This is a genomic window from Pseudomonas sp. NPDC087697 (assembly GCF_044743155.1).
GTDB lineage: Bacteria > Pseudomonadota > Gammaproteobacteria > Pseudomonadales > Pseudomonadaceae > Aquipseudomonas.
In genome coordinates, this window is the sequence record NZ_JBIUVW010000001.1 from 56,969 (window position 1) to 114,639 (window position 57,671).

The following is a 57,671-nucleotide window of genomic DNA, read 5'->3' on the forward strand; positions in this document are numbered from 1 at the left end:
CCTGCATGTCGGCCAAGGCCAGCTTGAGGTCTTCGGCGGTAATCGCCAGCGCATCTGCCGGTGGATGATCGGCGGGCACCACGGCAGCCGGTTCGCTGTGACCCTTGGGGTAACGGATTCGGGTCAGGTTGTTATAGGCCAGGGCGCTGAGCAGCATGCACGTCGCGGCGAGCATCACCGGCCCGAGCGCGCGCCAGTCCATGGCGATGGTCGCCGGATCGGCCAGTACCAGCAGTAACGCCAACGCACCGGCCGGCGGGTGCAGACAACGCAGCCAGCACATCAGCATCAGCGCCATGCCGGCCGCCAGGCAGGCGCTGCCCAGCGTGCGCCCGAGCACATGGGCCACCAGCAGCGACACCACTGCCGCGCAGAGGTAGCCGCCGAGAATCGACCAGGGCTGCGCCAGTGCGCCGGACGACACCGCAAACAGCAACACCGCCGATGCGCCCAACGGGCCGATCAAGTGTAAGGCCACGTCTATGCCGAATACCTGGCCGCAGACCCAGACACTCAGCAGTGTGCCCAGAGACATACCAATAGCGGCGCGGCTCCATTCGGAGGGGCGGGTGTTGATGGCAGCGGGTATCCAGCGAGCGAGCATAACGAAAACGATCCAGTGGCAAAGAACAGGCAAAAAGAAGGGCTTGTCTGGATCACCAGAAAGCCCTTTAAGCGTTCCAACATTTGGGGGAGGAACCGGCACAGTGTGCCGATCTATCCGCCAACTGACAAATTCATATTAATGCGGTTTAAATGCATTATTTTTGAAGTATGGCGACGCGTCGGCCGCTCAGGAAACACAGCAGACCACCCATGGCCGTCATTGCACTGAGAGCATAGAACATCGTAGCCGGTGCGCTGTGGGTCAACAAAAAGCCGCAAATCACCGGACTCGCCGCGCCGCCCAGCGCCGCGAGGTTCTGCGCGCCGTAGTAGCTGCCGCGCAGTTCTTCCGGGGCCAGAGTGTCGACGAACAGGAACTCTGCCGGGTAGATGATCATTTCGCCCAGGGTGAAGACAAACATCGCCAGGCACCACTGCACCGGGTTCTGCGCGAAGCTGAAGCCGATCAACCCGAGGATGAACAGGCTACTGCCGATGACGATCCAGTAACGCAGTTGCTCGCGCTTGAGGAAACGGCCGATCTGGTACTGCAAGAGAATCACGCTGATCGCGTTGCAGGCGAGAATCGCTGCCATGGTTTGCAGTGCAACGTGCTCGTTTTGCGTCACCAGCAGGTATTGCGACAGGTACAGGGTGAAACGCCCGTGAACCACTGTGCTGAGCAGACAACCGCAGGTGAACATGATCAGCGTGCGGTCGTTTTTCAGGGTCACCAGGGTTTTCAGAAAGCTTTGTGGCTGGCCAATAGCGGCTTGCTTGGCCGACCCCGGAATCCCTCTCATCAGGAAGGTACTGAAAAACGCGATGCCACCGGCAATCAGGAACGGTGCCAGTGGCTGCACCCCGGCGATGACCACGCCGAGCATCGGGCCGGTGGCGTAGCCAATGTTGGTCAGGGTGTAGCGCAGCGAAAACGCCTTGGCTCGCTGGCCCATCGGCAGGTTTTCACTGAGGATGGCTTTGGAGCCGATCAGAAACAGTGCCGAAGCGGTCTCGGTAATCACCAACGTCAGCGTGGTCAGGTAAAGGTTGTGGGCGAAGGTCAGCAGGACGAAGCCGATAGAACTGGAGAGCATCGCCAGAATCAGCAACCGGCGCTTCTCCAGACGGTCGATGATGTAACCGCCATACAGCGCAAGCAGGGTGGCAATGAACACCGCGATGCCCAACAGCAGGCCGACGTCCTGCTGGTTCAGGCCCAGCTTGTTGCTGAGGAACAGTGTCAGCAGCGGGCTGGTGATGGCGCGGCTGACGACGATGGTCAGCGAGCAGATCATCAAGCGACGAATAACGAGCGAGTAAGTAGCCACGGTGGTGCGGATGTCCTTATTCAGATTTAGCAATGCGGCGACGCCATTCGCGAGCATCGGAACGCCGCCCGGCCCGCTCCCACAAAAGCACTACAGCACTTGTGGGAGCGGGCTTGCTCGCGAAGAGGCCGGTCCTGACAACCCAGGGCTCATGCCAGCCACTGATCCAGTTCCCAAACCGACTCCAGTTTTTCGAGTTTTCGCAACCGCTCCAGCAATCCAGTCGCCTGTTCCATCGGCAGCACCCGCGTCGCCAGGTTGAGAAACTTCTCCTCCAGCGCTGCATCACTCAACGGATTGCCTGGCGCGCCTAACGGTGGGTCGACACACAGGCTGGCCTCGCGGCCATCGCGGCTGCGAATGCTCACGATCGGCTCGCCATCCTCTGACAGTTGCGGATCCACTACAAGGTGAATGCGTGACATCCAATGAGCGATTTCTGACGCGCTGCGTTGTTCGTCGTCATAGGCCTCAAGCGGGCAATGACCATAGACCAGCCGAGCGGCGAGGGCATACGGCAGGCTCATTTGCGCGGCGGCCAAACTGCTGACATCGCGCCCGCCGCACATCTCGTTGAGAAAGCCGCACAGCGACACCTGAACGTCTTCCAGCTGATCAGCCTCGATCTGCAACTGCTCAAGCAGCAGCCCCAAGGCATCGATGGCCGAATGAGTGCCACGGCAAGACGCGTAAGGCTTGATCGAGCAGCGGGCGAGTTTCCACACCAGGCCAAGGTCCGCGTCCAAGGCCTCGGGCTGCGCGTGTTCAGCCGCGAGGGTTTTGAGAAAGCCGCCCCAAACGTCGTCGAACAACTTCGTTGGCCCGCTGATCCCTTGCTCGGCAAAGCGTGCCGCGAGCAGACCACCTTCCGCCGCCCGCCCGCTGTGGAGCTTTTTGCTTTGTGAGCCATCGTGGATAAACGCCCAGAGGCCGCCGCTGAAACTGCCGGCAATGCCCAGTGCGGCGAGCGTTTGTGCCTGATCAAGACCGAGTATTCGCGCACTGGCCGCCGCCGCGCCGAACACGCCGCACGTAGCGGTCGAGTGCCAACCGGCGCCGTTGTGCGCCGAGTAGCCGCCACAGGCCTCAAGCACGCGTCGACCGATTTCATAACCGATCACCACAGCGGTGATCAGCTCACGACCGTTCACCGCTGCAGCATTCAGGCTGACCGCCGCCATCACCGCGGGCAGCACCACCGCGCCGGAGTGATCGCAACCGCCGGTATCGTCGAGTTCCAGCGCATGGGCGGCAATGCCATTGAGCATCGCTGCCTGCGCCGCACCGACATGCTGCGCAGTGCCCCAGACCAGCGTTTTGCCGTTTTCATTGGCAAAGGTTTGTCGGGCGGCGACGGCAATTTCACTGGCGGCACCGGCCAGGCTCGCGCCGACAGTGTCGAGAATGTGTCGCTTGGCTTGCGCCACCAGTGCCGGTGGCAAGTCTTCGAAACGGGTTTCGACGCAGAACTGCGCCAGACGCTGCAATCGTTCGCTCATGCCAAGTACGCTCGATAATGCCGCTCATACACAGCGGATGGATGTTCCTCGTCCATCGGCACAGCGCGCTCGGCCCACCACTGGGCGACTTCGCCCGCCGTGGCGATCCACACGTCGTCGTGTTGCTGGATACCCAGCAGCAACTCGCGCAGGACACCGATGCGCCCTGGGGTCGCGATGATCTCCGGGTGCAGGCGCAGCACGTAGCACAGGCCAAAGCGATGAAACCCGGCGAAGTCCATTTGCAGGTTGCCCAAGGTGTGGCTGTAAGAGGCAATCCGCGATTGCGCGGGTGGCACCGCCGGGCTCAGGTTGAACGCGAAATAGGGTTCGTCCTCCAGCTCATAGTGCAACGGCAGTTCGATCACCTCGGGCGCCGTCGGATGGGCGAACGGCAGATCGTCGCCGCGCCAGCAGGACGACCAGCGAATGCCTTGCTCGCGCAATGCTTCAGTAAAGCCCGGCGCCCAGTTACCGGCGGGAATCCGGAAACCGCTTGGACGTTGGCCGGTAACGGCGGCCAGTGCCTGACAGCCTTGCTCAAGTGCTGCGGTCTGTTCCGCCAGGCTCAGGGTGTCGTAGTTCTGGTGACGATAACCGGCGCAGGCAATCTCATGACCGCCCGCTTGAATCGAGCGGATGTGTTCGGGGTTTTCTTCGGCAACGATGCCCGGCACGCACCAACTGCTGGAAACCCCCAACTCTTTGAACAGTGCGAGCAAGCGTTCGACCCCGCGCTGGGTGCCGTAGCGCCACACCGAAAGAGTTTTGTCGCGGCCGGCGACCTCTGGGGCCTGGGTCAGGATGCCGTGCACGTCGTTGTAGTCGACGGTCAACACCACCGCGCAACGGTAGCCTTTGGGCCAGACAGTCGACTCAGCCATGTTGATGCTCCTTGAGCCACCAATGGGCGACATCGCGGCAGGTGGCGAACCACACGTCATCACGCTTGCGCATGTGTTCGAAGAGTTTCTCCAGCAGCAGAACGCGCCCCGGTTTACCGGTGATCTTCGGGTGGAAGAGGGTGGTCAGGCACAGCCCTTCATTCATCGCACCGTCGTACTCGCGGCACCAATTGTCGAGGGTCAGCTCGTAGCTGGCGGTACGGTCCAGTCCCGAGGGAAAGTCCGGTGCGCGGGTGTAGGCGATGGACGCGTAGTCGTCCATTTCCCAGCGGCCGGGGATTTCCACCAGTGGGGTATCAACGCCCTGGACTTTCACCAGGTACGGCCGATCATCGCCGCGCATGCTGCTGGAGTAAGTGACGCCGGCTTCCACCAGCATGGCCGGTGTCTCGGCCCGCCAATCTCCGGACGGGGTGCGAAAGCCTTCTGCGCGGATGTTCAAATGCTGCCAGAACACCTCGCGGCATTTATTCATGACGTCCTTCTGCTGCTCCAGCGTCAGTGCATAAAAGGACTCGTGTTTGTAGCCGTGGTAAGCCACTTCATGCCCGCGCTCGATGATTGACTGGCATTGTTTCGGCCAGTTTTCCACGACCCAGGCCGGGACGAAGAAGGTCGTCGGGATCCGGAATTCATCCAGCAGGTCGAGAATCCGTGGTAAGGCCCGATACGGCCCGTAACCGCCGAAACCGAAGTACTCGGGCTTGTGCCAGATCGAACCATTGAGCATCGCATCGCCAGTCGGGCCGTCGAGATCGAAGGCCAGGGCCAGGCAGGCTGTGTGCTGGTCGGGCCAGGTGGGTTGGGGTGAGGAGGACATCGTGGCGCTCCGTTCATATATGGTCATAACACCCGTAGCAGCTGCCGAGCCCGCGAGGCTGCGTTCGGTGGCGCAGCCGCCGTAAAATCAGACAACGCGTTCTTTCAGGTAAACCGTGTACACAGACTTGCGAGGACTGCGTCCTCGAACGCAGCCTCGCCGGCTCGACAGCTGCTACGGGGCAACGTATTTCAACGTTACTTACCGGCGTTAATAGTCACGGTTTTAATCGCGCCCAATTCCAGATCCCACTTCTTCAAGATCGCCTGATAGCTACCGTCATCAACCATGCTCTGCAACGCCACCTTCACCGCTTCACTCAACTCGGGTTTCTTCTTGCTGACACCCAAACCACTGAACTGCACCGAGATAGGCATCCCCACGGTCTTGTAGGTGTCCTTTTCCTGGGTCTTCAGGTACGACAGGGTTTCGCTGCCCTGCATGGCCGCGTCGATGCGGCTCTGGCGCAGTTGCGCACGGGCGTCGGCGGAGCCTTCGGTGCCAATCACATTGATCGCCGGTTTACCCTTGGCCTCGCAATTGGCCTTGCTCCACTCGGCGATTTCCGCCGGGAAGGTGGTACGTCGGCTGGTCCCGACTTTCTTGCCGCACAGGTCGGCAATTTCGTTGGTGTCCTTGTTCTTTTGCAGGGTGTAGAACTGCGGCCCGCTGGTGAAGTAGTCAACGAAGGTCACGCTCTGCTGGCGCTCGGCGGTGTCGGTCATGCCGGACAGCACCACGTCTACGCGATCGGTAGTCAGGGCGTTGATCATTTGCTCGAAGCCGGTTTCCTGCCATTTGATCTTCACGCCCAGACGTTCGGCCAAGGCATTGCCCAGGTCGTAGTCCAGACCGGTGAGGATGTTGGTGGCCGGATCCTTGAAATCCATCGGCGGATAGTTGGGCATGATCGCCACGACGATTTCGCCCTTGGCCTTGATGCTCGCGGGCAAATCAGCTGCCCAGGTCACCGAAGAAGCCATCAGGCCGGCCAGTACTGCAGGGATGAGGAGGTTTTTCATGGTCGTTCTCTTTTTGAGTTGTCGTTAGGTGCGAACGGCAGAAATGAAGCTTTGGGTGCGCGGGTTTTGTGGACTTATTAGTATTTCTTCGGGGCTTCCAGCCTCCACGATCTGCCCGCCGTCCATGAACACCATGCGATTGGAAACCTCGCGGGCGAAGCCCAGTTCATGGGTGACAACGATCATGGTCATGCCGGTCTGCGCCAGATCGCGCATCACCGACAGCACCTCACCGACCAGTTCCGGGTCGAGTGCCGAAGTGGGTTCATCGAACAGCATCAGCTTGGGCCGCATGGCCAGCGCCCGGGCAATGGCCACCCGTTGTTGCTGACCACCCGAGAGTTCGATCGGGTAGCTGTTGCGTTTGTCGGCGAGGCCGACGCGGGCCAGCAACTCCAGCGCATCTTCGTGCGCTTCCTTGGGCGAGCGCTTGAGCACCTGGCATGGGCCTTCGATGATGTTTTGCAGCACGGTCATGTGCGGAAACAGGTTGAAACGCTGGAACACCATGCCGGTGGCCAGGCGCTGGCGGGCAATCTGCGACTCGTTGAGCTCGTGCAGCTTGTTGCCGGCAATGCGGTAACCGACCAGTTCGCCGTCGACCCAGAGGCCGCCCTTGTCGATCTTTTCCAGCTGATTGACGCAGCGCAGCAGGGTACTTTTGCCGGAACCGGACGGGCCGATGATGCACAGCACTTCGCCCTGTTCGACTTCGATGTTGATGTCTTTGAGCGCGTGGTATTGGTCGTAGTACTTGTTCAGGCCAACGGCCTTGACGATGCTTCTCATGTTCGATTCTCCTCGCGACTCACTAGCGCTTGCCGGCGCCGCGAGCGAAACGACGCTCCAGACGGCTTTGACCAAAGGACAAGACGGTGACGGCTGCCAGGTACCAGATCCCGGCGACGATCAGCAGCTCCATCACGCGGGCGTTGGCGTAGTAGATGTTCTGGGCGTTGTAGAGCAGTTCCGAGTATTGGATGACACTGGCCAGGGACGTCATCTTGACCATGCCGATGAACTCGTTGCCGACCGGTGGAATGATGATGCGCATGGCCTGCGGCAGGATGATCCGGCGCAGGGCTTGCAGGCGCGGCATGCCGATCGACTTGGCGGCTTCGTACTGGCCGGTGTCCACCGAGAGCAGACCGGCACGCACCACTTCAGCGGTGTAGGCGCCCTGGTTGATGCTCAGGCCCAACAGTGCCGCGACGAAGGGCGTCATCAGACTGACGGTATCAAACTGGATCACCCCGGGAATGCCGATGGTGGGAAAAATCAGCGCCAGGTTGAACCACAACAGCAGTTGCAAAATCAGCGGTGTACCGCGGAACAGCCAGGTGTATGTCACCGCGACATAGCGCAGGATCGGGTTCGCCGACATGCGCATCACGGCGGTAATCACCCCGAAGATAATCCCCAATGCCATCGCCAGCACCGCCATGACGATGGTGTTGAGCAAGCCGAACAAAATCGCCTGGGAGGTCAGGAACTGGCCGATGTACGACCACTCGATCTTGCCCTCGGCGAAGGCCCTGACCAGGCCGATGATGGCGATGACGATCAGCGTGGCGAAGAAGATCCGCCCGTAATAGCGCCGCGGCACATGTTCGTACTGGGTGATGTCGAACTGGTTTTCGGCCTGTTTGCGCTCCGCGAGGAGCTCTGCCTGAGTCTGGTTCATTTGGGTTCTCCGAACACGGGTGTTTCAGATCAACACAATCCCCGTAGGAGCAAAGCTTGCTCGCGATGGCGGTGTGTCAGTCAACACTGATGCCATCTGACCCGCCGCCATCGCGAGCAAGCTTTGCTCCTACAAGGGTTTGTGCCTTATTCAGAGGCGGAAGCCCTGATAGTTTTCGGTCCATTGCTGTTGTGCGGCGAGGGCGGTTTTCAAACGACCGATCTGTTCACGGACCTGTTGCGGTGCGGTGCCGCCCCAGCCACTGCGCGCGGCGATGGCGGCTTCCAGAGTCAGGCTGTCGCGGACTTCGGGCGTCAGGCGCACGTCGATCTCGGCGAGCAGCGCGGGCGAGGCTTCCCAGAGTTCGATGTCGTGTTTTTCACAGGCCTGAACCAACGCCCCAGTGATTTCATGGGCTTCCTTGAACGGCACACCGCGCATCGCCAGCCAGTCGGCGACTTCGGTGGCGAGGGTGAAGCCCAGCGGTGCCTGGCGACGCAGTTCTTCGACATTGACCTTCATGGTTGCAACCATCCCGGCCATGGCCGGCAGCACCAGCAGCAGGGTGTCGACGCTGTCGAGCACGCCGTTTTTGTCTTCGCTCAAATCGCGGTTGTAGGACAGCGGCAGGGATTTGAGGGTCGAGAGCAGACCGGTCAGGTTGCCGATCAAACGACCCGCCTTGCCACGCGCCAGTTCGGCGATGTCCGGGTTTTTCTTCTGCGGCATGATCGAACTGCCGGTGGCGTAGGCATCGTCCAGCGCGACCCAACGAAATTGCCGTGAAGACCACAGGCAAAACTCTTCGGCCAAACGCGAAATGTTGACGCCAAGCATGCTCGCCACGAACAGGAACTCGGCGACGTGGTCACGGCTGGCCACCGCGTCGATGGAGTTCTCGCAAACGCCGCTGTAGCCCATTTCCTTGGCCGATTGCTGTGGCTGACGTGCAATGGCGGAACCGGCCATGGCGGCTGCACCCAATGGCGACAGAGAGGTGCGTACGTCCCAATCCACCAGACGTTGCACATCGCGCAGCATCGACTGGGCGTGCGCCAGCAGGTGGTGAGCGAACACGATCGGCTGCGCCTGTTGCAAGTGAGTGAAACCAGGGCAGATGCTTTCGATGTGCTGCTCGGCCTGGTCAACCAGTGCCCGTTGCAGGGCCAGCACTTCAGTCGTCAGGGTGCGAGCGTGATCACGCAGAAACAGCCGCAGGTCGTTGGCGGTCTGGTCGTTGCGCGAGCGTCCGGCCCGCAGCTTGCCGCCCAGTGCGCCAAGGCGTTCGGTCAGCAGACGCTCGATGAAGGTGTGGACGTCTTCGTCATCCAGTGTCGGGCTGATGAGACCTGCGCGGAAGTCTTCGCCGATGCGCTCCAGCGCGTCGAGCATGGTTTGGGTTTCCTGCGCATCGAGCAGCCCGGCGCGTTGCAGTTCCCCGGCATGGGCCTTGGAGCCGGCCAAGTCGTAAGGGGTGAGGCGGAAGTACCGTTCAGGGCAGCGGGACAGGGCCGCCAGGGCTTCGGACGGACCGCTTTTGAAGCGCGCTCCCCACAAACGATCGGTTGCTTGAGTCATTGTTGTTTTCCTCGTCGGTAATACGAACTGATGTCGTTACGCAGAGCCTTGAACGCTCGCCGGGATCTTCCGGGCGTGGTTCGGCTCATGCAGTTTTCAAGAGGGCAGTTGCAAATGGCGAGAGCTGATCGAAGTGTCAGCTTTTAATAGTTTCGAATCAGCGACTTGGCGCTGACTGGGGGAAATTATTGGGAGTTGCCAAGCATGGTTTTCTGTGTTCATTATTATTGGCCAGCACTATTTTTGTTGTTGGATACAGGTTGTTGAATCGGGCGCCAGAGGTAAATAAGCATTATGGAAACCCCACTTTCCAATTCTGGAAACCCGCCGTTGAAAACGGCCCATCGAGCCCCTTTGGCCCTTAGCGGGCTGGACTTCAAACTGCTCAAAGTGTTCAAGGCAGTGGTCGAGGCCGGTGGTTTCAGCGCGGCTCAAAACGAGCTGAATGTGGGGCTTGCAGCCATCAGCAAACAGATCTCCGACCTCGAAATTCGCATCGGTATGCGCTTGTGCACCCGGGGTCGAGAGGGTTTTTGCCTGACCGAAGAGGGGCGTTTGGTTTACCAGGCGTCGATCGATTTATTTGCCTCGGTCGACAACTTTCGAGACCGGCTTAGTTGTGCGCAGAATGAATTGATCGGGGATTTGGGAGTAGGGGTTATCGACAATACGATTACCGATGAAAACTCTCCGTTAGTTGCAGCGCTTAAACGAATAAATGAAGAATCACCGAAGGTAAGATTTCAACTTCATGCCTCGCAACTGGATGAAGTGGAAAGAGGCGTCGTTGAAGGTCGTTTAGTGGCTGGAATAGTGCCGGTCTATCAAAAAAGAGAAGAGTTCGATTACTTCGCGTTGTATGAAGAAAGGTCGGAAGCCTACTGTGCGGTGGGGCACCCGTTGTTCACTGTTCCGGACGAGGAGATGGGTGAAGATGTGCTCAAGTATCACGAGTTCATCAACCATCGCTACGCCATCCACCGCGACAAGCTGACGTTTGCGCGGTACGACAGCTTTTCCGCTTCGGCGTCGCAGGTTGAAGCGGTCGCCATGCTGATCAAAACCGGGCGTTTCCTGGGTTTTCTTCCGCAGCATTATGCCGCGCCACTGGTTGCACAAGGCACGTTCAGAGCCTTGCGGCCGGACCTGATCAGCTTCAATACACCGTTCAACCTGATCCTGCGGCACAACACGGTGCGCAGTCCTTTGGTCAAAGCGTTCGCCCAGGCGTTGGGGGTGGATCTGAAGTCCGGCGCCTGATATCAAGCGCGAATGTCTGCTTGGTGGATAGCCGCTGATAGCTCGGCGGAGTTGTCGCAGGGTTTGGCGTTTACGGGTATCAGCGAGCGTCAGCACGGCAGGTTTCACCATACTTATTCCGTGAAAACCCGAGAGAACGACGATGGCTAGCAAACATAAACTCAATACAAGGTGTTTCATTTTTCTTCGCCTTATATCCGTTGCTGCGGACTGCGAACCACACACGCCGTGTGGACGTTAACTGTGTTTCACATCCGAGACACACTCCATCGCGCCACTCTGCAAGATACGTTGCACTTTAGGGGTCACGCTAAGGTTATGGCTGACGGGGAGCACCGCAACTCCTGTGCCAAGGAAGACCGGAATAGTGGTAATGAACAGCTGTTGTAACTCACCTGCTTCGGCAAAGTAGGCTGCTGTTTTACCACCGCCCACCAACCAGACATCTTTCCCTTTGGCGGCTTGCTTCGCTTTTGTTGCGATCGCTCCAGCATCGCCTTGGAGAAGAGTAATGTTCAGGCCGGGTGGCACCGGTAAATTCCGGCTGGTCATGACAAAGGCGGGTACATTTTGATATGGCCAATCATCGGGGGCGTTTGACATGATCCAACTATAGGTTTCGGCTCCCATAATCACCGTCCCAATGGTCTGATAGAAATGATCATACGGTGTAGCGTCATCACCCAGAGTGAAACTTTCTAGCCAGTCCAACTTGTGTTGTTGAGTGGCAATGTAGCCATCCATGGTGGCGGCAACGTAATAAACTAGCTTCGACATTCTCTTTCCTTAAAGGGTAGTTGCAGGAGCTGAGTGCAACACGGTTATTGAATTGAATCCTTCCATTCTTTTTTTGCGCGTCGATGATATCGATGCCTATGTGATCGACTGCATATCCCCCATGTTTTTCTTATCGCGCTCTTTCGGAAGTTCTTATGAATGCATGCCGTTTTAAAAATGACCGAAGGAACTGCTGCTTTTTATTTTAATGTTTTTTGAGTTCAACTCGGCCGGCACTGCAAACCTAGTCCTAGCAGAGATGATTCGTCAAGAAATCATAAAATTTTCAGATATTACTTACGGAAATTTCAAGCGCCGACCCTGACGATCCTAAGATTGGACGTACTTCTCCTGGGAACCTGTAAACCCATTCCTATAAGCCGGCCAATTACTCTCCAGTATTTATTAAGTGCCTGAACGTAAGCTTTCCATTTATAATGGGCGCCCCATCTCAACGGGCTTTAGAATTCCTTTCATGATATGTGTATTTTGGAATGACATGGGAAGAGCGCGAGGTATTTTGGTTTGAAATTCCCGATTGAAGTTATTACTTAGCCGGTGGGTATGTATCATGCTGCACTGTCTTCAATTCAATAGCCGTGTTGCGCTCAGTTCCTGCAATTGCCGAGGTATTACGCCATTATTGCCAAATAACTGGAAACCAAATCCACGCTATCTGATTACCGCATATTATGTCCCGCTAGAAAGGAGCCCCTCGAAGTGAACAAACGGATTTACATAAGTGGCGCATCTGGAGCCGGAGTGAGTACTTTGGGGGTTGCACTGGCCGCAAAGCTTCAAGTGCCTCACTTCGATGTCGATGATTACTATTGGTACCCGACTGAACCACCCTTCGAGCGATCACGACCTCCTGCAGAGAGAGTCGATCTACTCAACCGTAGTCTGGCTGATGGTCAATGGGTACTCTCCGGTTCATTAGATGGTTGGGGAGACGAAGTGATTCAATCCGCCCATTTGGTCGTCTTCATTGATACTCCGACACGGCTTCGAATAGAGCGTCTAAAGGCGCGTGAATCACAGCGCTATGGTCAACGTATTCTTCCAGGAGGGGACATGCATGCGAACCACCTGGCGTTTCTCGCGTGGGCCGAAAGTTATGAAAAAGGCGTTCAAGCTGGCCGCAGCCGACCGCGGCATGAGCAGTGGTTCAAGCAGTTGACCTTACCCTCCCTTAGGGTCAGCGGAGAGTTAACGATTGAGTCGTTGCTCGCAGAGGTGCTTGCCGCGATTCCCGATTGAAGAAAAAAATTCCTGCGGCAGTTTCCCACCGATACATGCTCTTTACGGTTTGATGCAATAACGCATGGCACACCGTCGGGCACCCGGTAATCCGTGGGCGATTTCCGCTTCCAGCACCGCTTTCAAACGCTGATCGAGACTGGAAAACGGCAGTGTTTGAAAACCGAATCGCCGATAAAACAGCTCATTCCATGGCAGTTCACGAAAGGTCGTCAGCGTCAGCGCGGTCAATCCGCTATGGCGTGCGTGCTCAAGCGCGCTCTGCAACAACCTGCGTCCCAGGCCCTGGCCCTGAAACCCGCTGCTGACGGAGACCTCCTGGATATGCAGTTCGGTATCGATGGTATGGGCGCTGAGAAAGCCCACAATTGATCCATTGGCCGCCTCGGCAACCCAGACCAATGAGGATTCGATGTCGCGCTGGTGCTGTTCGACGCTGGTCACGGGGGCGTCGGCAAGCCAGGCAAGTTCAGGGGCATTACGGAAGAGTGCGGCAGCTGAACGCTCTACGGCGGGCAGTGCGCTGGCGTCGGCGAGTTGGGCACGGCGAAGGGAAGGGTCATGGGCGCAAGCTTAAGCAAGCGCCCTGACGAAGTGCAACCTGTTCAGGGTTGCACGGGTACCAAGTGCAGCAGGACGTAATCGTTCTTGTCGAAGTTTCCGCTCAGCACCGGTTGCAGTGTCGCCAACCGTGAGCCTTTCAGGGCTTCGTAGTCGCTTTTGTCCATCACCAGCCAGGCAGGGCCTGTCAGGTTCTCCAGCTCTTGCACTGAAGAAGTGAAAACCGGAAACAGGTCGTGATCGACGTTGACCATGAACTTGATGGCCTTGGCGTCTTTGCCCATGGCGTGCAGCACCACGGGAGCCGGGTCTTTCTGAATCAGTTCAACGGCTGCGCGACTGAACGTGCGCGTGTCGAAGAGCGTACGCTCCACCGGTTCGAACACCAGAATGTAGGTCGACCACAGCGCCAGCACCGCAGCGAACGCCAGGCCCACCGCACGCACACGCGGCTTGAACAGCAGCCCCAGTGCGACCGCCTGCAACACGCCGAGTATCACCATCACCGCCGTCAGCGAGGTGAGATGCTCCGGAAAACGTCGCTTGACCACCACCAACCCGATGATCAGCAGGCCAGGCATCAGCAACCAAAGGCCCTGCATCAGGCCGCGTAACCACTGGAATACCCGACCCTGCGCACCCTGGAACGGATACGCCGCAACGATCGCGGCCATGGGTAGCATTGGCAGCATGTAGCGTGCTTTTTTCGCCATGGGAATCGACAGGCCAATCATCACGATCAACCCGGCAGCGGTGCACAAGGTCAGCAGACGTAATGCTGGTCCACGGTCCTTGCGGCCAACCAGCAACACCGCGGCCAGCACCGCCACTGCCAAGGGAAAGGCCAGCGCATAGTTGCCCAAGGAGCTGCTGAAGTAATACAGCACGCCGCTCGCACCTTCGCGACCGTCCATGCGCCCCATGAACTGCATGCGGATCACGTCTTGCACGAAGGTCGGGCCACCACTGACGTTCGCCAGCCACAGCAATAAGCCGATACCGGCTGCCAGCAGCAACGCAGCCAGCAATCCGACGCTGATCATCCGGCGCCACTGGCCATTGAGCAGGTAATAAGTGCACAACACACCGGTAGGTACCACTAAACCGATCGGCCCACGAATGGCAAAGCCCAGCACCAGCAACGCGAGTATCAGCAACAGTCGTCGCGGCGCCTGGAAGTGGTCAGCGGCATAGCCCAGATAGAACACGGCGAAGGTCACGGCCGCGACCATCTGGTCGAGGGATACGGCGCGGGTTTCGGTGATGAACATATTGCTCAGCAACATCAACGCGATGCTGACCAATGCCCAGGTTCTGGAGTAGGGCGCTACCAGCCGGTACATCAGCGTCACGATCAACGCTGATGCAATGGCGCTGGGCATCCAGGCCGTCAACGCGTTTACCTGGCCAAAGGGTATCGAAAGCAGCCAGGTAAAAAACGTCGAGGTGGCCCAGTAATCAGCGTAAGGCTGACCATAGGTGGTCGGGAAGAATCCCGGCCCATGGCGCAGCATTTCCTGGGCAAACAGTACAAACCGCGAGTCGAATCCGATCGCCGATTGCTGGTAGACCCCGGCGCAGAACAGCAGCAGCGCCAGTAGCCCCAGACCTAACGATTGTTGACGGATCCCTGTCGATGGATATGCGTGCACGCGGCCTCCTGGGCTTAGACGGAAGAAGCTGGCCACTGCTGTTGAGGGATTGGCAGGTTACGCGACTCGCCACGACCCATCGGGAAGTACTTGAAGCCTTTGCGTGCCAGGCGATCCGCGTCGTACAGGTTACGGCCGTCGAAGATCACCGGAGCTTTGAGACGCTCTTCGATCAATTTGAAATCCGGTGCCTTGAACTGTTGCCATTCGGTGCAAACGATCAAAGCGTCTGCGCCTACCAGCGCGGATTCCGGCGTGCCCATCAGCGACAGGTTCGGCTGATCCGGGTACAGGTGTTGGGTTTCCTGCATGGCTTCAGGGTCGAAGGCCCGTACGTGTGCACCGGCAGCCCACAAGGCTTCCATCAGCACCCGGCTTGGCGCATCGCGCATGTCGTCGGTGTTGGGTTTGAACGCCAGGCCCCAGAGGGCAAAGGTCTTGCCTTTCAGCTCACCTTTGTAGAACGCGTTGATGCGTTCGAACAGCTTGTGCTTCTGCCGTTGGTTGATGGCCTCGACCGCTTCCAACAGGTCGCTGGAGCAATTGGCTTCCTGGGCGCTGTGGATCAACGCGCGCATATCTTTCGGGAAACACGAACCGCCATAGCCGCAGCCAGGGTAGATGAAGTGGTAGCCGATGCGCTGGTCTGCACCGATGCCCATGCGCACGGCTTCGATATCCGCACCCAGGTGTTCGGCCAGTTCGGCGATCTGGTTGATAAAGCTGATTTTGGTCGCAAGCATGCAGTTGGCTGCGTACTTGGTGAGTTCGGCGCTGCGCAGGTCCATGAACATGATGCGGTCATGGTTGCGGTTGAAGGGAGCGTAGAGGTCGCGCATCACTTCACGGACTTCTTCACGCTCGCAACCGATGACGATGCGGTCAGGGCGACGGCAGTCACTGACGGCCGAGCCTTCTTTGAGGAATTCCGGGTTGGAGACGATATCGAACTCCAGAGTGCGCCCGGCTTTCTTCAGCACTTCTTCAATGTGCGCGCGCAGGGTGTCGCCGGTGCCGACCGGAACAGTGGATTTTTCCACCAGAATCAGCGGTTCGACCCGATGGCGCGCAACGGCGTCGCCCACGGACAAGACATATTTCAGGTCGGCCGAGCCGTCCTCGTCCGACGGTGTGCCGACCGCAATGAACAGCACTTGGCCGTGCTCGATCGCCATCTTTTCGTCGCTGGTGAAGTGCAGGCGCCCGCTCTCCAGGTTCTCCTTGACCATGCTTTCCAGCCCTGGTTCAAAGATAGTGACGTGGCCTTTCTGCAGCATTTTGATCTTGTTCTGATCGACGTCCATGCACACGACATCATGACCGACTTCAGCCAGGACAGTCGCCTGCACCAGACCTACATAACCGCTACCAATTACACTGATTTTCATGAGGCATTCCTGACTTCTGGGGCGCTGGCAGTTCGAGAGTTAATAGTGATGACACCGAGGATGACCAAGGCCACCCCGAGTGTTTTGGAAAGACTGAAGTTTTCGTTGAACAGCGGCAGGCTGGCGGCCAACAGATACACCAGTGCATAGCTGATACTCAACAGCGAGTAGGCCCGGCCCAGCGGCAGATCGCGCAGCGCGGCGAGCCAGCACAACATGGAGAGGGCGTAAGCGCAGATCGAGGCAAACACCACACCGAGCGCGAGCAGGTCGATACTGCCGTTGCTCAGGGCCTGCAGCCACTGATCGGGCAGCGGTAAATGGCTCATGCTCCAGCGCATGCCCAATTGAGCTGCACTGACCAGCGCCACGCTGCTCATGGCAAAGCTGATTCCGCGACGAAGGCTCATACGTGCCTCCCGAGCAGAACGACGCCGGCGATGATCAGCGCAACGCCGATCCAGTGACGACGATCAATGGTTTCATGGAATACGAAGTGGGCGGTCAGGGTGATCAGCACAAAATTGAGGCTCAACATCGGGTAGGCGACACCGACCTCCAGACGCTGCAACACCAACAGCCACACCAGCAAGCCGAAGCCCAAGCTGGCCAGGGCCAGCCACAGCCACGGCGAGAACAGTTTCTCGCCCCAGCCGGAGTCTTTGCCGCGCCAGCTTTCGACGGCGTATTTCTGGGCGATCTGACCCAGGCAGGTCAGCAGGCAGGCTGACAACAGCAGTATCAGGGTCATGGCGCGCTCTGCGGGATGATCAGAATAACCATGTTGCCTTGCTCGTAATGCTTGCCATCTTTAGGCAGCAGTTCGAGCTCGCGGATTTCGTCGTCACCCTTGACGCGCATGACCACGCCGACCGGGCCGGTCTTGCGGGCTTCGCTCATCCACTGCTGCACATGCTCGGTATCGACCCGACGTGCAGCGGCATCCGGATAATCCAGGCCGTATTTCACTTCGCCGATGGAATTGTACAACGCCACTTCAGGGCGTTGCAGACGCCAGGCGACTGCAGATGCGGCCCCCAGGTCATTGCTCAGCAGGCTTTTGGTCTGGCTGAGTTCATCAATGTGCTGGAGGACAAACTGGTCGGGCATCTTGTTGTAGACCACCGAGTGCGGCAATGCGGCCGGCAGAATGGCGATCAGCAGCCAACTGCCGATTGCCGGTGCAGCCCATGCGCTGAACGGTCGGAATACCAGCAGCAGGTTGGACAGGATCCAGCCCATGAGCACGATGAACACCAGCACCAGGTTGTGCATTTCATCGACATACACGGGGTTTTTCAGTTGCAGGTAAACCATTGCCAGCAGGGTGGTCAGACCGATGACCAGGTTCAGCAGGCCGTTGATCTTGAACAGTCGGCTTTGCCCCAGGTTCAGTCGGTCAATCAGTGCATTCCCCATCAACAGCGCCAGAGGCAACAGGCACGGCAGGATGTAGGCCGGCAACTTGCCTTTGCTGAGGCTGAAAAACGCCAACGGAAGGACCAGCCACAGCAACAGGAATCCGCTGCTGGCCTGACGTCTGGTTTGCCAGGCTTGTTTGAGAGCCGAAGGCAGGAACGCGACCCACGGCAAGCTGAACGCTACCAACATCGGCAGGTAGAACCACCAAGGGGAGGCGTGCTGCGCATCGTCACCGGCAAAGCGGCGGATGTGCTCGTGCCAGAAGAAGAAACGCCAGTAATCGGGCTCCTGCGCATGCACGGCCAGGGCCCACGGCAGGCTGATGACAATCGCAACCACGATAGCCAGCGGGCCGTACACCAGCAGTTCACGCCAGCGTTTTTGCCAGATCATGTAGGGCAGCGCGATCAGTACCGGCAGCAACCAGGCCAGGAAACCCTTGGTCAGGAAGCCCATGCCGCAGGCCAGCCCCAGGCTCGCCCAACTCATCAGCCGCGCATTGCGACTGCTGCTGTCCAGCGCAAACCACAAGGCCACCAGGCTCAGGTTGACCCAGAAAGTGAATTGCGGGTCGAGGTTGGCGTAGCCCCCTTGAATGGCGATTACTGCGAAACTCATGTACAGCAATGCGCTGGCGATGCTTTTACGCGGATCGTTCCAGAGTCTGCGTGCGATCAGGTAGGTCAGCACGATGCTCAAACCGGTCGAGAGTGCCGACGCAATGCGCACCCCGAACAGGTTGTCACCGAACAAGGCCTGGCCGATGGCGATCATCCAGTAACCGGCAATCGGCTTCTCGAAATAACGCAGGCCCATGAAGTGCGGCGACACCCAGTTGCCACTCAGGAGTATTTCCTGACTGACCTGGGCGTAGCGGGTTTCATCCGGAATCCACAGACCATGCGTGCCCAGCGGCAACAGATAGACCAGACCGAAAGCGATAAGCAGTAACGGCAAAGCCCAGCGTTTGCTCATGCGCCTTGCACTCCCAACCATCCTTCTCGGCCTTCAAGGGCGCCACGTATTACGCGGCCCTGAGGCAGGGTTGTCGGCTGGGCGGGCAACAAATCACCCAAAGGCTGGAACTGGATGCCGCGCTGACGCGCGTCGACCAGCAACTGACGGAAATCGTTTGCCATCAGAATCCCTTCTACCTCCGCATGTATCGTATATACGTTCAGCTTCGAGGGGCTGAATCGGTCAAGAATGTATGAGTTGAACTCATTGGCTGCTACGACGGGACCCACCACTTCATCGAAGGTTGGCAAGTCGACCGGAATTTGTGGCGTGCCGAGGCTACCGTCTGCCAGCCGTGGCTGGAACAGGCTTTGTCCGCGACAGTCGCTGTTGTAACGAAAGCCAAAACGCTGCTTGGCTTCGATGACCCGCTCGTCGGCGCGCCAACCGGCGGCCGCCGAACAGTCCACGCTCTGCCCGAGAATATCGCTGAGCGTGTCTACGCCCCGGCGAATCTGCTCGATCAGGTCAGCGTCGCTCCAGCGCCCTGCGTTGGCTTGCCAGCCGTGGTGATCCCAGGCGTGCAAACCGACTTCATGGCCAGCCGCGAGGGTCTGGCGCATCAGGTGCCCCAGGTCACGGCCGATGGGTTTGCCGGGCCAGGCAGTGCCGGCCAGCAAAATATCCCAGCCGTACAGACCCGCGGCATTGGAGCGGAGCATTTTCCAGAGAAACTGCGGACGGATGAGGCGCCATAAATGGCGCCCCATGTTGTCCGGACCAACGCTGAAAAAAAACGTCGCCTTGACTTGTGCTTCATCGAGCATCTCCAACAACCGAGGTACCCCCTCACGGGTACCTCGGTAGGTGTCGACATCGATCCGAAGACCTGCCTGCATCAGCGCTTGTCCGCGATTTCGAGCATGGCTTCGCGCAGGAAGAAGTCCAGCGTGTTACCGATGGTTTCGCTCATCTCGACGGTCGGCGTCCAGTCCAGCAGGCGCTTGGCGTTTTCGATGCTTGGCTTGCGGTGTTCCACGTCCTGGTAGCCAGCGCCGTAGAACGCCTTGCTCTCTACGTCGCGGAAACCGGCGAACGGAGGGAAGTTGGCGCGCAGTGGGTGAGCTTCGAACTGACGCAGCAGCTCTTCGCCCAGCTGACGGATGCTGGCTTCGTTGTCCGGGTTACCGATGTTGATGACCTGACCGTTGCACGCGTCATTTTCGTTATCAACGATCCGCGCCAGAGCTTCGATACCGTCGGCAATGTCAGTGAAGCAACGCTTCTGCTCGCCGCCGTCGAACAGACGGATCGGGGTGCCTTCCACCAGGTTCAGGATCAGCTGGGTGATGGCGCGGGAGCTACCGATACGTGCCGAGTCCAGACGGTCCAGACGTGGGCCCATCCAGTTGAACGGACGGAACAGGGTGAAGTTCAGGCCCTTGGCGCCGTAAGCCCAGATCACGCGGTCCAGCAGTTGCTTGGAAACCGAGTAGATCCAGCGTTGCTTGTTGATCGGACCAACGATCAGGTTCGAGGTGTCTTCGTCGAAGTTCTTGTCCTGGCACATGCCGTAGACTTCGGAAGTCGACGGGAAGATCACGCGCTTGTTGTACTTCACGCAGTAGCGAACCAGTTTCAGGTTCTCTTCGAAGTCCAGTTCGAATACGCGCAGCGGGTTGCGGGTGTATTCGATTGGGGTGGCGATGGCCACCAGTGGCAGAACCACGTCGCACTTCTTGATGTGATATTCGATCCACTCGGAGTGAATGCTGATATCGCCTTCGACGAAGTGGAAGTTTGGATGGCTGCGCAGACGCTCGATAGCGTCGGAACCGATGTCCAGACCGTAGACGTCGTACTTGTCGTCACGCAGCAGGCGCTCGGACAAGTGGTTACCGATGAAGCCGTTGACGCCAAGGATCAGTACGCGGGTGCGACGCGGGGCACGGCCCGATTCAGCGCCACGCAGTACGGAACCGTCAACCAGACCCAGTTCGTTGGCCAGTTGCGGGCCGCTCAGGTACAGACCGTTTTCGTTACGCTGACCCGAAGTGACGACCAGGGAGTCTTCGCCGCAAGCGATACGCAGAGGGTCGACGCTGATCACGCGGCCTGGTGCCAGACCTTCGTTGCCCTTGACGACTTCAGCGCTCCAGACAATCAGTTTGTGCTCGCCCACGGCGCAGAAAGCGCCCGGGTAAGGTTGGGTCACGGCGCGAACCAGGTTGAACAGCTCTTCAGCCGGTTTCTTCCAGACCAGTTTGCCGTCTTCAGCAGTACGACGACCGAAAACTGTAGCCTTGGACTCGTCCTGGGCGGTTTCGGTGATTTTGCCCTGTGCCAGCAGCGGCAGGGTGTCGCGCAGCAGGTTGGAAGCGGCTTCGCGCAGCTTGCCATGCAGGCTCAGAGCGGTATCGGCACGGTCGATCGCAACACGTTGCTGGGCGATGATCGCGCCAGCGTCGGCACGCTTGACCATGCGGTGCAGGGTCACGCCGGTTTCGGTTTCGCCGTTGACCAGTACCCAGTTGGCTGGAGCGCGGCCACGGTAGGTCGGCAGCAACGAGCCGTGCAGGTTGAACGCGCCTTTGCGGGCGGTAGCCAGCAGTTGCTCGCCCAACAGGTTGCGGTAGTAGAACGAGAACAGGTAGTCCGGGTTCAGTTTGGCGATACGCTCGATCCACAGTGGGTGGTTGGCGTCTTCCGGTGCGTGCACAGGAATGCCTTTACGGGCGCACAGTTGCGCGACCGAGCCGTAGAAGGTGTTTTCCTTCGGATCGTCGGCGTGGGTGAACACGGCAGCAATCTCGAAACCTGCGTTGAGCAGTGCTTCGATACCTGCACAGCCAATGTCGTGATAGGCGAAAACAACAGCTTTTGAACTCATGGCGAAACCTGATCAGTAGTGGTGGAAGGCAGACCGTCGACAGTGACAACGGGAGCAGGAGCAGCGGGTTGGTTACGTAGGATTTTTTCGATAAAGAATCGCGGCCGGGCGCGGACATCGCTGTACATGCGGCCCAGGTATTCACCCAGAAGCCCCATGCCGATGAACTGGCCACCGGTGAACACGAAGAGCACGGCGAACAACACGAAGGTGCCGTCACCCGCCCAGCTGGCGCCGAATATCAGGCGCAGGAAGATCAGCAGGAAAGCAAACAGTGTTCCCAGCGCCGCGAGGCTGAAGCCGATGATGCTCAGCAGGCGCAGCGGGGTGGTGGTCATGCAGGTCAGCAGATCGAACATCAGGCTGATCAGGCGCATCGGGCTGTATTTCGACTCACCATGCTCGCGCTCGGCGTGCTGCACCAGAATCTCGGTGGTGTGGCGGGCGAAGCTGTTGGCCAGGATCGGGATGAAGGTGCTGCGTTCACGGCAGGCCAGCATGGCGTCGACGATGGTGCGGCGGTAGGCGCGCAGCATGCAGCCGTAGTCGCTCATGGCAACGCCGGTGGAGCGTTGCACAGCCAGGTTGATCAGTTTCGACGGCCAGCGGCGCAGGGCCGAGTCCTGGCGATTGTTGCGCACAGTGGCAACGACGTCGTAGCCCAGTTCGGCTTGTTCTACCAAGCGAGGGATTTCTTCCGGCGGGTTCTGCAGGTCGGCGTCGAGGGTAATGACCACATCGCCTTTGCAGTGTTCGAAGCCGGCCATGATTGCCGCGTGCTGGCCGTAGTTGCGGTTCAGAATGACCGCGACCACAAAACTGCCTTCGCGCTGGGCGGCTTCTTCGAGAATTTGTGCCGAGTTGTCGCGGCTGCCATCATCGACCAGAACGATTTCATACTCGTGCTTGAGCTGCTTGCAGGCCGCTTCGGTGCGGCGCAGCAATTCAGGCAAGCTTTCTTCTTCGTTGTAGACCGGGATAACGATCGACACGCAGTTAATTGGATATGGCTTCAAAGGCTTCAGTCCAGAATGTTTTCAATGGCGCCAACGACGCGTTCGACATCGTCGGTAGTCATGTCGGGGAACAGCGGGATCGAGCACAGTCGTGCCGAGTTCCACTCGGTGTTGGGCAGATGGATGTCCGGGAATCGCTGGCGGTAGTAAGTGTGCAGGTGGGTGGCCACAAAGTGAATACCCGTACCAATATTCTGTTCTTGCAAGGCTTTCATGAAAGCCTCGCGGTCCATCCCGCAACGTTCAGCATCGATGCGCAGTATAAACAGATGCCAGGCGTGTTGCTGCGGGTAAGTAGTCGGCACACTCAGTGGTTGTACCGGCAGGCCTTCCAGACGTTGCAGGTAGGTCTGCGCCAGCGCTGTGCGCTTGGCGTTGATTTCGTCGAGGCGCTGCAACTGCACCAGTGCAATGGCGGCGTTGATGTCGGCCAGGTTGTACTTGAATCCCGGCTCGACGACCATGGCCTGAGGTTTACGGCCGTGGGTCAGGCGGTCGTAAGCGTCTACGCCGAGGCCGTGAAACTTGAGCATGCGCACTCGATCGGCCAGCGCTTGATTGTCGCTGACAAACATTGCGCCTTCGGCGCAGGTCATGTTCTTGATCGCGTGGAACGAGAAGATCGCGGTGCCCTGAGCGCCAATGGCGCGGCCGCGATAACGCGTACCGGCAGCGTGGGCGGCGTCCTCGATTACGGCGATGCCATGTTTGTCCGCCAGCGCATAGAGCGGATCGAGATCGAACGCGGCGCCAGCGTAGTGCACCGGGATGATGGCTTTGGTGCGCGGGGTGATGGCGGCTTCGATGGCCTGGACGTCGGTCATCAGGGTATCGCGGTCGACGTCGACAAACACCGGAGTGGCGCCCAACAGGCAGATCATGTTGGCGGTAGAGACCCAGGTCTGCGACGGCGTGATCACTTCATCGCCAGGACCGATGCCCAGCGCCAGCAGTGCGATGTGCATGCCGCCGGTGGCTGAAGACAGCGCTACGGCGTGCTGGCAACCCACGTACTCTGCAAATTGCTGCTCAAGTTCCTGGTTCTTCGGCCCAGTGGTGATCCAGCCGGAGCGTAACACCTGCTCAACGGCGGCGATTTCTTCATCGCCGATGCTCGGGCGAGAGAAGGGGAGAAAAGCCTGATTCATGTGGACCTCGGGTTTGGATATGTCAACAGCCTTGGAAGGCGGCAAATCAGCGGTCACAACCTGCTGCGAATCAGCTCGAAGCGGTGCTTCGAAGCGTCGTCCGTGACAGCGTAGACGAAAAAACGAAAAGTATATCAATCAGTTAACCAATCTTTTAGGAAAAGTGCACTAATTGACTTTTATTTTGTCGGTCGGCAGTTTGAGCGACCCAAAGGCATCGCTCCGGATGCGCAGAGGGTAATCTCGAAAATGTGAAAGGGACATGAAAAACCGGTATCGAGAATGTTTAACTGTAACCTTTACAGCAAATGTTCAGGGATTTTTCATACCTTAAGGTCCGTTATGACAGCTTTCGCCATTTTTTTGGCGCTGCGAAGAAGCCCATCATATGGCCTCCGCATCGCCGATCCGTTACCCTGTTTATCTCAACTTTTCATTGTTCTCAACACAAATTCCGTGAGTTGAGGGGCGTTCATTTAAGGCCGGTTCAGTTTGATTGATCTACCCGACACCGCATCGCCTCGTTGCGTTACCGACCCACCAGAAATGACAGTAAAGAGGTCGGCCAAGCCCAACCCGCTGACGTTTTATCTGGCACGTCTTGCCCCTTCAAGTCAGCTGACCATGCGCTATGTGTTGCAGGATGCCGCAGATCGCCTGGGCTTTGAAGAGCTGAACATCGAAGAAATCCCTTGGCACGAACTTCAACCCGAGCATGCTATCGCCCTGGTCGCGACGCTGCGCAGTGACGGTTATGCCCCCAACACCTCCTCACTGTACGTCAACGCGGTGCGCGGCGTGATGAACGAAGCCTGGCGCCTGAGCCTGATCAGTCACGAGCACCTGCTGAAAATGCGCTCGGTCAAAGGTATCGCCGGCACCCGGTTGTCTCAGGGGCGCAACCTCAAGCGCACGCTGATTCACGACCTGATGGCGGTCTGCGCCGCCGACCCAAGGCCTCAGGGCCTGCGCGATGCCGCGATTATTGCGATTCTCTACGGTTCGGGGATGCGCAAGTCCGAGTCGGTGAACCTGGACCTCGCGCAAGTCGACTTTGCCGAACGCAGCTTGCGGGTCACGGCCAAAGGCAACAAGCAACTGATCAAATATGCGCCGAGCTGGGCTTTCGCCAAGCTGCAAGCGTGGCTTGAATTGCGTCGTTCATTGTTGTCGCCAGGGCAGGAAGACGATGGGTTCCTGTTCAACCGGATTCGCCGTGGCAGCCACATCACCCGCGAGCGGATTACCAAGCACGCGATCTACTACATTGCCCGACAGCGCGGTGCGCAGGTGGGGGTGAAGATCATGCCTCACGACTTTCGCCGTTCGTTCATCACCCGGGTGATCGAGGAGCATGACCTGTCGATCGCCCAGAAACTGGCCCACCACAGCAATATCCAGACGACCGCCAATTACGACGTGCGCGATGACAACGAGCGGCGCCGGGCGATTGATCGATTCGACCTCTGAAGGTGATCGATTATGGCGCTGCAACCGCCTGGCGGCGAGCGGGCTCGGTCAATACGTGCGCATACCCCAGGGTCGAAATGTGTACCAGACTGCCAGCGGCTGGTGCATGCACCCCGGAACTTCGAACCAGTAGCGAGCGGCTCGTTGACTGTCCATCCGTAGTGGGTGAGGGCAGCTTCAGTTCCACCGTCAAGGTGCAGGTATTGCCACCAAAGTCGCGATCGGTCACCACCCCGAGGCAGCCATCCACCTGTTCCAGATCTGCGACCTGACTGGAAATTTGCAACTGCTCGGGCCGCAACATGATCTGCGCCGCACCGTTTTGCGAGGTATTGCTGACATGAACCCGTCCGAGGTCGCAGGTCGCGTGGCCATTTTCGACCCACGCCGGCATGACCACGGCATCACCGAGGAACAGCGCCGTTTCTTCATCAAGAGGGCGCAGGTACAGGTCCATCGGTTGTCCGGTCTGCACCAGCCGGCCCTGACGCATCACGGCCAGTTGATCAGCGAATGACAACGCTTCGGACTGATCGTGGGTAACCAGAATGGTGGTTACACCGGTGTCTGACAGAAGCTTGGCAACCATCTTGCGCATCGACGCCCGCAGGCCGGTATCCAGGGCAGAGAAGGGTTCATCCAGTAGCATCAGCCGCGGCCGTTGCGCCAGGGCGCGGGCCAGAGCCACCCGTTGTTGCTGGCCACCGGAAAGCTCGTGCGGCCAGCGTTGGCTCATGCGTGAGTCCAGCGCCACCATGTCCATCAACTCGGCGACGCGAGCTTGCTTCAAGGCGGAGTCACCCGAGAGTCCAAAGGCGATGTTGCCGGCAACTGTCATGTGCGGAAACAACGCACCGTCCTGCGGCACATAACCAATCAGGCGCTGATGCGCGGGGACTTCGGTCGAACCGTCGACCAGTGTCTGGCCGTTGAGCGAGATGCTGCCCGAATCGGGAAACTCGAACCCGGCAATCATCCGCAGCAAGGTGGTCTTGCCCGAGCCGGAAGGGCCGACGATAGCCGTGCGGCTGCCCGCAGGCACCGACAGGCTGACGTTGTCCAAGGCGGGCAGGGCACCGAAGGTTTTGTAGATGGAGTTCAGTTCGAGAGCGTTCATCGGCCTGCCGTGCGTTTGGATTGATGATAGAGAAGCGCGGTCAACGGAAGCGAAAGCAAAATCATGATCAGCGCGTAAGGTGCCGCTGCGGCGTAGTCGATTTCGCTGGTCATGGCCCAAAAGCCAGTGGCCAGGGTGCGGGTGCCACTCGGCGAGAGCAACAGGGTCGCGGTCAGTTCATTGGTGATCGCCAGGAACACCAGCGCCGCACCGGCGGCTGCACCCGGTGCTGCCAGACGCATGGTAATCAGCCAGAGTGCCTTGCTCGGCGAGCGGCCCAGACTGCGGGCGATATTTTCCAGCTCTACCGGTGCCTGGGCAATGCCTGCACGCAAACTGACCAGCGCGCGTGGCAAGAACATCAGCAGGTACGCCAGCAGCACGGTGATGGTGGTCTGGTAAATCGGTCGGGCAAAGCTGATGGTGACGGTCACCAGTGCCAGCGCTACGACGATCCCCGGCAATGAACTGGTGATGTAGTTGCAGCTTTCCAGGAGGCGATGCAGGCGCCCTGGCGAACGTATCGACAACCAGGCCACCGGAACCGCAGCGCAGGTGGTGATGACCGCGCCGACGCTGGCCAGAACGAGGGTCTGCTTCAACGCCGGGAGAATTTCCGCCATGCGCCAGACGTCCGCGCCACCGGCAAGCAACCATTGGGCCAAGGTAACCAGCGGCACGCCGAGTGCCAGCACGCTTGTGATGATCGGCAGCAACAGTGCAGCGGCTTTGGTGTTGCGTGTCAGCCGCTGGGTACGTTGCAGGCGCGCGCTACCGGAACCGACCCGTGCGTAACGGGCATGGCCACGGGAGGCGGATTCAGCGGTCAACATCAGCAGGCAGCACAGTGCCAGAACCCCGGCCAGCATGTTCGCCGCCGGACCGTTGAAAGACGACTGGAACTGGTCAAAGATCGCCGTGGTGAAGGTGTCGAAGCGAATCATCGCGTACAGGCCGTATTCGGCCAGCAAGTGCAGCCCGACTAGCAAGGCGCCGCCACAGATGGCCAGGCGCAGTTGCGGCAGCACGACCCGGAAAAACACCGCCCAAGGTTTTAGCCCAAGCGATTCGGAGACATCTTCGATGGCCGGGTCGAGACGCCGCAGGGTGGCGGCGATCGGCAGATAGAGGAACGGGAAGTAGGCGATAACCGAAACCAGTACCCCGGCAAACAACCCGTGAATCGGTGGTACCAGGCTGACCCAGGCATAACTGTGCACAAAGGCCGGCACCGCAATCGGTGCCGTTGCCAACACCGACCAGAGGCGGCGGCCCGGCAAGTCGGTGCGTTCGGTCAACCAGGCGAGTGCCACGCCGAGCGCGACACACAGGGGAATCGTGATCACCACCAGCAACACGGTGTTGATCAAAAGTTCGGCCACTCGAGGCCTGAAGACCAGCTCGGCGATCGTCGCCCAGCCGGTCTTGATGGAAATGCCGATGACAAACGCCAGCGGCAGTAGCGCCAGCAACGACACCAGAATGGAGATTGCGATCACCCACCTGCCGCCGCGCCCTCCGGGGGCGCGGCGAGGGTGTGAACGTGGGCTGGCCAGAGTCACCGCAAGGGCGACCCCGGCTACTTCAGCAGCTTCTGGCAACGTGACTGGCTTGGACATCAGATTACAACAACCCCGCCTGAGTCATCAGCTCGACAGCTTTTTTGCTGTTGAGTTTGGAGGCGTCGACGACAGGCGCGTCAAGTTGCGCCAGCGGCACCAGTTTCGGGTTCGACTCTGCGTCCTTGCCCACCGCGTACTCAAACGACTTGCCGGTTTTCAGAATGGCCTGACCTTCTTTGCCGGTGATCCACTTCAGGAAAGCCTGAGCTTCTTCCTGGTGTTTGCTGGATGCCAGAACAGCGCCACCGGAGAGGCTGACAAACGCGCCCGGATCTTTGTGCTTGAAGTAGTGCAGCGAGGTGTTCTTGCTGTTTTCGCCGGTTTTGCTCTGATCGACGAAGCTGTAGTAGTGGTAGATCACTCCGCCTTCGATCTGACCGGCATTAACGGCTTTGAGCACAGCGCTGTTGCCGCGGTAGGCGGTAGCGTTGGCTTTCATGCCTTTGAGCCATTCCAGGGTGGCGGCTTCGCCTTTGAGTTCCAGTACAGCGGCGACGATGGCCTGAAAATCGGCACCGGCAGGCGAACCGGCCCAACGACCTTTCCAGCTTGGGGAAGCCAGGTCCATCAACGACTTCGGCAGGTCGGCTTCGGCCAGTTTGCTTTTGTTGTAGACAAACACGGTCGAACGAGCGGCGATACCCACCCATTTGCCATGGGCAGGGCGATAGGCCGAACCGATTTGCTCAAGGGTCGAAGGCGCGACAGGAGTAAACAGCCCGGCGTTATCCACCAGCACCATGGCCGGGGAGTTCTCGGTCAGGAACACGTCAGCCGGGGAGGCCGCACCTTCTTGCACGAGCTGGTTGCCCATCTCGCTGTCATCGCCGTTGCGCAGCGTGACCTTGATCCCTGTTTCATGGGTAAAACCTTCGACCCAGGCCTTGGTCAGCGTCTCATGCTGAGCGTTGTAGACGACGATGCCGTCGCTGCTTGGCGCAGCAAAGACATGGCCGGCACCCAATAGAGTGGTGGCGAGCAGCGCGGTTTTCAGAAACGAAGGAAGACGAGGATTCATTTTGTTAGCAGCTCCTGCAGTTTTTTAAGAATCAGGTTGGCAAGCCTGTCAATCAGTTCCCGCGATCCCTGCAGCTTGCTCAAAACAATGCGAATCATTCGCATGCTTTTCGTGCGCGGGCAATTTAGTGTGGGATATGTGAAAAAAACGTCAAATACATCATTAATCAATGTCGTTTGTATTTAGATTGAGTAACGCAGGGGGGCAGTTTGAACGACAGAGCTGTTTGAGTTCAAACGATATCGTCGACGAGGCTCACTGATTTCACGTGAGTAGTGCTGGAAAGGATCGAGAGGCCCGGCGGGCCTCTCGATCCTTTTTCATTTGGCGGGGGTGTTGGGGATGAAGGCGACGCTGGCGTCCGAGCGGGGATGCATCAGTCGTTCACCGTTGTCTGGTTGCGTGACGACGGCCTGATGGTCGACAGTCAAGTAGTTCAACGGCAGCTGATCGCCACGTTTGTAGTGCGCCACAATGATGGTGCGCTGCGGGTCCCACTGCTGACCGCTGGTCTTTTCCAGCCACGCCATGAACTGCGCGCTGTTGCCTTCACGGGGGAAGTCCTGGGTATCAGGCACGTAGTAGAAAGGCGCACCGTCGTTTTGCAGATAGATCGGGACTTTGTTGTCGACCTCGACCATCACCATCCGCCATTGATTCCACGGTGCGATCAGGCTGGCTTGAGCCTTGACGTCCTTGCCGAACTGCACGACGCCGCCACCACCGTTGCTCCAGGGCACGATAATCCCGAGTATCAGCAACAGCAGGACGGTCGTGATGCCAAAGCCGATCTTCAGCCCGCGTCCTTCGACTTTGCCGGCAGCCCGCCGTTGTTCCATGCGTTGGGTGACCCACCAGGCCGCCAGCAGCTGGGCAAACGGCACCAGCGGCAAGACGTAATAACTGCGTCGGCTACCGCTGGCGGTGAAGAACAGGAACAGCAAGCCCAGACCCCAGATCAACCAGCGGGCATTGGGTTCGAGCGTACGCCAGTTGCGAGCCGCGACCCACAGCCCAAACACCCAGAACGGTGCCCATGGCAAGGTGTAGACCGGTAGGTAAATCAGATAAGTATAAATCGGCCCGATGTGGTCGAACGGCTGGAAAAACCGCACCACGTTTTCCCGGAAGACCAGTCCCAAACCACTCTCGGCGGAGGTGGGTGCGCCGTAGATATTCGACAACACGAACGGCACCGCGTAGACCACGCCGCCAACCAGCAGGGCGACGCATAGACGCAGGTTGAGGTGACGTTTCCAGCGGCCGTCCTGCAGCAGATGGGGCAGCAGCACCAGCCCTGGCAGGATGAAACCGATCAGGCCTTTGAACAGCGAGGTCACCGACAGTAGCAGGAAGAACACGCAGTAGCGACCGAGTCGTGTGTCGTCCGGCCCGCGCCAATACCACCAGATCGCCGCCAGCACACCGCACACCGTCAGAATGTCAGCCGTCGCGACCCGCGCCCAAAAGACGAAGTAGAAGGTGGTTGCCAGCATCCAGCCGGCGATCAGGCCGGTGCCTTTGCGAAACAGCTGCTCGCCGATCAGGTAGACCAGCCAGACACTCAGCCAGGCTGAAATCACCGAAGTCAGGCGCAAGGACCAGTGGCCAAGGCCGCCGGTGAACCAGGTGGTGGCGGTAATCAACCAGTAGGAGGGCAGTGGCTTGTCGTAATAGGAGCCGCCCATGAGGTACGGGTCGAAGTAGTTACCGCTTTGCAGCATCTGCAACGTGATGTTCGCCCAGCGTGTTTCCGGGCCCCAGAGTTCCCGTGTGCCCAGCCCCAACAACAGGAGAAGCGCTGAAACCCCAAGCAGGATCAGCAGCGCGCGTGTTTCGGTTTCCCGCGACTTCATATGGTGTTTCCCGTAGGTCCGACCGCCAGCCGCAGGATTGCTCCATGCTAATGGACGCCGCGACCTGCGCGCCGGGGTCAGAAAGTGCAAATCATCTGCTTGCCGGGTGACGATATGGATATCGCACCCGGCAAACCAGTGCATCAGGAAGGATCAGGGTTGTTGCGGGAAGATCAGGATCTCCAGCTCGCCCCGCTTGTAATGCTTGCCATCGATCGGCAGCAGCAAGACTTCCTGCTCTTCCAGGGCATTTTTCACACGCATGACCACACCCACCGAACCCTTTTTACGGGCGTCGGTCATCCACTGCTGGACACTGTTCATGTCGATTTTGCGGTGTTCTGCCTCAGGGTAAGCCGCGCCATACTGCAGTTCACCGACGGTGTTGTACAGGTCAACTTGCGGGCGTTTCAGGCGCCAGGACAATGCCGAGGCCGCACCCAAGTCGTTACTCAGCAACGAAGTGGTCTCGCTCAACTCCTGAACATGCTCGGCGATGAACTGGTCAGGCATTTTGCTGTTGACGATTGTGGCGGGCATGGCGGCCGGCAACAAGGCGACCAGTAGCCAGATGCCCAGCGCCGGGGCGGCCCAATAGACCAGCGGCCGAAGGGCTTGCAGGGCGTTGGCGATGATCCAGCCGGCCAGCACGATGAAGCCCAGCGACATCGGGAACATTTCGGTGTTTTCGAAGATCGACTTGGTGATCTGCAGGTAGATCAGGACAATCAGGGCGATCGTCGCGATCGCCGCGTTGAGCAAGCCGTTGATGCGAATCGACCGGCCACGGGCCTCGCTCACCAGATCGATCAACGTGTTGGCCATCAGCAAGGCCAGCGGTAGCAGGCACGGCATGATGTAGGTTGGCAGCTTGCCCCTGCTCAGGCTGAAAAACACCAGCGGCAGGAGCATCCACAACAGCAGGAAGCCAGTACTGTTCTGAGTCTTGTTTTTCCAGGCCTGAACCAGTGTCGATGGCAGCAGGGCTGCCCATGGCAGGCTCGAAACCACCATGATCGGCAGGAAGAACCACCACGGCCGGGTGTGCTGGGCATCGTCGGCGGCGAACCGGCGAATGTGCTCTTGCCAGAAGAAGTACCGCCAGAAATCGGGTTCCTGGCTGTGGATCGACAGCACCCACGGCAGGCTGACAACGATGGCGACGACCATCGCCACCGGACCATAGCGCAGCAACTCACCAAAGCGCTTTTGCCAGATCATGTAAGGCAGTGCGATCAACACCGGCAACAGCCAGGCGAGAAAGCCCTTGGTCAGGAAGCCCATGCCGCAGGCGAGGCCCAGCAGGGCCCAGGCGCCGAGCTTGCCGCGTGGGGTTTTGTTATCCAGGGCAAACCACAGGGCAACCAGACTCAGGTTGACCCAAAAGGTGAATTGCGGATCGAGGTTGGAGTAACCGGCCTGGCCGGCGATCAGGCCGAAGCTCATGTAGAGCAGGGCGGCAGCGAAACTCTTGCGGGGATCGTTCCACAAGCGACGGGCGATCAAATAAGCCAGCCACACACTCAGCCCGGTGCTGATTGCCGAGGCAATACGCACGCCAAACAGGTTCTCGCCAAAGATCGCCTGACCGATGGCGATCATCCAGTAACCGGCAATGGGCTTCTCAAAGTAGCGGAAACCCATGAAGTGCGGAGACACCCAGTCACCGCTCAGCAACATTTCCTGGCTGATCTGCGCGTAACGGGGCTCATCGGGAATCCATAACCCGTGGCCCATCATCGGCAACAGGTAGAACAGGCCGAAGGCCAACAACAGGCAGGGTAAAGCCCAGCGTTTGATCATTTTACTCGTGCTCCCTGCGACTTCATGCGACGGTTCGGATTGCTGCGTGAGCAATCAGTAAAGTGATGCGTGACGAGTATGATTTTTCGCTTCATGAGACGGCCTTGATACCGGAAGACATTGCTCGGTTTTTAGTGTTTTGGTTATGACGTTCGGTGCTGCGCAGGCCTTTTTCAACAAAGGGCGCGCTGGGGCATGGACATCGCTGTAGCGACGATCCGGCCGTATTATTCGACAAAAGAAAAAAGTCGACGCATGACATTAAAAAATAAAGTTATTCAACTTGTTTCAAGCGCACGCAGACGCTGACGAACTGCCGTAGTGGCGACTCTTTGAGTTCGTTAACCGCGTCTGCGTGCACCCGCCAGAATCATTATTTGCTGGCGAATCGTTTATCCAGCACGGTTGGCCAGTCCTGGGAGTTCACAATGCCAAGGACTTTCAACTGCCCGTCAGCGGTAACCGAGACGAACAGGGCGCTGGTGTACTCACTGGTGGGGGCATGCTTGAAGCCGGTTTGTTTCTCGAAGTCACTGATGCAGCCGCTGTGGGTGACCAAGACCAGATTGCGATGCGCCGTTTTGTGTGCGACGACATCGTCACGCATGGCTTTGCCGCACTGGGCCAGCCATTCCTGATGCGTCGCCTCTTTACCGAACATGTATTGCGCGGTTTGCATCGTGCGGGTCGCCGGGCTGCTGAACACATCCGCATGGTCCATGCCCAGGGCGTTGAATCCTTTGCCCACCTCTGTCGATGCCGCGCTGCCTACCTGGGTAATACCATCGGCGGGGCCCAGGCAAGGATTTTTCGACTGGTCGCAACGTTCGGCGTGCCGAACCAGCACCACCACGTCCCCAGCCTGCCAGTGTTCAAATACACCAGCAGTTGCCATGTGATTTCCTTCTGCCAGTATCGCAGGAGAGTGGGGCCACAAGACGAAACCGGTGACCAGTGCAGCCACGATCACCGCCGACGCGGCGAGGGTCACTTTCATGAAGCGGTTCTTGATCGCCCGTTTAGGCGAGTCCTTGGGCATTGCAGAATTAACCACGCCTGTCACCTGTAAATAGTATTGGGACGAAGAATTTAGACATCGTTCAAGCAGGCAGCTTAGTCAGTACATAAAAAACGCGAGCATTGAAGGTCGATTTATGCCGGCATAATTTAGGGGCAGGCAGGTGGGGGATAAGTGAAACGAATGTGAAAATTTTGCGGGAATTCTTAACCTTCCCTTAATGAAGGCTAATTAGTTGATTTTAAGTGCATTACCAACCATGGGAGCCGCCTCGCCGGAACCGTGAGTGTGGTTGCCGGGGAGGCGGCAAGTGCCCGCTCAGGCGCAATGGTTTCAAGTCGCTTCGTGGGGCGGTTTCCCCAGCAGATCTATTCTGCAACCCGGGCCGGCGTCGTAAACCGCCAGTTTCATGTCGTGTAACCGCGCCACCGCCGAGACCATGCTCAAGCCCAATCCGTTGCCGGGGGTGTGACGACTCAGCTCTGAACGGTAGAGCCGGCGAAATACCGCCTCGCGCTCGGCTTCCGGAATGCCCGGACCATTGTCGGTTACCTGAATACCGACGCCTGCTCCATCAGCAATAACCCTGAGACTGACGCTGCTATGGTCAGGAGAGAACTTGATCGCGTTATCCAACAGATTGCAGCACGCATCGAACAGCAATTGGGCATCACCGGCGATCAGCGCTGACTCCGTGCTGGCATGGAACGCCAGGCTGATGCCGCGCTCCTCGGCCAACGGCTCATAGAGTTCGGCGGCATCGGCGCCAATCAGGTTCAGATCGACCGGTGCAAAGTGGCTGCGTCGCGCACTGTCCTCAATCTCCGATATGCGCAGCAAGGCACGGAACGTCATCAACAAGCCCTTGGCCTCGGCCAGAGCCGAGTCAATGCTGGCGGCATATTCGTCCTCGCGCAGACCTCGACGCTGCGCGCGCTCAAGGCCCGCGATCAGCCGGGTCAAGGGCGTGCGAAGATCGTGGGCAATGTCGTCGCAGACACCCTTGACCTCGCTCATCAAGCGTTCCAGCTCATCCAGCATGCTGTTGACGACGTGGGCAAGGCGGTCGATGTCATCGTTGTTGCCCAGCGTTGGTAAGCGGCCACTCAAGTCACCCTCGATAATGCCTTTGATCGAGTTGCTCAATTTGTCGAGCCGGCGCCGCGCCGAGTAGCCCAGTCCAATCGCGCCTAACAGGCCGACCACCAGCAGCAGGACCCCACCGGAAATCAGTGCATGGACCAAAAGTTCGTCGAACTCGCGGATATCGTGCATGTCCTGGGCGACCAGCAGCGTTTTGCCGTCTTCCAGGCGATGGGCGATAAACCGCACCGGGCGATAGTGGTCGTTGGTTTTCTCCCAGTCGAATTCGGTGGGCTGATCGTATTCGCTGAACGCCGGCAGTTGATGGATGGCGCCAGCAATGAACCGGTCATTTTCATCAAACAAGGAATGGGGCAGGCGGCCTTCGATATCCGAACTGGCGTGTTTGCGGATTTCCTCTTCACGCAGCTGCGGAGATTGCTGGCTGCGACTCTCTACCTGACGATAGAGCGCGGTGTCGGCCTCGGTCTTCAGGTAAAACGCGGTCTGCCAGTAGATGTAACCAAACAGCGCCAAAAACGAGCAACCGAACAGTCCCAGAAACATCAGGCCCGTGCGAAAGCTGATGGTGCGCGGAATCTCACTCAGGTGAACGGAGAACATAACCGGCCCCCCGAATGGTGTGGATCATCTGCGCTTCGCCTTCGGCGTCGATCTTGCGACGTAGGCGACCGATATGCACTTCGATGACATTGGTGCGCTCGTCATAGCTGTAATTCCATACGGCCTCAAACAACATAGTGCGCGTGACCACCTGTTCGGCGTTGCGCATCAGGTGCTCCAGCAGCGCGTATTCACGCGGAACCAGGTCTATGGTTCGATCGCCACGGCGCACACTGCGCCGTAACAGGTCGACGTGCAGGTTGCCGACGCGCAGCTGATTGTCCGGCTCGCGGGTGGTGGGTTCGGCACGGCGACGGCTCAAGGCGTCCAGCCGAGCGGTAAGCTCAATGAATTCGAAAGGCTTGGTCAGGTAATCGTCGCCACCGGCGCGCAAGCCTCGAACACGCTCATCGAGTGCGCTCAGGGCACTGAGGATCAACACCGGCGTGCTCACACTCGCCGCTCGCAAGGCGGTCAATACACCCAGCCCATCGATGCCGCCCGGCAGCATCCGGTCGAGTACGATCAGGTCGAAGGGCTCGCTGAGGGCTTTGAGCAAACCGTCACGGCCGTTGTTCACGCAGGTGACGGTAAAGCCGTGGTCCTGCAGGGCTGCTTCAATTTCGCGAGCGGTGGAGTTGTCGTCTTCGACGACCAGAACGTGGGTCATGGGAGTTGAACCGGCCACTTGAACGAGTGAGAGATGGCATAGTGTGTCAAATCCAGGCAGACGCCAACGTCGCCGCCAGATAAATAAAAGTTTAGTTTTTGTTAAGAGAGGAAGCTCCTTGCGCATTCTAGTCGTTGAAGACGATGCCCAGACCGCGACCTACCTGTTGCGTGGGCTGACGGAAAGCGGGCACGTGGTGGATGTCGCCGAAGAAGGCAACGATGGCCTGGCCATGGCCCTGGAAGGTATTCATGACGCGTTGATTGTCGACCGACGCTTGCCGGGGCTCGACGGCATCGCGCTGGTGCGGGCAATACGCAGTCGCGGCTTGCGTATTCCGGTGTTGATGCTCAGTGCTCAGTCCACCACCGCGCAAAAGGTCGAAGGCTTGCAAGCCGGTTGCGACGATTACCTGGCCAAACCCTATGCCTTCGCCGAGGTGCTGGCGCGACTCGAGGCCTTGCTGCGCGGCGCCGATCAACCAAGCGCCACCGGGCGCAAGCTGGAAGTCGGCGAGCTCGAACTCGACTGCGCGACGCGTACGGCGGTGCGTCAGGGCCGCAGCATTGTCTTGCAACAGCGTGAAGCGTTGCTGCTGGAGAAACTCATGCGCCACAGTGGCCAGGTGGTGACCCGCGACATGCTGCTCGACAGTGCCTGGGATTATGCTTTCGATCCGAATGACAATGTCATCGACAAACATATCCATCGTCTGCGGCGCAAACTTGATGAAGGATTCGAGTATTCGTTGATCAAGACCATTCCGGGCGCGGGTTACAGCTTTCAGGCCGGCCCCGAGCCTGATTAAACAAAAGTTTACCTACAGGCGAACGCTCTGCTAGGCGCTGTTGGCTATCTTCGGCTGATTCGTGGACTTGCTCCACAAACGTTTCAGCCGGAGATCGCGTGCCAATGCCAGTTGCAACCTCACCGAGGCGTAACTTTTTATCAATATCGGTGCTGCTGGGCATATTAATGCTCGGTGGCTGCTCGATGGTGCCCGCTTACCATCAACCGGAGTTGCCGCTGGCGGCAAACTGGAATGGCGCCGAGCAAACGTCCGCCGCACGAGGAGGGCAGTGGTGGAGCGAATTCCACAGCGCTGAACTGAATAACCTGATCGCCCGCGGCCTCTCGGCCAATTACACCCTTAAAGCCGCGGCCAGCCGCATTGAAGAAGCACGGGCTTCGGCTCAGGTCGTCGGCGCAGGTCAATACCCGACGCTGGCATTGGGCGGCAATGTCCAGCGTCAGAACAACTACGGCACCACCAAGAAAAGCAGCGTGTTCGCTCAAGCGACCTACGAGCTGGACTTCTGGGGCAAACAGCGCGCCGCCGCCGATTCCGCCGATGCGTTGGCCAATGCCAGTGTGTTCGATGCGCAAACTCTGCGCATGAGCCTGGGGGCGAGCATTGCCGACAGCTACTTCCAGGTCTTGTCACTGGAAGAACGGCTGCGCCTGGCCCAGTCGATCGCCGACGACGCCAAGCAGGTACTCGATCTGGTCGAAGTCCAGGCCAGCCAAGGCGCCGTGTCCAATCTTGAAGTGGCGCAGCAACGCAACGCCCTGCAAACCTTCCAGGCCGCGATGCCACCTTTGCGTCAGCAGCGCGATCTGGCGCTTTACCAATTGGCGGTACTGGTGGGCGAGACGCCGCAAGGTTTCCACCTGCAAAGCTCTGGTCTTGACGATTTGCAGGTCCCACGTCCGTCCGCTGGCCTGCCGATCGGCCTGCTGCGTCAGCGACCCGACGTGCAAGCGGCTGAAGCGCGACTGGTCTCGGCCAACTTCGATGTTGGGGTTGCCCGTGCGGCGTTCTTGCCGAACCTGTCGCTGGACCTGCTCGGCGGCATCGACACTATTGCAGGCGGCAGTATCTGGAGCGTCATCGGCACATTGGCCCAACCGGTGTTCACCGGTGGTCAGCTCAGCGGCCAGCTGCACGTTGATCAGGCCCACGCGCAGGAACTGACCGCCAGTTACCGCGAATCGGTGATCGAGGCGCTGCAAGACGTCGAAACCCAACTGAGCGCCACCCGCGAACTGGATAAAAGCTATGCCCTGAATCAGGCCGCGGTGGACTCCGCCCGCGAGGCCGCCAGGCTGGCGCAGGTTCGTTATCGGCTGGGCTCCACCGACTTTCAGACCTTGCTGATCGTCGAGCGCACCCAGTATCAGGCTGAAGACACGCTGTTGCAGGTGCGCTTGCAACACTTGCAAGCCTCCGTCGGTTTGTTTCGGGCGCTGGGCGGTGACTTCACGCCCGACACCCTCGCTTCCCTTTCTCCTTCCCAGGCGTCTCACCCATGAATGCTAAGCCACGCGTTGCGAACCCTCGCCATCGAGCACTTTCCTGGGCGCTGCTGATCCTCCTGTTGGGCGCCGGTTTCGGTGGTTTTCAGTGGATCAAACGGGCCCAGGCTGCGCCCACCAAGGCCGAAGCCACGGCCGTGCCGGTGCAACTGACGCAAGTCAGCCAACAGGACCTGCCGATCTGGCTCAGTGCAATCGGCAACGTCCAGCCGCTCAACAGCGTCAATGTGCGGGTTCGGGTGGATGGCGAGTTGCAGAAAGTCCTGTTCAAGGAAGGCCAGACGGTGAACGCCGGCAGTCTGCTGGCGGTGATCGATCCTCGGGTTTATCAGGCGCAAGTGGCTCAGGCACAAGCCCTGGTGGCCAAGGATCAGGCACAGCTGGCCAACCTGCGGGTCAATCTGGACCGGGCCAGCAAACTGGCGGCCGCCAAGGCCGGGCCGACCCAGGATGTCGATACCTATCGCGCCGAACTGGCAGCGCAACAGGCCACGGTTCAGGCTGACCAGGCGGCACTGGATAACGCGCGCCTGCAACTGGAGTTCACTCAGGTCAAAGCGCCGCTGACCGGGCGCACCGGCCAGCGCTTGCTGGATGTCGGCGCCATCGCCCATGGCGCGGAAGCCACGGGTCTGGTGACGATTACCCAGATGAACCCGATTTCGGTGGCTTTCGCTGTCTCGCAGGATGAACTCCCACAGATACTTGAAGAAAACGCTAAGGGGGCCTTGCAAGTGGTCGCCATGACCCGCGATGGCAATCAGGAAATCGCTCGCGGCCGTCTGAGCTTCATCGACAGCCAGGTCGCCGCGGCCAGCGGTCAGATCCAGTTGAAGGCCGAGTTCGACAACAGTGCCAGTCAGCTGTGGCCTGGCGAACTGGTCAGCGCACGCTTGTTGGTCAACACTCGTCAGGATGTCACGGTAGTGCCAGTCAACGCCGTGCAGTTCGGCCGTCAAGGTAACTTTGTCTATGTAGTCGGCTCCGATCAACGAGTGCAGACACGTCAGGTCGATGCAGCCGCTGTGGTCGATGGCAAACAATGGATTCGTCAGGGACTGGCTGCCGGAGAAACGGTCGTGGTCCAAGGCCAGTCACGCATCGCGCCGGGCGTCAAAGTCGCGCCGATCAAGGCTGACGAAGCCGCCGCGCTGGCTGCTGCCACACCGGTGGAGAGTGCACGATGAACGGACTCGCCGGACTGATTCAACGACGCGTCGGCCTGAGCCTGTTGGCGCTTGGGGTCATGCTGCTGGGCGCTTTCGCTTACTTCCAATTGCCGGTGGCACCACTGCCCACCGTTGATTTTCCTACCATCCAGGTCACCGCCAAACTCTCCGGAGCCAGCGCCGAGACCATGGCTTCATCAGTGGCGACGCCACTCGAAAGAGCCTTTGCCGCTGTTCCGCAAGTCACCTCGATGACCTCATCGAGCGCGGCCGGCAAGACCCAGGTTGTGTTGCAGTTCGACCTGTCACGGAACATCGACGGTGCCGCCCAGGATGTGCAGACCGCGATCAACACCGCGACTCCGAACTTGCCGAAAACCATGACCAGCACGCCGACCTTCAACAAGGTCAACCCGGCGGAAGGTACGGTGTTGTCGCTGGCCGTGACGTCGCCGACGCGCACGCTGCCGGAACTCGACCGTTACGCGGACAACTACATTGCCCAACGTTTGTCGCAGATGCCCGGCGTGGGACTGGTGGATTTCCATGGTGAACAAAAACCGGCGGTGCGTATTCAGATCGACCCGGATGCGCTGGCCGCACGTGGCCTGAGCCTGGAAGACGTGCGCAGCGTGATTGGCGTCAGTACCGTGGATCAGCCCAAGGGCACCCTTGACGGGCAGACCCGTTCCGTCACGCTCGGCGCGACCGACCAGATGCTCGACCCGCAGCATTATCGGGATCAGGTGATCGCCTATAAAAACGGCATGCCGATCAAACTCGGCGACCTCGGCCGGGTGATCGCCGGTGCCGAAGATACCCAGCAAGCCGCACAGTTGGGCGGTGAGCCGACGGTGATCGTCGACATTCACAAACAACCGGGTTTCAACCTGCTGTCGACCATCGCCACGATCAAGGCGAAGCTGCCCGAACTGACCGCGTCATTGCCGCGTGATGTGCAGGTCCAGGTGGTGGGCGACCGCACCCAGACCATCGAAGCCTCGGTCAACGACATGCAGTTCACCTTGCTGCTGTCGATTGCCCTGGTGGTCGTGGTGATCTTCGTGTTTCTGCGCAAGGCCACTGCCACCCTGATCCCCAGCCTGACCATTCCGCTGTCGCTGGTGTCAACTTTCGGCGTCATGTATTTGCTGGGCTACAGCCTCGACAACCTGTCGATCATGGGCCTGGCCATTGCCGTCGGCTTTGTGGTGGACGATGCCATCGTGGTGATGGAAAACATCGTGCGCCATCTGGAAATGGGCAAGTCACGCCTGCAATCGGCGGTCGATGGCTTGCGCGAAGTGGCGTTCACCATTGTCTCGATGACGGTGTCGCTGATCGCGGTGTTTTTGCCGATCCTGTTGATGTCAGGGATCGTCGGGCGCCTGATGCGCGAATTCGCGGTCACGGTCAGCGTGGCGATCATCATGTCGTGCATCGTCTCGCTGACCATCACCCCGATGCTCTGTGCCTGGCTGCTCAAACCCCATGCCGAGAGCGAGGAGGGGCGTTTCGCCCAGGCCTGCGAGCGGGCGTTCACTGGCTTGCACAACGGCTATCGCCGCAGCCTCGACTGGGTCCTTGACCATCAGCGTCTGACCCTCGGCGTGGCACTGGCCACATTGCTGGCGACAGCGGTGTTGTACGTGAGTATTCCCAAGGGCTTCTTCCCGCAGCAGGATAACGGCCTGATCCAGGGCGTGGCCGAAGCCGCTGCCGATATCTCGCCGATGGCCATGCGTGAACAGGTCAACCGTGTCGCCGAAGTCGTTGGTCATGACCCGGCGGTGGCCAAGGTGTATTTCTGGATCGGCCCGAACCCGACGGTCAGCCAGGGCAAGGTGATGATCAACCTCAAGCCGTTCAGCGAGCGCACCGACAGTGCCCGCGAGGTGATCAGCCGCTTGCAGCCGGCCCTCGATCAGCTGTCCGGGGTCAAGGTCTACCTGCAGGCTAACCAGGACATCCAGATCGGTGGCCGCGCCAGTAAAACCCAGTATCAGTACACCCTTCAGGACCCGGACAGCGCAGAGCTGGATCACTGGAGCGGGGTGTTGCTGGAAAAACTCAAGACCTTGCCGCAACTGCAACACGTGACCTCTGACCAGCAGCAGGCGATTCCACAGGCGACGCTGGTGATCGACCGTGCCACGGCGGCGCGTCTGGGCGTGACGGTGCAGTCCATCGACGACGTGCTGTACGACGCCTTCGGGCAGCGTCAGGTTGCGACGATGTTCACCCAACTCGACCAGAACCATGTGATTCTCGAACTGGACCCGCACTGGCAGACGTCCACCGCCACGCTGGAGCATTTGTACGTTCGCGCAAGCTCCGGAACCCTGGTGCCACTGAATCTGTTGGCGAGCATCAAGACCGAGCAGGTGCCGATCATCATCAACCACCAAGGGGTGTTTCCGGCCATTACCCTGTCGTTTGACCTGGCGCCCGGCCAAGCCCTGAGCGATGCGGTTAGCGCCATCAACCAAGCGTCCCTGGCAGTGGCGATGCCTGACTCTGTTGTCGGCAGTTTTCAGGGCACCGCCCAGGCGTTCCAGGACTCGCTCAAATCCCAGCCCTGGCTGATTCTGGCGGCGATTCTGACCGTCTACATCGTGCTCGGCGTGCTCTACGAGAATGCGATTCACCCATTGACGATCATCTCGACCCTGCCGTCCGCCGGGTTCGGCGCACTGCTGGCACTGATGCTGTGTGGACAGGACCTGTCGGTACTTGGGATGATCGGCATTATTTTGCTGATCGGTATCGTCAAGAAGAACGCGATCATGATCGTTGACTTCACGCTGTCGGCCCAGCAACGTGGCCTGTCCGCCAGAGACGCCGTGCGCGAAGGGTGCCTGTTGCGGCTGCGGCCAATCCTGATGACGTCACTGGCAGCGTTGCTCGGTGCGGTGCCCCTGGCGTTCGGCCACGGTGCCGGCTCGGAGCTTCGCCAACCACTGGGCATCGCCATCGTCGGTGGCCTGGCGGTATCGCAGATCCTGACTTTGTACACCACACCGGTCGTCTACCTTTGGTTTGAGCGTCGGCGGCGCAGTCAAAAACTCGTCGCGCAGGACATCAAGGTGTGAAACCGGCATTCGAACACTGGAAAAACATGGACTCCAAACAGAGCCTGACGAAAAGGATTGTGATTGTTTTCGCACTGATGACTGCGTTTGTCGCGGGAGTCTTTGCGGTCGGCATTGTCGTGACCGTGCACGTCGTTGAAGGAAAGCTCACCACTACCAGTCTGGGCGGTGGGCTGCAACGTTTGCTGCTGATGGACAATACCGATGACTGGACCCACCGACCGGAGAAAGACGAGCTTTTTTTCTTTGAGGGCGGGCTGGGCGAAATGGCCCCGGACGAGCAGCTCAAGGCGCTGCACCCGGGCTTTCAGGAACTTGTCTTTGACGGCGAGGACTACTACGCCATGGTGCGGGTGGTCGACGGTCGCCAATACATCCTGATGAAAGATCAGCGAAGCCACGAACAACGTGAACGGGTGTTGTACGCGGTAGTGATTGTCGGTTTCGTGTTGAGCATCCTGCTGGCAGTTCTGCTGGGTTGGCTGCTGGCCCGACGCGTCATGGCGCCGGTGATCCGTCTGGCGCGCCAGGTGCGTCACCGCGACCAGTTACTGGAACTCGCACCACCGCTGGCACCCGAGTACGCCGTCGACGAGGTCGGCGAACTGGCGGTTTCCTTTGATCAAACCCTGGGTCGACTGCGTGATGCACTGGGCCGGGAAAAACTCTTTACCAGCGATGTGAGCCACGAGTTACGGACCCCGTTGATGGTGCTCGCCAGTTCGTGTGAGCTGTTGCTGAGCAATCGTGCCCTGGATCAGCGCTCCATGGCTCAGGTCAGCCGCATTGCCAGGGCCAGCGATGAAATGCGGCAACTGGTCGATACGTTCCTGATGCTGGCGCGTGACCGGGACAACGACTCCGGCAATGGTGCCAGCGCGTCGTTGAAAGAGGTCGCCGATGCTCTGGCGGAGATATGGGGCAGGCTGATCCGGGAGAAAGGCCTGGAGTTCATCTACGTCAACGAGCAAGCCTCAAACATTTACTACAACCTGACGTTCCTGCAATCGGTAATGGGCAACCTGCTGCGCAATGCCTGGCACTACACTGATCACGGCTTCATTCGCCTGACCCTGCGTGATCATGGCTTCAGCGTGGAAGACAGCGGGATCGGCATCCCGGAAGAAAAACGCCATGCGATGTTCCAACCCTTTGTCAGGGGCGACGAACACCGGGGCGAAGGGCTGGGCCTGGGGCTGTCGCTGGTTCAGCGGATCTGCACCAATCAGAGCTGGCGAGTGGAACTCACCACCTGCGAACCCCACGGCTGCCATTTCGCCGTGGACCTGACAGAGCGTCAGGAGCAAGTCCTGCTCTGACGGATGCGGTGCAGGACAGTTGCTACGGGATAGCCATGCACCGCATTTCAATTTATGTCCGTTGGTCGGTTTACCTGACAGGCCTGTCGATTTGAGCTTCAGTGGATCGACTAATCGGTAATTCAATGACGCATTTCAACGAGGAGAGTGATCATGTCTTATGTCGATGGCTTTGTTGCCGCTGTACCCACCACCAACCGCGATAAATTCAAGCACCACGCCGAGTTCATGGCCGCCATTTTCAAAGAGAACGGCGCATTGAGCGTCACCGAATGCTGGGGGGACGACGTGCCCGAAGGCAAGGTGACCTCGTTCCCGATGGCGGTGAAACTCAAGGAAGGCGAGACCGTGGTTTTCTCGTGGATCATCTGGCCGGATCGCAAAACACGCGATGCCGGCATGCAAAAGTTCATGGACGACCCGCGAGTCCGTTCGGAGGGCAACTCAATGCCCTTCGATGGTCAGCGGATGATCTTCGGCGGCTTCGAGATGATCGTGAACGTGTGAGGTTCGCGTGAGCCGGGGGGGGGGCGAGCAACGACGCAGCCCCGTTCCTATTCCTGAACGGTGATCCTGCAGCTCTTGCGATTGCGGATCTCGTTATCCGTCGGCCGCTCTTTGACAAACTCAAAGCGCGGTTCGCCCTCGTTGTACGTGACCAGCCAACCCCACTCCAGTTCAGACTCATCCTGCCCAGGTTTGGGCGGCGCAGCCCACCATGGCTCTTTGCTGACAATCTGGCGCATACCTCCCTCCACATGGTTTGGGTCGCTTCAACTATAACGTGGATGGCCCGGGGTGCCAGATTGCGTTGGGCGAGGGAGCAGATCACCTCTCGCATTAAGCAGCGTTTTCGCTACCCTGTGCTTGCCCCGCCTTATAACCGACGCCAGCCCGAAGCGCGTGACGAAGCCTGAGAGCTGGCCGTTCGACGTAGTAGTACGAGACGCCGCTCAATACAAATGACATCACCAAAACCGCCGTGACGATGTGTGCGCCGTATTCAACAGGCCAGAAGGCACGGAGGAAGTACATCACGACGAAGTGATTCAGAAACACACCGTAGCTGATATTGCCAAAGAACTCGTCAACGCGGTGGAACTTGAGCTTGGTCAGCAGGAACACAGCCGGAATGCCCAGGGCTATGCCGGCGGTCACTTCGGCATTGAAGGGCAAGCGCAGGACGACCCCCGTCATGATTGCCAGAAACAGAAGCACGGCGACAAGAGCAGTGCCAGCGGCGATCACCCGTCCCTTAGCCTGCGCCTTGTACATGTAGCTGCCGCACAGGAAGATGAACAGGACGCCCGGCAGCAGCCGATAGCCGTACACATCGGTGTTGATCGCTCCGAAGCACGCGGCCACAAATACCGTGACGGAAAGGGCAAACGCGAGGTCTCGGCCCTTGAAGATTATCAGGAACGGAATCACCAGATAAAAGCACATTTCGAGCCCCAGCGACCAGGCAGGTGGCAGGATCTCGGGCACGGTGATGCCGTACATGTAGAACCCCAGCGGGACGATCGGAAGGCTTGTAACGATGTTTTTTGCGGTCAGCGCTGCCGCTTGGGGAGTGCCTGGCAACAGGAAATAGATCACCGCGCATGAGGCGACAAAGTACAAAAGAAACTGCGGGTAAAGCCTCAAGGCCCGGTCCACATAAAACAGGCGGATCTTCTCAGGCGTGTTGTAGTTCCTCTCGATGAGCGAGGTCATTACAAAGCCGCTGATGATCAAGAATGAAATCACCGCAATCACACCGGGGTTCAGCCCCGCAACGGTTTTGCCCATATGAGAAATGGCCACCAGGATGGCCAGCAACAGTCGATAAGATCCCACTCACACCCCCGGAACGCCCTTGTTATCAGGGGGCGTAAAGTACGTTGCTTTACCCTCGGCGAACAGACCTTTTCTGTAGGCGCTGGCGAAGCCTGCGATCTTTTTATCTTCATGGTGTCTCAGCCGCCGCCAAGATTGCAGCCTGTGGCAACACCGGTTATGTGGTGTGAGCAATGCGGGGAGTTGAAGAAAATCCTGTACGGCAAAGGCGTCAATCTCATCGGTCAGACGGTGAAATTTCTGGGCGAAACTATGAGAGACGCGTAAGCGTCGACAGCCGATTCGGTCATCCTCAACGATTTCGCCTTGCTGTGTGCGATTCCGCTACGCGATGGCTGTGATTTGCTGGATGTGCTCGGGCGGCGGTTGCCAGAGCCCGTTTCGGATTCAGTTAAATAGCGTGTTCGATGCGGTCTGTCGTCTTCTCAATCCTGCGACATACTTTTCACGAATCGCTCACATACGGGAGCGCAGATTGAGCTGACAAAAGGATTTGACCCCATCAAACAGAAAGCCCGCCATGCGCGGGCTTTTTGTTGTTCGTCTGTTAATGCCTCGACCTGGGCAGCGGTTGCCGGTACCAGAAGCAGATAACGCGGGTGAGATCAACAAATCGCAGGCTTCGCCAACCCAGCGAGCCTCAATTGCGCCGGCTTGGTGGCTTCTGGTCCTGGACTGTCTCGACTCTCCATTGCGCGGCGGCGAGTCTGGAGGTAAAGAAATCGGCCAAGGCGCTTACCTTCGCTGGCCGTGCACGAGCCGTGGGGGTTACGAAATAAAGCCCCCCTTCAGGCAAGCGCCAATCGGTCAACAGCGGCTCAAGCTGCTTGTCGCGCAAATACTGTGCTGCGATGAACTCGGGGATCTCCGTGATGGCCTGTCCGGCAAGGACGGTGGGTAACAATGCCTCCACGCTCGTTGCCCGCAACCCGCCGACGGGCACGACAGTGCATTCCTCTGCGCTCTTTGTGTGAGTAAAGCGCCAGACGTCACGTCTATTCCTGTTGATGTAACTCAGGCACTGGTGAGCCCCCAGCTCGTTCGGGTGCTGGGGGCGACCGTAGCGAGACAGATAGTCAGGGGACGCCACCACGAACCGGCGCACGGGTGCAATGAGGCGTGCGACGAGTGACGAATCTTCCATGACAGCGATGCGCAGGGCGGCGTCAAAGCCCTCGCCAATCAAGTCAGCTTGCGCGTCCGCAGAATGAAGATCGATGGAAATGTCCGGATAGGTTCGAAAGAACTCGGGCAGCAACGGGGCGACCCAGCGCGCGCCAAAGGAGAGCGGCACTGCGAGCTTTACGAGACCACGTGGTCGACTCGATGTCTCACGTGCGAAATCTTCAGCCTCCTCGGCCTCCGCGTAGATTTTTGCCGCTCGATCGGCGAGCGAGCGGCCATAGTCCGTAAGCGCAAGTCGTCGGGAGGTACGGTTGAACAATCGACCTCCCAACCGCTCTTCAAGGCGGGTAACGGCCCGCGAGACCGTAGCCACCGAGACACCCATGGCTGCCGCCGCCGCCGCAAATGAACCTTCTTCGGCGACCTTCCCGAACATCGCGAGCCCTTCGAAATCTGGCAGCTTGGACATAGCATTCCTGCAACGATGGTTTTCATTCATTTCTATTTAGAAAAATAGCGCACGGTCATAGATTTGTCTCACCCAACTTCCTCCGACGCAGCTTGCATCGCGGTACGGAGCTCTTCGTCGATGGAGGGCCGGCCCAAGTCTGACGACTGGGCTGTGCGGCTGGTTCGTCAGTTAAATGAAAGAGGATATGACCATGCTTGAAGTGTTTGCATTTGCCACGCCCAACAGCCTCAAGGTCTCCATTGCGCTGGAGGAGTTGGGGCTGGACTATCGGCTCGTCCCCGTCAATTTGCGTCAGGGGGAACAGAAGAGCGAAGCCTTCCGAGCCTTGAATCCCAACGCCAAAGTGCCTGTTCTTATTGACCGTTCCTCCGAGTCAGGCGTCGACGATTTAGTGCTCGGCGAGTCCGCCGCCATCCTGGTTTACCTCGCAGAGAAAACCGGGCAATTGCTTGCGAAGGATGGCATTCATCGCGGCAAGGTATTCGAACAACTCTTCTTCCACGCGTCCGGCCTGAGTCCCGCGTTCTTGCAGGCGTTCTTGGTCAACCTGCAGTCGTCCCCGCAAGCTGAAGCCCAAGCGCGTGCTTTATCGGAAGTCGATCGAGTTCTGGGGGTGCTTGAGCACAATCTTGAGCAGCGTCCTTATGTTGCTGGCGAGACGTACAGCATTGCCGATATCGCACATTTCGGGTGGGTGTGGCGTCACCAGGCAATCGGCGCCTCTCTCGCCAAGTTCCCGTTCGTGACTCGCTGGTACGAAGACGTCTCGGAGCGACCCGCAGTCGTTACGGCCATCAACAAGACTTTGGCGCTTGCTCAATAGAGTCGGGTCAACAGTCAATGACTAAGGAGAAGAATCATGAGTACTCGCATCAATGAACTGCTGCTTCGCAATCTTCAGGAGGTCTTCGGTGAAGGCGATGCCTCCCGTCGTCGTGAAGCCATCATGGAGCTGTATACAGAGGATTGCATGATCTATGTGCCTCCGGGCGTGTTCGTCGGGTACGACGCACTTGATAAATTTGCCGGAGATCTTCGCGCGATGCACCCACACTTCGTGTACACCCCGCACAGTAAGCCGCAGGCGCTCCACAATGCCGGTCGCCTGGCGCGGGGCTCTGGTCCGCGCGGTGAGTCACCCGATTACACGGGTTGGGATGTGATCATCGTTCGCGATGGGAAGATAGCTGCGCTCTATGTATTTCTCGATACCGATCCCACCTGAAACAACCGAGTGCTCTTGCTTGGCTCCACCGGGACGGCGAGCGAGAGTACTTCCTCCATGAAAGCGGAAGAGGGTGGGGGCGTTGTCCGCTGCTGATGCTTACATCGCCTTCCGCGTCTCTGGCATTGCGACGAGCTTTAATCTTTTTCGATTTAAGAAAAGGATTATCGGGTAGCCGCTGTCTCGGTCGAAAAGTTCCAAGAGTGTTTGAAGGAAACAAAGAGCCGAGACAAGCACACGTTCACCACCACAGGTCTTCTTGTCGATGAGCGCTTGAGGAAGACGAAATGACCGATCAAGAGTTGTTTGCTGAGTACACTACTCGATATACAAATATCTTGTGCCCTTTGGCCAAGCGACTTGCCGAGCATATACAGGACACCCTCAATGGTGTGGCGCGAGTCGACCGAGTTTCGGCTCGTGCGAAAACCCCGAACCGTTTTTTCGCAAAGGCAAGCAGGGTACTGAACGAAGACTCGCCAAAATATGAGCATCGGAGCTGATTCTTTTCATTACACCGACGTTGGTTCCAGCGGTTGAGGTCGCTCAAGTCATGTAATGCCGATGAGTTAATAGAACTGATGGTTATAACTAAACTAAATGGTTATTTAGTTTAGTTATAATTTTTCGAGATATAAAAAGAGAGCAGGGAACAGCTAATAGGTTCCCTGCAACTCAATCACTTACCGAAAAGACGCTCATGAACCCAACCGTTGTTGGTCAGAATCATGGCTCGGGTTTCCTTGATGGGAGTCTTCTCGCTGGCAACCACTGGTGCCAGGCCACGAATGGTAGCTACGACCGTCTCGTTACGAGCCCAATCCGGTAGATCATGGATCTTATAGGAGTAAGTCACCCGAGAGATCTTCTGACCCATCATATCGCCAGGCTCGCTAAATTGATCAACACTGACAACCTGAGCCTTACCCACACAGAGGCCGCCTGCGGTGGTTCCGTTCATGAGTTTTTGCGCGTTGTTCTTGTAGAACTTGCGACCTTCATCAGTTAGATCGAACGAGTAACGAATGTCGGTTCGTTGTTCTTGCCAGAGGCTCTTGGGAATCTCTTTGCGAGACAATTCGACTTCTTTGATGATGCCGACCTGGGCCAGAGCATGCAGGGCCTTGTTGTTGCCGGTAATGTCAAAGTCCTTGGTTTCAGTCGGGAACTCAGTGACCACGAAGCACTGAGGGTACTGAGTGTCCAAATAAGTCTGAGCAGCTTTTTCGAAGTTTTCTTCGTTGGCTTTTTTGGGATCGGAGCAGCCGGTCAGCGCTGCGAGCAGAATTGTCAGAGATACAATCTTCCTGTCCATCACGTTACGTCCTTGATTGCTGAATGCGAACGCCATCCGACTGAATAGCCATCAAATGCCGGAGTCGGATTAGATGCGATCAGCCGTGAGCAACGCAACTAGAAGTCTGCAGAACGGGACTCAGGCAGTGCCAGGCTTCAAATCTGACCACCCGAGCCCCCCACGTAAGGATACGAAGGTACGCATAATGTATATTATGTTAAATGATGTGTCAGGTTGACTATACTCAGTGTTGTTCATTAGCGCACCGAACTAATTCTCAGAATTCAGTGTACGTAAAACTCCAAACTGGTGGCACCGCCACTGATTCTGAATTTTACTTCCCGCGTTTTCACTTCGAATCAAGGTCGCATCACTCGAGATGCGCCAGTCTGGACGTGCACCTAACGCCATCCTGTTGCCAGCCGTCATACGCCGACAACCAGCCATCCTTTATCCTTCAGAACGCACGTTGCTTGCTGCTCTGGGCTCTGATTGTGGATCGAAAACCGATCCTGGATCTGCGGCGCTCCGATGCCGACTACATCCTGAAAATATGTGAAAAAATATGTGAAGAAAGCTCTAGCTAAAAATCACTGACGTGCTTGTTCTAGAGCGGCCAGCTTGGTTAAGAAAAATGTGTAGTCTCGACCCTTTTTCGGCGGATGTTGCACCGTTTCTAAACGTGAGCACAAGCTGGCGGGCGGCTGAGACGATAAAGGATCTCTCCTCATGTACTTACCATATGGCCCAAAGATCTGTGGCTTCTGCCAAGATCGGCGTGAGAGGCGAGTACGTCGAGCGCTATCTCATGAGGTATCGCCATTTCCTACAGCTCTCTTTCCTGCCCTCGCCACAGGGAAAACGCCACTGATTACCAAACTGAAAGGTCGTGGTGGGCTGTGGATCGAGCGGCTCGATACCGAACCAGGACACTTACTAAGTGTTGGACCCGACAGCAGGACTGCGTGAGCCTCCCGCCAACCGTCCGGTGGGCTCCTGATCAATCACAAGTGGTGTAATCGCATCGAAAAATCGATGTGCTGCTTTTTTTGAACGATTTGCCAATAAGCGATTAGCTTCACCTTCAAATTGCGCCTGCAAAGCCCACTTAGGGTCTTTGATTTTACGTCTTCCTTTCATCATGGCCTCTGGCACATCGATGGGAGTAATCGAGTCGTTTTCATAGTGAACGTGGTGCAGTGACGACAGCCATGGAGTATTGAGAGCAACGACTACTGAGACTCCACTGCTTTCTCAGAAAGATTTACCGCATTCACCATACGAGTAATGACGGTCGACAGCCACGTCTGGTGGGCAACCAACTCAGGGTCATCGCCGCCGTCTGCACTGGATACTTCGTAGAGGGATCGCCACTCTAGGATATCTGATGGCTCGACTTTGGCGCTGTCTCTAAAAACAGCATTTGACGCCAGGCGGTACGCGTATGTATCCACGCCTGGCGCATCTGCGCTGAAAAGTTTAACTCGCGCAAAATCAATGACGGCTTCAGCGATCCATCGCGAAGTGCCGTTCAGTTCAGGAGAAATAGCTAACTGGACACCCACGATAGCTTTATCTGAATCAGGACGATCCATTTCATGAAAGAGATCAATCAGATCTTGGCCTGAGAAACGTTTGACTATCCCTACCCCCTCCTCCGGCTGAGCAACGTTAGCTACGGCTACAAGTACTATCGTTGAAGGGCTGTGCTCGCCACTCGTCGTCGATGGTTGACGGGCATTATTCTGAAGTGCAGACATAAAGCTCTCTAAAAAATGAACACTATAGATTGTAGCTCTATAGAGTTCAAAAAGGCTTCATCGTTCCTTTTGTGGATAAGCAAAATGGAACTCAGGGAAGCATTTGCCATTGCGTTACGTAATTCGCGGGTTCGCCATGGCTTGACCCAAGAAGATTTCGGAATCGTCAGCAGCAGGACATACCTAAGCACGCTTGAGCGAGGACTCAAAAACGTGACCTTAGAGAAGGCATCCGAGCTCGCCCAAAGGATGGATGTGCATCCCCTCACCCTCCTCGTTGAGAGCTTTTTGCTCCTCGATCCAGATACGGATTTGGATTCACTGTTTGAGCGTATCCGCCGCGAGAGCAATACGGGAAAAAACGGCTGATTGAAGGATCGGCGGTTGTGTTTGGAGCTGTTGCTGGGCGTTGTCCGGTACCTCGTACTGAGTCAGGTATCTCGACCTGAGCAAGTGTGCCAACCAGATAGGCGACTGGTTCCCGGCGATATGCCACCTACCGTTGACCAGCCTCTCTCAACGTCCTGTGTGATATCTGCAAATTGCTAAAGCGCCACAGAATTAAAATGCCAACCCTTCTGCTACCTGAATCAGCATCTCCTCAACCAAGTGGGTGCCCTGGATGGTGGAAAGCATCGCAATAGGGCTTTTTCCCGAAAAGCGATCCTTGGACTTGGATAGCCAGTGCTTGGCCTTTTCATCATCCCCGAAGAGCGTCTGGGCCATGGCGATGATGTGTGCAACACGGAACAGGCGATCGCTCTCCTCCACCGTTAGTTGCTGGCCGCGCGCCGACCTCGTTTTGAGCTTTTTGAGCTTTTTGAGCTTTTTGAGCGAAATTATCTGGTCGCGCTCAAGCGAGCTTATTCTGCCAAGGTCGAAAAGGGCTTTGACACTACTAACCGAGAAACCCGCCTCGATCAGTTCGTGGATGTCCTGATCTGAAGCGTCCGTTGGGATGTGGAGAAGTGCTTCCAGCCGTACCCTGTAGGCACCATAGGCATTATCGTGCAGAACTTCCGCAAACATAGGGGTACCCTCTTGATTCGGCATGTACCTTAAAGTGTTCGGCAAATTTCGCATTGTATGGTGGTTAATATGCGCGCACCGCCTGTAGCTGTCTTACCGGATCCCAAGCACTCGGCGACGCTTGAGCTTTGCTCCACCACGGCATCCCTTTAGAGATCCATATTTTTCGCAAGTCGGCGTGAGCTGATGCTGATCTGCCTGGAATCTATACTGATCCAGATGTCATCGAGCCTTTACAAGGTCCGAGTCCTCCATCCACCATGGATAGCCCTTCTCATTCAAAGAATTGCCGAGGGTGAAAACCTCTATGTCCCTGTTATCTTTCGGCATCGAACGGGCTGTCGGCGACCAGGTACCGCAAAAGCACGAGCCGGTAAGCTATAAACTCGCGCAGTGATCTTCTGGATAAAGTATGACATCCACCCAAATGCTCTCAAGGCGCAAAGCGTTCGTTGGCTTGAAAGCTTGCCTCCGCATCATTCAGAAATGGCAAGCCACTCCCAGCCAGGCTTGTCGGATTGTCCGCATCTCTTCCCACACCTATCGGCGAGTGCTTAGCGGTAACGGTGACTCGGTGCGACTCAACGTAGACCAACTGGATCGCGTGAGCATCGTGCTGAACATACATGCCGCGCTGAAGATGACCTTCAACAATACTCTCAACACTCACCAGTTCCCCTCGCTTAACAACTACAACGATTTCTTCAATGGTCGAACCCCGTTGGAGATAATGGCTCAGGGAGATTTCATTTCATTGTACGAAACCTATCGACGTATCCAGTCGCTGCCGCTGATTGGCTTTCGTGATCCTGACATCGACAGAATGCTATCAATAAACTCCTCCCGTCACTGAGCGTAAGGTGGCTGAAGTGCGGTTGCATTTGAATCAAAGCGACCGATGTCCGATTTCGGCCCAGAGTTTCTAGAAAAACCGAGGGTGATTCACAGCTTCAAACTCCCTGCACCGCGATCGGAGTCGAGACGCTGACAGTGGTTGCCAACCAACCGAGGCTATTACAAGGACGCCGAAATCGTCGTGTGCGCACAAGCCTGTATCGCCATCTTTGTGCCTAGCCCTTAGCGATTACTGCACAGAATGGGACCGAGATAGGATTAGGTTCTGTACGCCTCTCGGGCGATGAAATCACGACCATCCACGGCAGAAGCTACTGTGAAGGAAGTATGTCTTCCATCGGTGTGCGATATTCTCGTACCGTCCACCCCGTCAAACCTTAGACAGTTGGTGTCGAACTATGAGCCTCGCTGGAATCCGATCAAATAAAGGAGATAGTTACCAGATTTTGGTGGCGCTGGACTGGGCGTTGACAACGTTGGTAGACCCCGATTACCAATGGCTTGAAGTTGACTCAACGACTTGGGCGGTGGATGACATAGTGATTGGCAAAGTCGACGGAACCCTGATCTGCTGCCAATGTAAAAAAAATCAGCCTGAATTCACCGCATGGAGCGTTGCGGACCTTGCCGATGAATTGGACAAAGCATCACGTCTGTTGACGAGCAATCCTCAAGCGGAAGTTCGATTCTACTCACGCAGCCCCTTTGGCGCACTTGGCAAACTCCGAGAACACAGCACCACGCAGCCCGACGAAGTTAGTTACCTAACCAGTTTGACGCAACCGCACAAAAAAACAGACGAAGCGCTGGCAGCTCTTCTTGTCAAAACCCAATCGCTATCGACCTACGACTTCCTGCGTCGTACGACATTCGAAACCAGTCATGAACTGGATCGTATGGAGGCGCTGCTGCGTGAGCGCCTGCATCGATTGGCCAGCAATGCCAATGTCGCCTATGACGCCTTATGGCGACGCCTCAGCCACCTTGGGGCACGGCTACCAAGTTCCCAATCAGAATCCATATCAGCCCAACACCGGCTGTCCAAAGATAATCTTAAAGCCTTGCTTAGTGACGTCGGGGCCACGTTGGTTCCAATCATGAGCCTCGCCGAGATCCGTGCATCATTCTCCAGCACCTCAGTCATTGGACGAGCTTGGCGCAGAGATATTGCAGGTCAACGCATCTCGAGCCCCGTCGAGTGCGAACTGCTCGCCGCGATTGATGCCAGACAGCGCTCAATCCTGTTAACCGGCATGCCCGGCTCTGGCAAAACCTGTGTATTGCTTGCAGTGCAAGAAACACTGGAACTACGCGCCCAAACAGACAGCAGCCTGACACCATTGTTCATTCAGTCGCGTGAGTTTGCTGATCTAGCCACAACCCAGGATCGTCAAGCTCAAGGATTGCATGAGCAATGGGTGGAAAAAGTCGCCCGCCTGGCTGAAGAAAGTCATGTCGTGGTCGTGATCGACTCGTTGGACGTGCTGTCCATCTCACGAGAACACAGCGCTCTGACCTACTTTCTGGCGCAGATTGATCGACTGCTGCTGATTCCCAACGTCACGCTACTCACCGCCTGCCGCGATTTTGACCGCCGCTACGACCGCCGAATCGCCGAACGCATTTGGGACAACGAGCTGAAGTGCCCAGCTCTGGATTGGGACAAGGATGTATCACCACTACTGCAGAAGCTCGACATTGATGCCACATATGCTGATGCCGCCACCCGCGAGCTGATTCAAAACCCGAGAGAATTGGCACTGTATGTTGAACTGGCACAACGAGACGGAAGCTTCAACGTTGTAACCAGCCAAGCCTTAGCACAACGCTATCTCGACACTCTCGTGCGATCGGATAGCGCATTGGGTGATGCGGCCATACAAGCGATAGAATCCATCGCAGATGAGATGCTGAAATCACGTAGCCTTTGCGTGCCTCATCAGCGGTTCGGTGCCTCCTCGGCAACTCAACGGACACTACTCAGCCACAACGTGCTGCACGAAACCCAGGATGGTCGATTGGCATTCGGCCACCAGACCTTGCTTGATGTCCTGGTAATCAGCGCGGCAGTACGCAGAGGAGTGACGCTGAATGAATTCATACAGAGCTTACCTCCCGTTCCCTTTGTCAGACCCAGCATCCGCAGTTTCGTTACGCAGTTGACGATTGGGGATCGTCGCATACTCAGGAAGCAGCTTCGGACAGTGTTTATGGGAGGTTCCGCCTTTCACATCCGTCGTTTGGTCGCGGAGTCCTTCGCCGAACAGCCACCTGAGGATGACGACTGGCCATTAATCCGAGACTTGCGGAAAAACTACCGTGATGTGTTCCAGGTTATCTACACGCAGGCTAACAATATCCACTGGCATCACTTTTGGTTCAAACACCTAGTACCTGTCCTAAAGGATACTGAGGATGTAGATGGACTGATGATGCACCTGAATCGGTCTTCCACCTGGGTGAACGAAGATCCTTCCATAGTGCTTTCCTTCTGGACCGAGCTGCTCACCCTTGAGTGCCTAGACAGTACTCAAATTGCTGAACGATTGGGCTACTCTGTTTCCAACATAGATATACGACACTCCGCGCTGCTTACCCCGTTACTTGAAAAATTGCTGCACCTACCGCAACAGCAGCATAGTGCCCTAGGACGTTCGATCGCGCGCAGCATTAGAGCGGGCGCCGCGAATGATGCAATGCTATGGCAATTTGTGGCTGGGGGTATCAGCGACGCCGACGCAATCGATCTTCACCAGCTATCTGAAAGGTTGCGTTGTCGAGACCATGAGATTGATGAGCGTCGTGAGAAGTTCTTTGCTGAACGAATGAAGCAATCGTCCGAACTATTGAACCTGGCACTTCAATCCATCGAGCGATGGAGCCATTTACGAGTTCTGGATAAGGGGGGCTGGGCGGCTGGCAGCATAGGGTTCTTGCGTCATACGTCATACCAAGATGCGCACAGCCAACATGATCACCGGCATGTAGATGCAGAACACATACTGCTGCGAGCTATAGAGGCGGCAATTCTCGACCACGCGGAAACAAACTCCACCTGGTGGCAATCCAACCGCGAGCGTTTATGCTTCAGTCAAGAGCTCGCTCTACGCTACTTCGCCATTCTGGCCTGCACGGCATCCCCTGGCACCAATATAGACATTGTCGAGCGCATGTTATGCCACGAGGAGCTTTTGAAATCTGAGCTCTCCTACGAAATTGGCTCCCTCATAAGTACAGCTTTTATACTCCTTGATGCAGTCGGCCAAGATGCGGTGTTAAGCGCAATCTTGGCCACACCTGACGAGCAGGCAGTGGATGAGTCTCTGCAACCCTGGATACTTGCGGGACAAGCACAGCTTATTGCTGTTGTTCCTTGCCATCTCCGTTCCGCCGAAGCCCAGTTGATTTTAAACGCCTATGAAGGCAAAACAGGGGCACTGGTCCGTCAACCCCAGATACAATCGTGGGGCGGCATGGTGAGCGTACCATTTCCGTTTGAAGTATTTTTCAACACCGGCGACAACGGTGTACTGCGCTTGCTAGCACACTATTCAGGATATATGAGGGATTTCGACGATTTTCTAGTCGGAGGAACGTACGAGGTCGCCTCACAACTGCGGGAGGCCTCATCCCGAGACCCCGCTCGCTTCCTACGATTTTTGGCGCTGCACTGGGCTGCCATTTCAGTTGTCTTCCGTGATGCCATCATGGAAGGCGTTGCCAACTATTTAGCATATCGCTACGGCAATCTACAGTCTGGCAGCACATGGATACCGCACAACGAGCCGGACGCTTCTTGTTTGGCGATAAATATTCTGGATGAGCTTGAGGAACATCCTGATCACTGGCGACACAACCGACCGGCATCCAACGCCCTGAATGCTTGCGCTCACATTATCCAAGCCCCCCGAGAGACGAAGAGGCTAGTACTTTTGATCGCGGACTTTCTAGATTTTCAAGAAGAAAGTCCCATTAAAGGAGATCGAGTCGATTTATTGACTACCGGTATTAATATGGTCCGTGGTCACGTCGTAGAAGCGGCAATGATCCTGGTGAATAAACTTAAAGAAAAGAACGAAAGCCTACCTGAACAAATATTACCACTACTACGTCAGT

At 57.7% G+C, this 57,671-nt stretch carries 48 protein-coding genes (2 of these 48 running past the window's edge); 14 read left to right on the plus strand and 34 right to left on the minus strand.

The features are described 5' to 3' along the window. The 9 genes from ACIPIN_RS00275 to argH all read right to left on the minus strand — a co-directional run. Positions 1-604, minus strand: partial view of an HPP family protein gene (locus ACIPIN_RS00275; RefSeq protein ID WP_401113694.1) — the 5' portion only. The gene continues 101 nt to the left of window position 1, outside the view; the window shows 604 of its 705 coding nt (coding positions 1-604); the start codon lies at positions 602-604; its stop codon lies off the left edge, out of view. A 157-nt stretch (positions 605-761) separates the two neighbouring features. Then, a complete protein-coding gene (locus ACIPIN_RS00280) occupies positions 762-1,937 on the minus strand; it encodes an MFS transporter (RefSeq protein ID WP_401114677.1) in 1,176 nt (391 codons plus the stop codon). Positions 1,938-2,086: 149 nt separating this feature from the next. After that, on the minus strand, positions 2,087-3,436 hold the full coding sequence (locus ACIPIN_RS00285) for an MmgE/PrpD family protein (protein ID WP_401113697.1): 1,350 nt from the start codon (positions 3,434-3,436) through the stop codon (positions 2,087-2,089). Beyond that, positions 3,433-4,320, minus strand: coding sequence for a polysaccharide deacetylase (locus tag ACIPIN_RS00290; protein WP_401113700.1), 888 nt, complete (start codon positions 4,318-4,320; stop codon positions 3,433-3,435). Before ACIPIN_RS00290 ends, ACIPIN_RS00285 begins: the two co-directional genes overlap by 4 nt. Continuing rightward, entirely contained in the window at positions 4,313-5,161 is an 849-nt protein-coding gene (locus ACIPIN_RS00295; protein WP_401113703.1) for a polysaccharide deacetylase, read from the minus strand. Before ACIPIN_RS00295 ends, ACIPIN_RS00290 begins: the two co-directional genes overlap by 8 nt. A 197-nt stretch (positions 5,162-5,358) precedes the next feature. Further along, complete coding sequence (locus ACIPIN_RS00300) at positions 5,359-6,183, minus strand: ABC transporter substrate-binding protein (RefSeq protein ID WP_401113706.1); 825 nt, start codon at positions 6,181-6,183, stop codon at positions 5,359-5,361. Positions 6,184-6,207: 24 nt separating this feature from the next. Continuing rightward, positions 6,208-6,972 carry an amino acid ABC transporter ATP-binding protein gene (locus tag ACIPIN_RS00305; RefSeq protein WP_401113709.1) on the minus strand — a complete coding sequence of 255 codons (765 nt, stop codon included), beginning with the start codon at positions 6,970-6,972 and terminating at the stop codon, positions 6,208-6,210. A gap of 22 nt (positions 6,973-6,994) precedes the next feature. Beyond that, the gene (locus tag ACIPIN_RS00310) at positions 6,995-7,867 is read right to left on the minus strand and encodes an amino acid ABC transporter permease (RefSeq protein WP_401113711.1); all 873 of its coding nucleotides are present in this window, start codon (positions 7,865-7,867) and stop codon (positions 6,995-6,997) included. 150 nt (positions 7,868-8,017) lie between these two features. Then, positions 8,018-9,445, minus strand: a complete 1,428-nt coding sequence (gene argH / locus ACIPIN_RS00315) for an argininosuccinate lyase (protein ID WP_401113714.1) — start codon at positions 9,443-9,445, stop codon at positions 8,018-8,020. A 294-nt stretch (positions 9,446-9,739) separates the two neighbouring features. On the opposite strand from argH, the gene ACIPIN_RS00320 reads away from it, so the two are divergent. Then, positions 9,740-10,705: a LysR family transcriptional regulator gene (locus ACIPIN_RS00320; protein WP_401113717.1), complete on the plus strand. Its 966-nt coding sequence runs from the start codon at positions 9,740-9,742 to the stop codon at positions 10,703-10,705. A 237-nt stretch (positions 10,706-10,942) separates the two neighbouring features. Here ACIPIN_RS00320 and ACIPIN_RS00325 read toward each other — a convergent pair whose 3' ends face one another. Then, a complete protein-coding gene (locus tag ACIPIN_RS00325; RefSeq protein ID WP_401113719.1) occupies positions 10,943-11,482 on the minus strand; it encodes a dihydrofolate reductase family protein in 540 nt (179 codons plus the stop codon). 720 nt (positions 11,483-12,202) lie between these two features. Between ACIPIN_RS00325 and ACIPIN_RS00330 the strand changes: the two genes are divergently transcribed. Continuing rightward, on the plus strand, positions 12,203-12,742 hold the full coding sequence (locus tag ACIPIN_RS00330) for an adenylate kinase (protein ID WP_401113722.1): 540 nt from the start codon (positions 12,203-12,205) through the stop codon (positions 12,740-12,742). Between the two features lie 42 nt (positions 12,743-12,784). On the opposite strand, the gene ACIPIN_RS00335 is transcribed toward ACIPIN_RS00330, so the two are convergent. From ACIPIN_RS00335 to arnB, 10 genes are all read right to left on the minus strand, one after another. Then, positions 12,785-13,186, minus strand: coding sequence for a GNAT family N-acetyltransferase (locus tag ACIPIN_RS00335; RefSeq protein ID WP_401113725.1), 402 nt, complete (start codon positions 13,184-13,186; stop codon positions 12,785-12,787). 161 nt (positions 13,187-13,347) lie between these two features. Next, positions 13,348-14,955: an ArnT family glycosyltransferase gene (locus ACIPIN_RS00340; protein ID WP_401113728.1), complete on the minus strand. Its 1,608-nt coding sequence runs from the start codon at positions 14,953-14,955 to the stop codon at positions 13,348-13,350. Positions 14,956-14,969: 14 nt separating this feature from the next. Further along, on the minus strand, positions 14,970-16,343 hold the full coding sequence (locus ACIPIN_RS00345) for a UDP-glucose dehydrogenase family protein (RefSeq protein ID WP_401113730.1): 1,374 nt from the start codon (positions 16,341-16,343) through the stop codon (positions 14,970-14,972). Then, positions 16,340-16,753 (minus strand): 4-amino-4-deoxy-L-arabinose-phosphoundecaprenol flippase subunit ArnF, encoded by a 414-nt coding sequence (gene arnF, locus ACIPIN_RS00350; RefSeq protein WP_401113732.1) that lies wholly within the window; start codon positions 16,751-16,753, stop codon positions 16,340-16,342. Before arnF ends, ACIPIN_RS00345 begins: the two co-directional genes overlap by 4 nt. After that, positions 16,750-17,094, minus strand: coding sequence for a 4-amino-4-deoxy-L-arabinose-phosphoundecaprenol flippase subunit ArnE (arnE, locus tag ACIPIN_RS00355; protein WP_401113735.1), 345 nt, complete (start codon positions 17,092-17,094; stop codon positions 16,750-16,752). Before arnE ends, arnF begins: the two co-directional genes overlap by 4 nt. Beyond that, complete coding sequence (gene arnT / locus ACIPIN_RS00360) at positions 17,091-18,740, minus strand: lipid IV(A) 4-amino-4-deoxy-L-arabinosyltransferase (RefSeq protein WP_401113737.1); 1,650 nt, start codon at positions 18,738-18,740, stop codon at positions 17,091-17,093. Before arnT (ACIPIN_RS00360) ends, arnE begins: the two co-directional genes overlap by 4 nt. Further along, the gene (gene arnD / locus ACIPIN_RS00365; protein WP_123424690.1) at positions 18,737-19,621 is read right to left on the minus strand and encodes a 4-deoxy-4-formamido-L-arabinose-phosphoundecaprenol deformylase; all 885 of its coding nucleotides are present in this window, start codon (positions 19,619-19,621) and stop codon (positions 18,737-18,739) included. Before arnD ends, arnT (ACIPIN_RS00360) begins: the two co-directional genes overlap by 4 nt. Beyond that, entirely contained in the window at positions 19,621-21,612 is a 1,992-nt protein-coding gene (arnA, locus tag ACIPIN_RS00370) for a bifunctional UDP-4-amino-4-deoxy-L-arabinose formyltransferase/UDP-glucuronic acid oxidase ArnA (protein ID WP_401113739.1), read from the minus strand. Before arnA ends, arnD begins: the two co-directional genes overlap by 1 nt. Beyond that, the gene (gene arnC / locus ACIPIN_RS00375) at positions 21,609-22,628 is read right to left on the minus strand and encodes an undecaprenyl-phosphate 4-deoxy-4-formamido-L-arabinose transferase (protein WP_401113741.1); all 1,020 of its coding nucleotides are present in this window, start codon (positions 22,626-22,628) and stop codon (positions 21,609-21,611) included. The genes arnA and arnC overlap by 4 nt, the downstream gene beginning before the upstream one ends. Positions 22,629-22,633: 5 nt before the next feature. Further along, on the minus strand, positions 22,634-23,776 hold the full coding sequence (gene arnB, locus ACIPIN_RS00380; protein WP_401113744.1) for a UDP-4-amino-4-deoxy-L-arabinose aminotransferase: 1,143 nt from the start codon (positions 23,774-23,776) through the stop codon (positions 22,634-22,636). Between the two features lie 546 nt (positions 23,777-24,322). Between arnB and xerC the strand changes: the two genes are divergently transcribed. Next, positions 24,323-25,246: a tyrosine recombinase XerC gene (xerC, locus tag ACIPIN_RS00385; RefSeq protein ID WP_401113746.1), complete on the plus strand. Its 924-nt coding sequence runs from the start codon at positions 24,323-24,325 to the stop codon at positions 25,244-25,246. Positions 25,247-25,256: 10 nt separating this feature from the next. Here the strand turns inward: xerC and ACIPIN_RS00390 are convergent, their stop codons facing one another. The 8 genes from ACIPIN_RS00390 to ACIPIN_RS00425 form a co-directional block, all read right to left on the minus strand. Then, positions 25,257-26,363: an ABC transporter ATP-binding protein gene (locus ACIPIN_RS00390; protein WP_401113749.1), complete on the minus strand. Its 1,107-nt coding sequence runs from the start codon at positions 26,361-26,363 to the stop codon at positions 25,257-25,259. Beyond that, on the minus strand, positions 26,360-27,982 hold the full coding sequence (locus tag ACIPIN_RS00395; RefSeq protein WP_401113752.1) for an ABC transporter permease: 1,623 nt from the start codon (positions 27,980-27,982) through the stop codon (positions 26,360-26,362). The genes ACIPIN_RS00390 and ACIPIN_RS00395 overlap by 4 nt, the downstream gene beginning before the upstream one ends. 4 nt (positions 27,983-27,986) lie before the next feature. After that, the gene (locus ACIPIN_RS00400; protein WP_401113755.1) at positions 27,987-29,003 is read right to left on the minus strand and encodes an iron ABC transporter substrate-binding protein; all 1,017 of its coding nucleotides are present in this window, start codon (positions 29,001-29,003) and stop codon (positions 27,987-27,989) included. Positions 29,004-29,323: 320 nt separating this feature from the next. Beyond that, on the minus strand, positions 29,324-30,859 hold the full coding sequence (locus tag ACIPIN_RS00405) for an ArnT family glycosyltransferase (protein ID WP_401113757.1): 1,536 nt from the start codon (positions 30,857-30,859) through the stop codon (positions 29,324-29,326). Between the two features lie 153 nt (positions 30,860-31,012). Then, positions 31,013-32,662 carry a lipid IV(A) 4-amino-4-deoxy-L-arabinosyltransferase gene (gene arnT / locus ACIPIN_RS00410; RefSeq protein ID WP_401113759.1) on the minus strand — a complete coding sequence of 550 codons (1,650 nt, stop codon included), beginning with the start codon at positions 32,660-32,662 and terminating at the stop codon, positions 31,013-31,015. Positions 32,663-33,035: 373 nt separating this feature from the next. Beyond that, a complete protein-coding gene (locus ACIPIN_RS00415; RefSeq protein ID WP_401113761.1) occupies positions 33,036-33,716 on the minus strand; it encodes a histidine phosphatase family protein in 681 nt (226 codons plus the stop codon). A gap of 297 nt (positions 33,717-34,013) precedes the next feature. Continuing rightward, positions 34,014-35,387 (minus strand): ATP-binding protein, encoded by a 1,374-nt coding sequence (locus tag ACIPIN_RS00420; protein ID WP_401113764.1) that lies wholly within the window; start codon positions 35,385-35,387, stop codon positions 34,014-34,016. Then, complete coding sequence (locus ACIPIN_RS00425; RefSeq protein WP_401113767.1) at positions 35,365-36,057, minus strand: response regulator transcription factor; 693 nt, start codon at positions 36,055-36,057, stop codon at positions 35,365-35,367. The genes ACIPIN_RS00420 and ACIPIN_RS00425 overlap by 23 nt, the downstream gene beginning before the upstream one ends. A gap of 118 nt (positions 36,058-36,175) precedes the next feature. Between ACIPIN_RS00425 and ACIPIN_RS00430 the strand changes: the two genes are divergently transcribed. From ACIPIN_RS00430 to ACIPIN_RS00455, 6 genes are all read left to right on the plus strand, one after another. Beyond that, positions 36,176-36,865 (plus strand): response regulator transcription factor, encoded by a 690-nt coding sequence (locus ACIPIN_RS00430; RefSeq protein ID WP_401113770.1) that lies wholly within the window; start codon positions 36,176-36,178, stop codon positions 36,863-36,865. Between the two features lie 167 nt (positions 36,866-37,032). Continuing rightward, positions 37,033-38,370: an efflux transporter outer membrane subunit gene (locus ACIPIN_RS00435; protein WP_401114679.1), complete on the plus strand. Its 1,338-nt coding sequence runs from the start codon at positions 37,033-37,035 to the stop codon at positions 38,368-38,370. Then, positions 38,367-39,560 (plus strand): efflux RND transporter periplasmic adaptor subunit, encoded by a 1,194-nt coding sequence (locus tag ACIPIN_RS00440; RefSeq protein ID WP_401113773.1) that lies wholly within the window; start codon positions 38,367-38,369, stop codon positions 39,558-39,560. Before ACIPIN_RS00435 ends, ACIPIN_RS00440 begins: the two co-directional genes overlap by 4 nt. Next, positions 39,557-42,634 (plus strand): efflux RND transporter permease subunit, encoded by a 3,078-nt coding sequence (locus tag ACIPIN_RS00445; RefSeq protein ID WP_401113777.1) that lies wholly within the window; start codon positions 39,557-39,559, stop codon positions 42,632-42,634. The genes ACIPIN_RS00440 and ACIPIN_RS00445 overlap by 4 nt, the downstream gene beginning before the upstream one ends. A gap of 26 nt (positions 42,635-42,660) precedes the next feature. Then, positions 42,661-43,953 (plus strand): sensor histidine kinase, encoded by a 1,293-nt coding sequence (locus ACIPIN_RS00450; RefSeq protein ID WP_401114682.1) that lies wholly within the window; start codon positions 42,661-42,663, stop codon positions 43,951-43,953. Between the two features lie 153 nt (positions 43,954-44,106). Continuing rightward, positions 44,107-44,460, plus strand: coding sequence for a DUF1428 domain-containing protein (locus ACIPIN_RS00455; RefSeq protein WP_401113780.1), 354 nt, complete (start codon positions 44,107-44,109; stop codon positions 44,458-44,460). Positions 44,461-44,507: 47 nt separating this feature from the next. Here the strand turns inward: ACIPIN_RS00455 and ACIPIN_RS00460 are convergent, their stop codons facing one another. The 3 genes from ACIPIN_RS00460 to ACIPIN_RS00470 all read right to left on the minus strand — a co-directional run bounded on the left by ACIPIN_RS00460 (position 44,508) and on the right by ACIPIN_RS00470 (position 47,386). Continuing rightward, positions 44,508-44,699: a hypothetical protein gene (locus tag ACIPIN_RS00460; protein ID WP_401113783.1), complete on the minus strand. Its 192-nt coding sequence runs from the start codon at positions 44,697-44,699 to the stop codon at positions 44,508-44,510. Between the two features lie 94 nt (positions 44,700-44,793). Beyond that, positions 44,794-45,792, minus strand: a complete 999-nt coding sequence (locus ACIPIN_RS00465) for an acyltransferase family protein (protein ID WP_401113785.1) — start codon at positions 45,790-45,792, stop codon at positions 44,794-44,796. A 640-nt stretch (positions 45,793-46,432) separates the two neighbouring features. Then, positions 46,433-47,386 carry a LysR substrate-binding domain-containing protein gene (locus tag ACIPIN_RS00470; RefSeq protein ID WP_401113788.1) on the minus strand — a complete coding sequence of 318 codons (954 nt, stop codon included), beginning with the start codon at positions 47,384-47,386 and terminating at the stop codon, positions 46,433-46,435. 193 nt (positions 47,387-47,579) lie between these two features. Here ACIPIN_RS00470 and ACIPIN_RS00475 point away from each other — a divergent pair, with 193 nt between their 5' ends. Together ACIPIN_RS00475 and ACIPIN_RS00480 are read left to right on the plus strand one after the other, a co-directional pair. Beyond that, positions 47,580-48,212 (plus strand): glutathione S-transferase family protein, encoded by a 633-nt coding sequence (locus tag ACIPIN_RS00475; protein WP_401113791.1) that lies wholly within the window; start codon positions 47,580-47,582, stop codon positions 48,210-48,212. A gap of 36 nt (positions 48,213-48,248) precedes the next feature. Continuing rightward, positions 48,249-48,614: a nuclear transport factor 2 family protein gene (locus ACIPIN_RS00480; protein WP_401113793.1), complete on the plus strand. Its 366-nt coding sequence runs from the start codon at positions 48,249-48,251 to the stop codon at positions 48,612-48,614. A gap of 679 nt (positions 48,615-49,293) precedes the next feature. On the opposite strand, the gene ACIPIN_RS00485 is transcribed toward ACIPIN_RS00480, so the two are convergent. Further along, positions 49,294-49,929 (minus strand): hypothetical protein, encoded by a 636-nt coding sequence (locus tag ACIPIN_RS00485; RefSeq protein ID WP_401113796.1) that lies wholly within the window; start codon positions 49,927-49,929, stop codon positions 49,294-49,296. A gap of 1,214 nt (positions 49,930-51,143) precedes the next feature. Continuing rightward, positions 51,144-51,671, minus strand: a complete 528-nt coding sequence (locus ACIPIN_RS00490) for a hypothetical protein (RefSeq protein ID WP_401113799.1) — start codon at positions 51,669-51,671, stop codon at positions 51,144-51,146. 84 nt (positions 51,672-51,755) lie between these two features. Between ACIPIN_RS00490 and ACIPIN_RS00495 the strand changes: the two genes are divergently transcribed. Further along, on the plus strand, positions 51,756-52,040 hold the full coding sequence (locus ACIPIN_RS00495) for a helix-turn-helix domain-containing protein (protein ID WP_401113802.1): 285 nt from the start codon (positions 51,756-51,758) through the stop codon (positions 52,038-52,040). A 192-nt stretch (positions 52,041-52,232) separates the two neighbouring features. Here ACIPIN_RS00495 and ACIPIN_RS00500 read toward each other — a convergent pair whose 3' ends face one another. After that, on the minus strand, positions 52,233-52,700 hold the full coding sequence (locus tag ACIPIN_RS00500) for an antitoxin Xre/MbcA/ParS toxin-binding domain-containing protein (protein WP_401113805.1): 468 nt from the start codon (positions 52,698-52,700) through the stop codon (positions 52,233-52,235). A 412-nt stretch (positions 52,701-53,112) separates the two neighbouring features. Here ACIPIN_RS00500 and ACIPIN_RS00505 point away from each other — a divergent pair, with 412 nt between their 5' ends. Further along, entirely contained in the window at positions 53,113-53,553 is a 441-nt protein-coding gene (locus tag ACIPIN_RS00505) for an antitoxin Xre-like helix-turn-helix domain-containing protein (RefSeq protein WP_401113807.1), read from the plus strand. 400 nt (positions 53,554-53,953) lie between these two features. Next, positions 53,954-57,671: the 5' portion of an AAA family ATPase gene (locus tag ACIPIN_RS00510; RefSeq protein WP_401113810.1), read on the plus strand. It continues 848 nt past the right edge of the window; only the first 3,718 of its 4,566 coding nucleotides appear in the window; its start codon is at positions 53,954-53,956; its stop codon lies off the right edge, out of view.

What these genes read in the sequence shown, in the direction of transcription:
- ACIPIN_RS00285 (WP_401113697.1), bottom strand. Translation starts at nt 3,436, where the DNA reads ATGAGCGAACGATTGCAGCGTCTGGCGCAGTTCTGCGTCGAAACCCGT.
- ACIPIN_RS00290 (WP_401113700.1), bottom strand. Translation starts at nt 4,320, where the DNA reads ATGGCTGAGTCGACTGTCTGGCCCAAAGGCTACCGTTGCGCGGTGGTG.
- ACIPIN_RS00295 (WP_401113703.1), bottom strand. Translation starts at nt 5,161, where the DNA reads ATGTCCTCCTCACCCCAACCCACCTGGCCCGACCAGCACACAGCCTGC.
- ACIPIN_RS00300 (WP_401113706.1), bottom strand. Translation starts at nt 6,183, where the DNA reads ATGAAAAACCTCCTCATCCCTGCAGTACTGGCCGGCCTGATGGCTTCT.
- ACIPIN_RS00305 (WP_401113709.1), bottom strand. Translation starts at nt 6,972, where the DNA reads ATGAGAAGCATCGTCAAGGCCGTTGGCCTGAACAAGTACTACGACCAA.
- ACIPIN_RS00310 (WP_401113711.1), bottom strand. Translation starts at nt 7,867, where the DNA reads ATGAACCAGACTCAGGCAGAGCTCCTCGCGGAGCGCAAACAGGCCGAA.
- argH (WP_401113714.1), bottom strand. Translation starts at nt 9,445, where the DNA reads ATGACTCAAGCAACCGATCGTTTGTGGGGAGCGCGCTTCAAAAGCGGT.
- ACIPIN_RS00320 (WP_401113717.1), top strand. Translation starts at nt 9,740, where the DNA reads ATGGAAACCCCACTTTCCAATTCTGGAAACCCGCCGTTGAAAACGGCC.
- ACIPIN_RS00325 (WP_401113719.1), bottom strand. Translation starts at nt 11,482, where the DNA reads ATGTCGAAGCTAGTTTATTACGTTGCCGCCACCATGGATGGCTACATT.
- ACIPIN_RS00345 (WP_401113730.1), bottom strand. Translation starts at nt 16,343, where the DNA reads ATGAAAATCAGTGTAATTGGTAGCGGTTATGTAGGTCTGGTGCAGGCG.
- arnF (WP_401113732.1), bottom strand. Translation starts at nt 16,753, where the DNA reads ATGAGCCTTCGTCGCGGAATCAGCTTTGCCATGAGCAGCGTGGCGCTG.
- arnE (WP_401113735.1), bottom strand. Translation starts at nt 17,094, where the DNA reads ATGACCCTGATACTGCTGTTGTCAGCCTGCCTGCTGACCTGCCTGGGT.
- arnT (WP_401113737.1), bottom strand. Translation starts at nt 18,740, where the DNA reads ATGAGCAAACGCTGGGCTTTGCCGTTACTGCTTATCGCTTTCGGTCTG.
- arnD (WP_123424690.1), bottom strand. Translation starts at nt 19,621, where the DNA reads ATGCAGGCAGGTCTTCGGATCGATGTCGACACCTACCGAGGTACCCGT.
- arnA (WP_401113739.1), bottom strand. Translation starts at nt 21,612, where the DNA reads ATGAGTTCAAAAGCTGTTGTTTTCGCCTATCACGACATTGGCTGTGCA.
- arnB (WP_401113744.1), bottom strand. Translation starts at nt 23,776, where the DNA reads ATGAATCAGGCTTTTCTCCCCTTCTCTCGCCCGAGCATCGGCGATGAA.
- xerC (WP_401113746.1), top strand. Translation starts at nt 24,323, where the DNA reads ATGACAGTAAAGAGGTCGGCCAAGCCCAACCCGCTGACGTTTTATCTG.
- ACIPIN_RS00390 (WP_401113749.1), bottom strand. Translation starts at nt 26,363, where the DNA reads ATGAACGCTCTCGAACTGAACTCCATCTACAAAACCTTCGGTGCCCTG.
- ACIPIN_RS00395 (WP_401113752.1), bottom strand. Translation starts at nt 27,982, where the DNA reads ATGTCCAAGCCAGTCACGTTGCCAGAAGCTGCTGAAGTAGCCGGGGTC.
- ACIPIN_RS00400 (WP_401113755.1), bottom strand. Translation starts at nt 29,003, where the DNA reads ATGAATCCTCGTCTTCCTTCGTTTCTGAAAACCGCGCTGCTCGCCACC.
- ACIPIN_RS00405 (WP_401113757.1), bottom strand. Translation starts at nt 30,859, where the DNA reads ATGAAGTCGCGGGAAACCGAAACACGCGCGCTGCTGATCCTGCTTGGG.
- arnT (WP_401113759.1), bottom strand. Translation starts at nt 32,662, where the DNA reads ATGATCAAACGCTGGGCTTTACCCTGCCTGTTGTTGGCCTTCGGCCTG.
- ACIPIN_RS00420 (WP_401113764.1), bottom strand. Translation starts at nt 35,387, where the DNA reads ATGTTCTCCGTTCACCTGAGTGAGATTCCGCGCACCATCAGCTTTCGC.
- ACIPIN_RS00425 (WP_401113767.1), bottom strand. Translation starts at nt 36,057, where the DNA reads ATGACCCACGTTCTGGTCGTCGAAGACGACAACTCCACCGCTCGCGAA.
- ACIPIN_RS00435 (WP_401114679.1), top strand. Translation starts at nt 37,033, where the DNA reads ATGCTCGGTGGCTGCTCGATGGTGCCCGCTTACCATCAACCGGAGTTG.
- ACIPIN_RS00440 (WP_401113773.1), top strand. Translation starts at nt 38,367, where the DNA reads ATGAATGCTAAGCCACGCGTTGCGAACCCTCGCCATCGAGCACTTTCC.
- ACIPIN_RS00445 (WP_401113777.1), top strand. Translation starts at nt 39,557, where the DNA reads ATGAACGGACTCGCCGGACTGATTCAACGACGCGTCGGCCTGAGCCTG.
- ACIPIN_RS00450 (WP_401114682.1), top strand. Translation starts at nt 42,661, where the DNA reads ATGGACTCCAAACAGAGCCTGACGAAAAGGATTGTGATTGTTTTCGCA.
- ACIPIN_RS00455 (WP_401113780.1), top strand. Translation starts at nt 44,107, where the DNA reads ATGTCTTATGTCGATGGCTTTGTTGCCGCTGTACCCACCACCAACCGC.
- ACIPIN_RS00460 (WP_401113783.1), bottom strand. Translation starts at nt 44,699, where the DNA reads ATGCGCCAGATTGTCAGCAAAGAGCCATGGTGGGCTGCGCCGCCCAAA.
- ACIPIN_RS00470 (WP_401113788.1), bottom strand. Translation starts at nt 47,386, where the DNA reads ATGTCCAAGCTGCCAGATTTCGAAGGGCTCGCGATGTTCGGGAAGGTC.
- ACIPIN_RS00475 (WP_401113791.1), top strand. Translation starts at nt 47,580, where the DNA reads ATGCTTGAAGTGTTTGCATTTGCCACGCCCAACAGCCTCAAGGTCTCC.
- ACIPIN_RS00480 (WP_401113793.1), top strand. Translation starts at nt 48,249, where the DNA reads ATGAGTACTCGCATCAATGAACTGCTGCTTCGCAATCTTCAGGAGGTC.
- ACIPIN_RS00485 (WP_401113796.1), bottom strand. Translation starts at nt 49,929, where the DNA reads ATGGACAGGAAGATTGTATCTCTGACAATTCTGCTCGCAGCGCTGACC.
- ACIPIN_RS00490 (WP_401113799.1), bottom strand. Translation starts at nt 51,671, where the DNA reads ATGTCTGCACTTCAGAATAATGCCCGTCAACCATCGACGACGAGTGGC.
- ACIPIN_RS00495 (WP_401113802.1), top strand. Translation starts at nt 51,756, where the DNA reads ATGGAACTCAGGGAAGCATTTGCCATTGCGTTACGTAATTCGCGGGTT.
- ACIPIN_RS00500 (WP_401113805.1), bottom strand. Translation starts at nt 52,700, where the DNA reads ATGTTTGCGGAAGTTCTGCACGATAATGCCTATGGTGCCTACAGGGTA.
- ACIPIN_RS00505 (WP_401113807.1), top strand. Translation starts at nt 53,113, where the DNA reads ATGACATCCACCCAAATGCTCTCAAGGCGCAAAGCGTTCGTTGGCTTG.